This is a genomic window from Mesorhizobium sp. BH1-1-5 (assembly GCF_020165615.1).
In the GTDB taxonomy this organism is placed as follows: domain Bacteria; phylum Pseudomonadota; class Alphaproteobacteria; order Rhizobiales; family Rhizobiaceae; genus Mesorhizobium.
Map to the genome: position 1 here is coordinate 114,312 of NZ_JAIUIM010000008.1, position 55,690 is coordinate 170,001.

Genomic DNA, 55,690 nt, shown 5'->3' on the forward strand with positions numbered 1-55,690 from the left:
GACGATGTCGCGGCCCTGATGGGCAAGCGCGGTGGCCCTCGCCAACACCGCAAAGGCGTTTTCTTCGCCGAGACGGTCGAAGGCCGCGATCGTGTGGAGCATTTTTCCCGTCCCTGTGGTTCTTTCTGTGAGCGAGCGTTTTTGTGACCGTCCGCTGGGAAAAGTCAACGGATTGGAGTGGTCGGTGTCGGAAGATCTGAAGAATTGGCAGCCGCGTCCGCGGCCGGAACGCAAAGCGATCGAGGGACGCACCGTCAGGCTGGAGCCACTGAGCGCGGCAAAGCATGGCGACGGCCTCTACGAGGCCTCCTCGGTTTCGGATGTCGGCGGACGTTTCGCCTGGCTGCCCGACTATCCGCCGGAAACCCGCGCCGCCTTCCAGCCCTGGCTCGACAAGGTGGAAGCCAGCGAGGATCCGCTGTTCTTCACCGTCATCGACAAGGCAAGCGGCAAGATCGCCGGGCGCCAGACGCTGATGCGCATCGATGCCAACAACGGCGTCGGCGAAATCGGCAACATCTATTGGGGTCCGCTGATCTCGCGCAAGCCGGCGGCGACCGAAGCCCAGTTCCTGTTTGCGAAATACCTTTTCGACGATCTCGGCTACCGCCGCTACGAGTGGAAGTGCAACAACCGCAACGAGCCCTCGAAGCGCGCCGCCGAGCGTTTCGGCTTCAAGTTCGAAGGCATCTTCCGCCAGCACCTTGTGGTCAAGGGTGAAAACCGCGATACGGCGTGGTATTCGATCATCGACAAGGAATGGCCGGCCTTGCGCAAGGCCTATGAAGGCTGGCTCGATCCGGCGAATTTCGATGGCGAGGGCGGCCAGAAGCGGCGACTCGAGGATTTTCGCGCCGACTTTGGCGCGTAGACCACGATCTCCGGCAGTGGGAAACCGCTTGTCGGGCCAGGTCAGACAGGAGTTCAGCAATGGCGCATGACCACGCTTCGCACGATCATAGCCCGGCCGGTCACAGCCATGGCCATGTGCATGGTTCGACCGACAAGAAGCGCGTGCTGATCGCCGCCTGCCTGACTGGCGGCTTCATGGTCGCCGAGGCGCTCGGCGGTCTGCTCACCGGCTCGCTGGCGCTGCTCGCGGATGCCGGCCATATGCTCGCCGATTCGATCGCGCTCGGCCTTGCCTGGTATGCCTTCCACCTGACGGGGCGTCCGGCCACCGGCCGGCTCACCTATGGCTTCGCCCGCGTGAAGACGTTGGTTGCCTACACCAACGGCATAGCCATCTTCGTCATCGCGCTGTGGATAGTCTACGAGGCCTGGGGGCGGCTGATGAACCCGGCGCCGGTGCTCGGCGGCCCGATGCTGGTCGTGGCGGTGGCAGGTCTGCTGGTCAACCTCGCCTCCTTCTTCGTGCTCCATGGCGGCGACCGCGAGAGCCTGAACATGCGCGGCGCCATCCTGCACGTGCTGGGCGACCTGCTTGGCTCGGCCGCGGCAATCGCGGCAGCCCTCATCATCCTGGCAACCGGCTGGACGCCCATCGATCCGATCCTCTCCGTCCTGGTGTCGCTGCTGATCCTGTCGACGGCATGGTCGTTGATGCGCGAGGCCGCCCATGTCCTGCTCGAAGGCGTGCCGGCAAGCCTCGACCGCGACGTGGTCGCCAAGGACATCGAAGGCGCGGTCAAGGGCGTGCGCGAGGTGCATCACATGCATGTCTGGTCGCTCGACGGGACCTCCAACATGGCGACGCTGCATGCCTGCCTGAACGACGGCGTCGATCCGCATGTAGCGGTGAGCGCCATCAAGAAACGGCTTGCGGCCAAGCACGGCATCGAGCATGCAACGGTCGAGACCGAATTCGGCCAGTGCGCCGACAGCCATGACGAGCACGACCACCATCATGATCACAACCACGCGCATGGCGCGCCTGCCGATCGCCGGCACTATCACTGATCGCGCCGTGATGACGAAGCCGAACAGCCTCGAAACGAGGAAGGCCTGCTGATGGATCGCGACACCCGCAACGCGGCGATCGCCGCGGCCGTGATACTGCTTCTGTTCGGTCTCGCCGCCTATTTCCTGCCGACGATCATGCTGGCCGCGGGCAAGGTATCGACGGTCCTGGCCGCTGCCATTGCCGTGGTCTTCATGGTCGGGCTGTTCGTGGTCCTTTGGCTGCGCGGACGCAGCCAGCGCAAGAAAGGTCTCTGAAGATGAGGATTCTGATCACGGGTGCCGCCGGCATGGTTGGCCGCAAGCTTATCGCGCGGCTGGCCAGGGACGGTGCCTTGCGCGGGCGAAAAATAACGGCGCTCGACCTGCACGACATCGTGGCGCCGCAGGCGCCGGCGCTCGCCGGCGTCGATGTCTCGATCCATACTGGCGATCTTTCCGCGCCCGGCGCTACGGCTGCCCTCGTGGCTTCCCGTCCGGATGTGATCTTCCACCTGGCCGGCATCGTGTCGGGCGAGGCGGAGGCCAATTTCGATCTCGGCTATCGCGTCAATCTCGACGGCACGCGCGCGCTGTTCGATGCGGTGCGGCTGGCGGCGTTCGCGCCGCGCCTTGTCTTCACCTCGTCGATCGCCGTGTTCGGCGCGCCGTTCCCGGACGTCATCCCGGACGAATTCCATCCGACGCCGCTCACCTCATACGGCACGCAGAAGCAGATGAGCGAGGCGCTGCTCGCCGACTATACGCGGCGAGGCTTCTTCGACGGCATCGGCATCCGGCTGCCGACGATCTGCGTTCGCCCCGGCAAACCCAACAAGGCGGCGTCGGGCTTCTTCTCCGGCATCATCCGCGAGCCGCTCGCCGGGCAGGAGGCGATCCTGCCGGTGCCGCGCTCGGTGTTGCACACCCATGCCAGTCCGCGCTCGGCGGTGGGCTTCCTGATCCACGCTGCGGAAATCGATGGCGCTGCGGTGGGGCCGCGCCGCAACCTCACCATGCCCGGCGTCGCCGTCACTGTCGGCGAGCAGATCGAGGCGCTGCAGCGCATTGCCGGCGCCGAGGTCGCGAAACGGATACGCGAGCAGCCGGACGAAACGATATGGGCGATCGTCAAAGGCTGGCCGACTCGGTTCGAGGCGAGGCGGGCGCGGAAGCTCGGCTTTGCCGCCGAAAGCAATTTCGAGGAGATTATCCAGGCTCACATCGATGATGAGCTGGGCGGGAAGGTGCGTTGATATCCAGGTAAGGCCGGCCTGACCTGATCTCAACAACCCTGGCGAGCCAGCCTTAAAAGTCAGACGCCGCCCGACAGGCTGGCCGACAGAAGCAGCAGTCCGACCAGGAAGATGAAGGCGGCGCCGCCGATCTCGACGATGGAATGGATGCGGTTGCCGATGCGCCCGTCGCCGGCGAAATAGACCGCCCAGTTCTTGGCCGTCACGGCGATCGTCGCCAGCGCCGAGACGGTGATCGCGGTGCCGATCGACATCGCCAGCACCGACAGCAGCCCGCCTACCCACAACCCGTTGAGCAGCGCGAAGCTCAGCACGATCAGCGCCCCGGAGCAGGGGCGGATGCCGACGGCGGCCACCGCAGACCAGGCCGTGCGCCAGTCGAAGCGGTCGCCCGAAAGCATCGCCGGATCCGGCGCATGCGAATGGCCGCAGGTCTCGCAGACTTCACCCAGGCCGTGGTCGTGGTGGGCGTGACCGTGATCGTGCGCGGCGTGATGGTGGTGCTCATGCGCGCCATGACCATGGGCGTGGGCATGCGCGTGGTCATGATGATCGTGATCATGATCCTCGTGCACGTGCAGGGAATGCGCGGCGTGCGCATGTGCGTGGGAATGGCCCGCATGCGAATGGGCGTGCGCGTGTCCCGCATGGGAATGGCCGGCATGGGCGGCCGACAGGCTGTAGGCGGGTGCGCGGCCGAACAGGCGCAGGATCGACGGACCGAGCTTGCGCCACAAAAGCCAGGCGCCGAACAGCGTCACCAGCACAAAGCTGGAGATTTCGAGGAACCAGGCGGCGTCGGTCATCGAGATCGAGGTGCCGCGCAGCACGAAATAGGCAAGCATCATGACGACCACCGCCGTCAGGCCCTGCAGCAGCGCCGAGACGAAGGAAAGCAGGATGCCGCGCCTCAGCGCCACTTCGTTGGCGACCATGTAGGACGAGATCACCGCCTTGCCGTGGCCGGGGCCGGCGGCGTGGAAAATGCCATAGGCGAAGGAGAGGCCAATCAAAAGCCAGAGCTTGCTGCCGTCCTGGCGCATGGCCTTCATGGCGGCAGCCAACGAATGGTAGAATTCCTGCTGCCGAAGGTTGATCCACATCAGGATATGGGCGAACGGACCCGTGGTGGTCGGCGCCATGCCGTCATTGACGCCGATGCCGAGCGAGCTCTGGGCATGGGCCACGCCCGACAGATGGGTCGCCATCAAGGCGGCGGCCAAGAGGCCGAGGGCCAAACGCAGCGACGGTCTCATCACCCGATCATCCTTCTGGCGCGCAGTTCAATTCGAGCTTGGTGGCGAAGATCTTGCTCATGTCGGTGCCTGTCGGATCGTTGAAGAATGCGTCCGTCAGGGTCTTCTGGTTTTCCTTGATCGCTTCGTCCGGGTCGGGACGGATGACCTTCCTGGTGCAGGTCGAAGGCAGTCCCTCAACGTTGAGATTGGCGTCGTCGGTGAAGTCGATCGCCGTATAGAAGGTCGGATCGTAGACGCCGATATCGATCTTGCCGGCGAGCTTGATCGGCGCCTTCGGCTGCGACTCGAACAGGATGATCAACTGATCGTTCTCGAAGTTCGCCATCAGATGCGGCGGCGGCACCATGGGCACGTCCTTGCCGTCCTGCGTGACGAGCTGGAAATAGTTGAACTCCGCCAGCGAGGAATGAACGGTGTCGGCCACTTCCTTGAGCTCTTTGTCGTCAAGCTTGAGGTCGTTGTTCTTGTCGAACTCCATCAACACCGTACTCGAAAACAGGTCGTCGAAGCGCCAAAGGTGGCGCAACGCCGTCACACTTTGGTGATCCGCGCTGAGGATGACGTCGAGGCGGGCTTCGGCGAAGACGTGCGGGTGCACTTCAGCCTGCTCGACCGAGGCTAATGTGGCCGCAAGGGCCGAAGCCAGCATGGTTGCTTGCCGTTTCAGATGCATTCCGTGCCGTGATTCCATTGACTTCGGGGGCGAGCCCGAGAGTTGACAGAAAGCGGGCGAAATTGGGACGCGCATTGATTTCAATGCATGTCGTTCTCCCAAAACCGCTGCGCGCTTTTGGGCGACATGCCGCAGCTTCACTTCGATGCGCGCCGTTGCTGACGTTCCGGCGCAGGCATCAGGCGGTGTCGCGCGTCCTGAACCAGTGCACCAGGAAGTCGACGAAGACGCGCACCTTAGCCGGCAGATAGCGGCGGTGCGGGTAGACGGCGAAGATTCCGGTACCCGCCAGGATGCGGTCGTCGAGCGCGGTGACCAGCTTGCCGGATGCGACGTCGGGGGCGGCGACGAAATCCGGCAGCATGGCGAAGCCCAGGCCGGAGAGCGCGGCCGCTCTTGCCACGATCGGGCTGTTGACCTCGATCGGGCCGGAAACGGCCACGCTCACAGAGTCCTCGCCTTCGCCCTTGAAGCGCCAGTTGGCCAGCGAGCGGCCGTTGGTGTCGACGATGCAAGGCATGTTGGCGAGATCCTGCGGCCGCGTCGGCGCGCCGTGCTTGGCGATCAGCTCCGGGGATGCGCAAAGCCTGACCGAGAACGGCGCCAGCCGCCTGGCGATCAGCGAGGAGTTCTCCAGCCGCGAGATGCGCACGGCAAGGTCGAAGCCTTCCTCGACGAGGTCGACGAACCGGTCGTCGAGATGGATGTCGAGCACGATGTCAGGGTGCTGCCTGGCGAAGTCGACCAGCGACTGGCCGATCGGCGCATCGGCGAAGGTGCGGGCGGCCGACAGCTTGATCCTACCGCGGACGTCGCCGGAAGACTGGCGCACCGTCTCGGCAAGGCTGTCGACCTCGCGCACGATCTCGGAAGCGCGCTGATAATAGGTGTGGCCGGATTCGGTCAGCGAGAACTGGCGCGTGGTGCGGTTCAAAAGCAGCGCGCCGAGCTCGTCCTCCAGCTCGCGGACATATTTCGACAGCAGCGCCTTGGAGCGGCCGATCTTGCGCGCCGCGGCCGAAAAGCCTTCCGCTTCGACCACGTCGATGAAGGCGCGCATGCGGGTCAATGTATCCATGGTCAGACCTTTCGTGCCGCGTCGAGAATCTTGCGGCCGAGCCGTATCAGGGCAACGTCGCTGCCGGAAGGCCCGAGCAGCGACAGGCCGAAGGGTGCGCCGTCTATCGCGCCGATCGGCAAGGTGATCTGGGGAAAGCCCGAGAGCCCGGAGAGGCACAAGAGATGCAGCGCCCTTTCGCGATAGGCCTGGAACTGTTCCGGCGCGCCGGCGGCGAGCGGTGCCGCGCCGGGAACGGTGGGCAGCACCAGGAAGCCGTTGTTGCCGAGCAGTGCCTCGAATTCGGCCCGGAACGCCAACCGGCGCGCTGCTTCGGTGCCGGCAATCTTGGCATCGATGGTGCGGCCGAAGCCGAAACGCTCCTCGACGCCCGGGCTGAGGCGACCGCCGGCCGAAATCCATGGGCCGTGCTCGCGCCAGGCCTCGAAGGCCTGCAAGCGGCGAAAGCACCAGTAAAGCTCGTCGGGGAAAGAGGCGAAGGCGTATTCGGTCTCCACGGGCTGGCCGATGACGCCGGCGGCCAGCGCCTTCATGCGCGCATATTCGGCGGCTTCCGCCGGACCCATGACGAAGGCGTCCAGCCAGCGGATCGACAGCGGGCGGTTGAGCGGGTGCTGGTGCGGATCGCGTCCGAGCAGAAGCTTGCCGACCGTCTCATAGGTCTCGATGTCGTCGGCGAACCAGCCGAACGTGTCGAAGCTCGATGCCAGCTTCATCGCGCCGTCGAGCGAGATGCGGCCATGGGTGGTGCGCAGCCCGATCAGGCCGCAGAAGCTCGCCGGCGCGCGGATCGAGCCGCCGGTGTCGGAGCCGGTGGCGATGTTCGCCAGGCCGCCGGCAACCGCGGCCGCCGAGCCGGAAGAGGAGCCGCCGGTGACGCGATCTGGCGCTGCGGGATTGACCGGGTACGGGAAATGCGCGTTCTGGCCGAAAAGCGAGAAGGCCAGCTCGTCGGTCTGGGTCTTGCCGACGAATCGCGCGCCGGCATCGAGGATCGTCTGCACCGCTTGCGCCGTGCGCGAGGCGGCATGCGCCTCCTCGAACCGTTGCGGGTTGCCGCAGCCGGTGCGGTAGCCGGCGACGTCATAGATGTCCTTGACGGCCAGGCGCAGACCGGCGAGCGGGCCCAATTCCGCATTCGCCACAGGCATTTGGCGCAGATCGAGGAAGGCGTTCAGCGGTCCTTGAGTTCCTGGCATCGTTCGATTTCCGGATACAGTGCGACAAACATTGTTCGATGCCAGAAATTTTACAACCTGGGCTTACGATTTTTATTGATTGTGAAACCCTTCGCTCCTATATCGCGCTTGCCCAAAGTCGCACGTGCCTGTGGGTGTCCGCCGATCCTCGAATGGTGAGGGCAATCGGTAAGGTAACTGGAGCCAACCCCTCCAGTCGGTCAGTGGCCAACCACAAGACCGAGGACACCTTGAAGCAACGACGGTGCGGGCCTTTCTGGTTCTCTTCCGGTCGTCCAAAGACCGGGGTTACTAAAGAGGCACACCTTCATTGCCGGCAGTGCGGACGGGTCTCCCATCCAAGCCAAGGCAGACAAAGCGAACCGAGGCCGGGCAAGGCCAAGGTTCACCGCCGCGAGACGGCGTTTCATGGTTCCGGGGTCTCCACCGGCTGGTTCCATGAATTTCCGTCCCGCCTTTGTCCACCGCGTGTTCGCGAGGCCGACAGCCCGCGTCCCGCAGCCTTATTGCGCGCCGAAAGGCGTGATGGAGAGATCCCGATGGCCACCCAGCGCATCCTTGACTTCCTTGCCACCCGACGTCCGAACGGTCCCTGCCTCGTCGTCGACCTCGATGTCGTGCGCGACAATTTCCGCGCCTTCGAGAAGGCGTTGCCCGATTCCAAGATCTATTATGCGGTGAAAGCAAACCCGGCGCCGGAAATCCTGCGCCTGCTTGCTGCGATGGGCTCGTCCTTCGACACCGCATCGGTTGCCGAGGTCGAGATGGCGATGGATGCCGGCGCGCCGGCCGATCGCATCTCCTTCGGCAACACCATCAAGAAGGAGCGTGACATCGCACGCGCCTACCAGCTCGGCATTCGCCTGTTCGCCGTGGACTGCGTCGAAGAAGTGGAGAAGATCGCACGTGTCGCTCCCGGCTCGCGCGTGTTCTGCCGCGTGCTGACCGACGGCGAGGGCGCCGAGTGGCCGCTGTCGCGCAAGTTCGGCTGCGTGCCGGCGATGGCCGTCGACGTGCTGCGCCATGCCAAGGGCCTCGGCCTCGACGCCTATGGCGTGTCGTTCCATGTCGGCTCGCAGCAGACGGACCTTTCGGCCTGGGACCGCGCGCTGGGCGATGCCAAGAAGGTGTTCGCGACGCTCGCCGAGGAAGGCATCGTCTTGAAGATGGTCAACATGGGCGGCGGTTTCCCGACCCGTTACCTGAAGGACGTGCCGGTGGCGCAGGCCTATGGCCAGGCGATCTTCTCGGCGCTGCGCAAGCATTTCGGCAATGCGCTGCCCGAGACGATCATCGAGCCGGGCCGCGGCATGGTCGGCAATGCCGGCGTCATCAAGTCGGAAGTCGTGCTGATCTCGAAGAAGGCCGACAATGACAATGTGCGCTGGGTGTTCCTCGACATCGGTAAGTTCGGCGGTCTCGCCGAGACGATGGACGAGGCGATCCGCTATCCGCTGGTCACCCGCCATGACGGCTCGGAGACCGCGCCTTGCGTGCTCGCCGGCCCGACCTGCGATTCGGCCGACGTGATGTACGAGAAGACGCCTTATCCGCTGCCCTTGTCGCTGACCATCGGCGACGAGGTGCTGATCGAAGGCACCGGAGCCTATACGACCACCTACTCGGCGGTCGCCTTCAACGGCTTCGAGCCTCTCCGATCCTACGTGATCTGACCGGTTCGCAAGAACCGCTCAGATCATCCGGGCGGGCGATGTCCATCGCCCGCCCGGGCTCGCTTGTGGAACAGATCTCCGCTCGTGAAGGATCGCGGATATGGAATACCTGACCAAATCGGCCATCTTGGCCACCGAAATTGCCCCCTCGTCCGGACCGTTGGTTGAGCTTTTCTCCGCGGGGGAGAAGAGCCCGACTGCGGCGCTGGCGCCCTCCCTTGCCCTCCGGGCAAAGGCTGGCTCGCGCGGCGCGCCGGACGAGGGGGCCGCCCAGGCGCCTGCCTTCGTCATCCTTGGCGAAGGCGGAGGCGACGTCGTGGCGCGCGAAGCGCTGCTCGACCGCGCCATGGGGCCGAAGCGCAGAAAGAAGTCATCCGAGAAGCTGCGGCGCGGCCGCCGGCCCTCGGAAGGCCTGGCCTTCGTCGCGCGCGATACCTCGGGCGCCGTCGTCGGCACGGTGCGGCTTTGGGATGTCAGGCTGGGCGAGGGGGGTCCGGCGGCGCTGCTGCTCGGCCCGCTCGCGGTCGAGCCGGGCTTGAAGAGCGGCGGCATAGGTTCGGCGCTGATGCGGCATGCAATCACTGAGGCCGCGCGGCTCGGCCATGGCGCGATCCTGCTTGTCGGCGACGCGCCCTATTATGGGCGGTTCGGCTTCTCGGCCGACCGTACCGGAGCGCTTGCCATGCCCGGCCCCTATGAGCGGCACCGGCTGCTGGCGCTGGCGCTGAAGGACGGCGTGCTGGACGCCGCCACAGGCACGATCAAGGCCGCCGGCCGCAAGATCAAGGGACAGGCGCCGGGCTTCGTCGCCTGAAGCCTTTGTTTCACGCAATTCCGGACGGAAAGCTACGGCGAAGGCGCCGAGCCTAACCGCTACGCACTCTTCTTGGAATTGCTCCAGGTTCGACAAAACAGCAACGCCGCCCATCGGGGCGGCATTGCTGTTTTTTGCGAAGGATCAGCCGAGCAACTGGCCGAGCGCCATGGCGACGGTCATGTCGCCTTCGACCTTCAGCTTGCCGGCCATGAAGGCCATGGTCGGGTTGAGGTCGCCGGCAATCAGCGAATCCAGATCGTCGAGCGACAGCTTGACGGTGCAGTCGGTCGGCGCGTCGGTGGTCGACACGGTCGCGCCGTCGATGACGATGACGCCGTCGCTGCCGGTGTCGAACTTGACGGAATGCTCGAAGCCGGCGCTAGCCACGCGCGACTTGATCTTGTCGGCAATCTCCTGAACGCCCATGGCGGTCTCCTCGTTGGTTGCGTTGACGCGCACCGGCGCTTGGCCGCTGGGCGAGGTAAGCGCGCCGCGCCCGCGCGCGGTTGCCTGTCACCGGCGCATATAGCTTCGAGTTGACGTTAACGTCAACGCGGTCACCCTGCGTCATATCGCTTGGAGGGCTGTGCCATGTCTCCGCCGGACGGCGGGCCGGGCCGTCAATGCTCCGGCGCCGCCTGGAAGGGCTTGGTCATCGCCGCCGCGGTTTCGCCGGCATTCTTGCGGCGGCGAAGCGCGTTGTCGCGGATATCGTCCTTGGACAGGAAATTGACCTGGTCGATCAGCACCTCGTGCACCAACTCGACGCCGACGCGGCTGTTGATGGTGTCGCGGATCGACTTGCGGAAGGCGTCGAGGTCGATCGATTCCTTCTTGGTGAAATCGATCTGAGGGTTGGAATAGAGATAGGAATAGACCTGGTCGGTCATCAGCGCCTGCGCCGGGATCGACAGCTTCTTTATCTGTTCCGGCTCAACCGTGTAGACCAGCTTGGTGAGGAAATAGCCGTCGATCGTGCCGTCGCGCAGCAACGGCACCGAGATCATGTCGGTCTTGACGTAGTCGAGGCCGCCCAGCATCGGCTTCGGCGGTTCGGCCGCGCCGCGCTGGCCGGCCGCCTGGAAGGAATAGAAGACCGCGCCGAGCGTCACGGCGCAGATCCACAGCGCGGCGGCGATGAACTTTATCATGTTCTATTTGTTTCGAGCATGATCTCGTCCGAAAAGCGGCCTCCACTTTTCGCTGACGCGGTCCTGCGGTTCGGGATCATGCCCGGGCCATTCCGAATTCGCCGGCCGAATAGGTGCCGTCGGTATCGGCGCGCTGGATGGCGTTCCGCAGAAGCGTGGCGACCTCGTTGACAGCGTTGAGATGGGCAAGGATCGCCGCCTCGTTCTTGGCCAGCTTCTGGCGCAGCCGCAGCAGGCCTTCGCGGTGCTGTTCGAGGAATTCGATCTCGTTGGCACCCTTCAAGGCGCGGTTCAGCTCGTAGAGGTACCGGCTCTTGCGCGCGTTCGAGGCCTTGAGGTCATACGCTGTTCCGCTGCGGATGCCGGCGGTCTCCTCGTCCACGACTTCCTCGATGCGGCCGATGATGGCGGCGAGGTTGCCGGGTCGCGCGGCGACGGGCGCCTCCATTGCGTTGGTGCGTGCGGGAAGGTTGGAAAGGTCCGTTTGGTCGGCCATGTAGGTCCCTAGATCTTGATGTCCGTTTTTATGTTTATGTCGTCGCCGGTCATCGACCGTGCGGCTTTGCGCTCGAGCTCCTCGAGCATCGAGGTCGAAAGCCTGGTCTGCTGGTCGATCTCGGTTTTCTGCGGTCCGCCGGCAACGGGGCCGACCGGCACCTTGTGCTTGCCGTCGAGATAGTGGTCGGCAAGCATAGATCGGGCGATGCCGATGCCGCCATGCGCGGCCATGACATCGGCCACCTTTTCGGCGAGCTGCGACTTCCACATGTCGCCGGCCAGGCCCTTGCCATAAACGCCCTCGGTGTCCTTGGGCATCATGTTCTGGATGAAGGTCGTCAGCACCATCGCCTCGAAACGTTGGAACTTCTTCGCCGGATTGGCGGCCTCGGCCTTGTCGGCCGTGGCGCGCGAGAGCACGGAGCCGGCATCGACCGTCGCGCATGGATCGAGGGCGAACGGTGCCGAGGCGCCGTTCGCTCGTCTGGCGAGCGCCGCCCGCGCGGCCTCGACATCGGCCGGCTCCGCTGCGCGGGCAACGTCCATGACGATGTCGCTGGGTGGGGAAATGGCCAAGAAAGTCCGCCCTTTGCCGATTTTGTCATCTGCACAATGACTGAACAAGCTTGTGGCAGGCTTGCGATATCGGATGATGACGGCGACGTGATCCGCAGCCGGCGAAAGAGCAGCGACGATTCGTCGTCGCACCGTCAAATGGCGCCGAGGGCAGGCCAATTCACGAGCCAGACCTGCCCCCACCGATGGACAGCCCGCCCTCGTGTCCTGAATTGTCCGCATCTGTCCATATGTGCCGGTATCGGCTCTGGGCATGCGTCTCTAGCTTTCGACCCGGGCCACCGGTCGGTGCGCCCAAGGGGGTTCTGCGCGGTTGCGTCAGCAGGCTGGGGACATGGAATGGACATGACGAAGCGTGCGCAGGCGGGCCGGCGTGCCTCGCCGGTAATGGTCGCCGGTCTGGCGGCGCTGTTCATGTCGAGCTCGACGCTCGCGCTCGGCGCGTCGCTGAGCTGGAACGGGTCGATCTCCAACAACTGGTTCACGCCCGGCAACTGGACATCGCCCGCGCTGCCGACTTCGAGTGACGACATCGTCATCGACAGCGTGGCCAACACCGCCACGATCGGCGCTGCGGGGGCAGCGGCAAAAACCGTCAGCATCGGCAATGCATCCGGATCAAACGGCGGCCTTGTCGTCATCGGCGCCGGCACGTTGTCGGTGGCAAGCAACTATCTCATCGTCGGCAACGACGGCACCGGCACGCTGACGATCTCGGGCGGGGGCAAGATCACCAGCGCCGGCGGTGTCGTCGCCAACAATGCGTCCTCGAACGGCACCGCCACCATCACAGGCGCCGGTTCACAATGGACGAACAATTTCCTGTCGATCTCGGCGGACAATGGCGCAGTCGGCCGTGTTCGCGTCGAGGCGGGCGGCAAGCTGTTGTCCAGCGGCAATGTGATGATCGGCGAGACCTCCGCCAATGCCGACGGGCAACTGATCGTCACCGGCAGCGGCTCGGACTTCACGATGAACGGCTCCATAGCCGCTCAGTTCGTCATCGGCGCCACCGGCAAGGGCGATTTCCAGCTGCTCGACAATGCCACGGCAACGACCATACGCACCTATGTCGGTGGCAATGTCGGCACCAGCGGTGTCGGCACGGCCGTCGTCTCCGGTGGCGCGTCGTGGTCGACGGGAAACCTGTTTGTCGGCCAGACGGCGACCGGCACGCTCACCGTTTCCAACGGCGGCAAGCTCACGACCACCTACACAGTCGGGGCAAGCACTGCCGCCAGCATCACCAACGGCAAGGTCACCGTCACCGGCGCCGGTTCGCAATGGAAGATCACCGGTGCCTACAACAATGTGCCGCTGGCGATGGGCTCGACCAGCCAGACTTCGGAACTCAATGTGCTTGCCGGCGGCACGGTGCTGATCGATTCCACGGCGAGCAGCTTCCTCAGCGGTGACGCCCGCATCGCCAACACAGCAAACTCGAAAGCGGCGATCACCATCGACGGTGCGGGGTCGAGCTTCACCACGCCCTACAGGCTTTATCTCGGCAATGCGGCCAATTCGACCGCCACCGTGACCGTGTCCGGCGGCGGCAAGCTCGACACCGGCTACACCAACATCTCGAGCGCCACCGATGCGACTGCCGCCACCACCGACACGGTGACCGTGAGCGGCGCCGGCTCGGTCTGGACCATCAGCACTATTTTGGGATCCGCCCCCAGCGATCTGCAGGGCCTGACCATCGGCGGCGCCGGCAAGGGCGTCTTGACCATCGCCGACGGCGGTGTCGTCAAGGTCAACACCACGGATGCCTTTGTCTTCATCGGCGGGCTGGCCGGGTCGTCAGGCACGCTCAACATCGGTGCGGCCGCCGCCAGTCCGGCCGCCGCGCCCGGTACGCTCGACGCGGCGAAGGTCATCTTCACCAGCACCGGCGTACCGCAAACCATCAATTTCAACCATACGTCAGCCAATTACGAGTTCGCGCCGCAGATCACCGGCAACAACCCGGGTGCCGTCAACATCATTGCCGGCACCACCATCTTCACCAACGACAACACCTACACCGCGCCGACCTTGATCAGCGCGGGGGCCACGCTGCAATTCGGCAATGGCGGCACGACGGGCAGCATCAGCGGCAACGTCACAAATGACGGCACGCTGATCCTCAACCGTTCGAATGATATCGGCCTTGGTTATGCCGGCGTCATTTCCGGCAGCGGCCAGGTGATCAAGAACGGCAGCGGGATGATCACGCTGACGGGCGCCAACACCTATAGCGGCGGCACCACGATCAACAGCGGCCAGCTGAACGTCGGCAATTTCTTAGGCAATGGCGTGTTGACGGGCGACTATGTCAACCACGGCAAGCTGCTCTCCTATTCCAATCTGACGCCCGCGTATTCCGGCGTCATCTCGGGCGAAGGCAGTTTCGAGAAATCCGGCAACGGGACGCTGACGCTCAACGGCGTGCAGACCTATACCGGCGGCACGCTGGTGTCGTTCGGCAGGCTGATCCTGGGCGGCAATGACCGGCTGGCCGCCACGGGCGCGCTGACCGTCAACGGCGGCATCTTCGATCTCAACAATTTCAACCAGGCGGTGGGCGACCTGTCCGGCTATGGACGGATTTTCGCCGGCACCGGCAACTTTACCGCCGGCGGCGCCGCCGACACCACCTTCATCGGTCTCATCACCGGCAGCGGTACCTTCACCAAGGAAGGCACCGGCACGTTGACGATGGTTCCCCCCACCACCTTTTCCGGGACGTTCACCGGTACGACCAAGGTCAATGCGGGTACGCTGCTGGTCAACGGCTCGATGGCGGCGAGCACGTTCCAGGTCAATGCCGGCGGCACGCTCGGCGGCACGGGTTCGCTGGGCGCGACGACGATCTTCAATGGCGGCACGCTGCGTGGCGTTGCCGGCCAGACACTGACCATGGCCTCGCTGACATTGAACGACGGCTCGAACCTCAACGTCTCGCCGGGCGCCGCCAACACCATGCCGCTGTTCGACGTCACCGGCGCGCTGACACTGGACGGCAAGCTTTCGGTGAGCGACGCGGGCGGTTTCGGCAACGGCACCTACCGCATCGCCAACTATGGCGGCGCCTTTGTCAACAACGGGCTTGTGATCGGCACCGTGCCGCCGGCCTTCAACCCCGGCGACTGGTCGATCCAGAGCGGCAGCGGCGTCGTCAACCTCGTGGTGGCGTCCGGCGCCGGCGAGCAATATTGGGACGGCGCCAATATGAGCCCCGGCGGGGTGGCCGATGGGCGCGGCGGCAACGGCACCTGGGGGCCCTCCAGCACCAACTGGACGAATGCCGCCGGCGACATCAACGCCGCCTGGGCGAGCCAGAAGGCGGTGTTCGCCGGCACGCCCGGCACGGTGACGGTGGCGGGCTCTCAGACCTTCACCGGCCTGCGCTTCGTTTCGCATCCAACCGACTGGACCTATACGCTCGCCGCCGGCACGGGCGGCGCGCTGATCACCAATTCGGCCGCCACCGAAATCATCGTCGCCGCCGATCCCGGCGCCAGCGTCAACAACGCCGTCATCAATGTCGGCATTTCCGGAACCGGCGGCATCGTCAAGCTGGGCGACGGCACGCTGACGCTCGGTGTCGCCAACACCTATCAGGGCGGCACGACGACCAAGGAGGGCGAGTTGGTCGCGGCGGCCAATGGCGCGCTCGGCACCGGCGGGGTTTCGGTGACGGGCGCACCAGCGGCGGCGCTCCTGCCAGTGCTGCGCTTTGCCGGTCCGGTCAATGCCAACGGGCTTTCGATCTCGACCCAGAACGGCTCGGTGGTGTTCGACAACCAGTCGAGCGCCGGCACGGCTCAGATCACCAACCAAGGCAACGGCGAGACTGTTTTCCTCGCCGGCAGCAGCGCCGGCAACGCTGCCATCACCAACCAGAGCGGCGGCACCACGGCGGTCCGCAGCGACAATACGTCGGAACAGGCAAGGATCATCAATCAGAGCGGCGGCAAGCTCGATCTTTCGACCTTCGATGCCGCCGGACCGTGCAATTGCGTTTCGCTTGGCTCAGTCTCCGGCGCTGGCGACATATCGCTCGGCGCGCATACGCTTAAAACCGGCGCGCTCAATCTCGACGAGACGATATCGGGCGTCATTTCGGATGGCGGCGCGCTGGCCAAGGGCAGCTTCACCAAGACCGGCACCGGCAAGCTGGTCCTGTCCGGCGCCAACACCTATCTCGGCATGACCATCGTCAGCGCCGGGACCTTGCAGATCGACGGTTCGCTCGGCTCCGCCGATGTCACTGTCGCAAGCGGTGCCACGCTCGGCGGCAACGGCACGATCGGCACGCTGGCCGGCGGCACGGTCACCATCCAGTCCGGCGGCCATCATGCGCCGGGCGCGTCGATCGGCGCCCAGACCATCCACGGCGATTACAGGATGGCGGGCACGCTCGACATCGAAGTCGATACAGCCAGCGCCGACAAGGTCGTGGTGACGGGCAATGTCGATATCACCGGCGGCACGCTTGCCTTGCACGAGCTGACGGGCACCGGCCGGCAGCCGAGCCAGACCTACACCATCATCGACAATCAGGGCGCCAACGCCGTGACCGGGCAGTTCGCCGGCATCAACCATGTCTATGCCTTCCTGACGCCGGACGTGGTCTATGACGGCGGCGACGGCAACAATGTCGTGCTGACGCTGACCCGCAACGCGGTCGACTTTTCGTCTGTTGCCGAAACGCCGAACCAGAAGGCGGCAGCCGGCGGCATCGAGTCGCTCGGCGCCGGCAACCCCGTTTACAATGCCATTGCCCCGCTTTCGGCGGACGGCGCGCGTTTTGCCTTCGACCAGCTGTCCGGTGAGGTCCATGCCGCGGCCGCCGGCCTGCTGCTGGACGAAAGCCGGCTGCTGCGCGAAGCGGCGCTCGGCCGCGTCGCCGCCGCTATCGCGGAACCCGCCGCCAGGGGGTTCTGGATGCAGGCTGCCGGCCTGGCCCGCTCGCAGAGAAGCGACGGCAACGCGGCCGAAGCGGACGCCAACACGGGTGCCTTCTTCGCCGGCATCGACGCCGCCGTCGGCGACGGCTGGACGCTTGGCTTCCTCGGCGGGATCAGCGTCACCTCGCTCGATATCGGTGATCGTGCATCCTCCGCCGACATCACCAGCGTGCATTTCGGCGCTTATGGCGGCGGCGCCATCGAGAGCGTTCATTTGAAATTCGGCGCCGGCTACAGCCATCACGACATCGACGGCAAACGCAGCCCGGCCTTCCCAGGTTTCAGCGACGAGCTCGGCGCCAGCTATGGCGCCAGCACCTTGCAGCTGTTCGGCGAGGCGTCGCGCCCCTTCGATCTCGGCGCGCTCAAGCTCGAGCCATTCGCCAATCTCGCTTATGCACATCTGTCGACCGACGGCTTCGCCGAGGACGGCGGCGCGGCGGCCCTCTCTTCGGGCGGCTTCAGCAACGACACCACCTTCACCACGCTCGGCGCGCGGGTGTCGCGAAAGATGATTGTCGGCGGCAGAGCCTTCGAGGCGCGCGCCTTGCTCGGCTGGCGCCATGCCTTCGCCGACGCGCCGGCGGCGCGGCTCTCGTTCGACGGCGGCGACGGCTTCACGGTCTTCGGCGTGCCGATCGCACGCGACGCTATGGCGCTGCAGGCCGGCGTCGATTTCGATCTCGGCGCGGCCAGCCGTCTCGGCTTCAGCTATGACGGCCAGTTCGCATCCGGCGCGATGGAGAATGCGTTCAAGGCGAGTTTCTCGACACGGTTTTGAGAGGTGCCCGAAAGGCCGGATTACCGGTCGCCCTGGTCTCTTTTTTGCGTGATCAGATCGAGCCGCTCGCGGTCGGAGCGCTCGCGCTCGTCGCGACGGCGCACGTCCTTGTAGGCGCGTTCGACCATGTTGGTGCGCGCCGTCGCGGTGGCGATCAGGGCGGCTTCCTGCTTGGCATCTTCCTGGTTCTGTTTCTGCCGGCCGAGCGCGTCGGTGATGCGCCGGTGGTAAAGCGCGGGGAACAGGCCGGCCAGCGAGCTGTCGGTATCGAAGCGTTCGATCAGCTCCTTAGCCTCCGCTTCCGCCTTGACGGCGGCGGCGAGGAAGCCGGCATGACGGGTCTCGTGCAGCGCCTTCAACTGCTCCTGCACCTTGACCAGTTTCTTCAGGCGGTCTTTTCGCGTGGTCACGGCTATCTCGCCAGCGTGAGGTCGACGAAGCCGTCGACGAACAGCGACAGCAGCGTGCCGACGGCGAAATAGAAGATGATCATGCCGCCGGCGATGACGAAGGGCAGCGAGATGAAATAGACCGGGATCTGCGGCGTCAGCTTGTTGACGAAGCCGATCGTCAGATTGACCAGGATGGCATAGGCGACGAAAGGGCTGCCGAGCCGGATGACCAGGAAGAAGGCGTCCGACACCGTGTCGGTGACGTCGACCAGCGCCGCCTGCGGGTTGAAGAACACGTTGACCGGGGCGACCTGATAGGAGGCGACGAGCGCCTTGACGATCTCGTGGTCGAAGTCGAAGACAAAGAGCAGAAGCAGCGCCGAGAACGAGATGATGGCCGCAAGCGCCGCCTGCGGTTCCGGTTCCTCGATCGCCGGCCCGCCAGAGCCGCCATAGCCGATCATCATCGCGATGGCCGAGCCCATGAAGCGCAGCGCCTCCATGTAGAGCCTGGTCATGGCGCCGATCAGCCCGCCGACCAGCAGCTCGGAGACGATCATCGGTGCCAGGATCTGCGGGCGCGGATCGACGAACGGGTAGATGCGGTCCCACAGGAAGGCGAGCAGGCCGCCGGTCGCCGCCACCGACACGAAGAGCCGGATCTGGATCGGCACGCGGGCGCTCGACAGGCCCGGCATCAGCATGAAGCAGGCGCCGATGCGGCAGAAGGCGAGGAAGGCGGCGATGACGACGCCTTGAGAGAGCGCGTTCACGAGATGGTTCCGAGCACCTTGATCTCGACGCCCTTGGCGATCTCGACGTGGCTCAGCACCGGCAGCGTGGTGAACAGCCGCTCGATGATCATGCGCACATAGGGACGCGCGTCGGGCGCGGTGACGAGCACGAAACGCTCGCCGGCCTCGAGATGCTTGCGGATCGCCTTGGTGGCGTCCTGGCCGAATTCCTCGAGCTGGCGAGGATCGATGTCGAACTCGCGCACCTCGCCCTTGGCGTCGCGCTTGAGGCTCTGGTGGAAGGCGAGGTCCCAGCGGTTGCCGAGGCGCAGCACCTTGAGCGTGCCGCCTTCGGAGAGGTCGCCGCAGATCTGCTGCGCCATGCGGATGCGCACATGCTCGACGATCTGCTCGGTGCGGCGCACATGCGGCGCGATCTCGGCAATGGCCTCGATGATCAGATGCAGGTTGCGGATCGAGACGCGCTCGGCGAGCAGCAGCTTCAGCACCGCCTGCAGGCCGGGATAGGAGATGTGCGAGGTGCAGATCTCGTCGGCGAGCTTGCGGTATTCGGGGTCGAGCCGTTCCAAGAGCGCCTTCATGTCCTTGTAGGACAGGAGCTGCGGCAGGTTGTTGCGGATCACCTCGGAGAGATGGGTGAGCAGCACAGACATGTTGTCGGCGAAGGTGAAGTTCTCGCGCTTCAGATCCTCGGCGAAGGTTTCGAGCACGGAATAGGCGCGCATGCCGAAGGCCGGCTCGCGGATCTCCTCGCCGGGGATCTCCGGCACGCCGCGCGTGCCGAGCAGCACCATGATCTCGCCGACGCGCATCTGGTATTCGGCGACCACCGTGCCGTGCACCTTGATCTGATAGCTCTTGGGCGGGATGGCGAAGTCGTCGGCGACGCGCACCTCCGGCACCACGAAGCCGTATTGCTGGGCGAATTTCTTGCGCATCTTCGACATGCGGAACACCAGCTCCTGATGCGCCACCATCAGTCTGGTCGAAAGCTGCTTGCCGATCAGAAGCTCGATCTCGGCGGTGACCAGCGAGGCCTTGACCGAGTTCTTCTCCTCTTCGACCTTGTTCGCTTTCTCCTGCGTCTTCAGGGCTTCGGCGGCGGCGCGCTCGCGGTTCTGGCGCAGCGGGATGATATAGCCGAGGCCGGCCATGCCGCCGGCGAGCGCGAAGAAGGGGAACAGCGGCAGGCCGGGCATCAGGCCGAGGATGACGAGCAGCGAGGCCGCGACATAGAGCGCGCGCGGATGCGCGCCGAGCTGGCCAAACACCGCCTGGTTGGTCGAGCCGCGCGTGCCGCCCTTGGAGACCAGCATGCCGGCGGCGAGCGAAACGATGAGCGCCGGGATCTGCGTGACTAGGCCGTCGCCGACCGACAGCTTGATGAAGACGTCGGCCGCCTGGCCGAGTCCCATGCCATGGCGCAGATAGCCGATGGCGATGCCGCCGACGATGTTGATGGCGGTGATGATCAGGCCGGCGATGGCGTCGCCGCGGACGAATTTCGAGGCACCGTCCATCGAGCCGAAGAAGGAAGACTCCTCCTCCAGCTCGCGGCGGCGCAGCTGCGCCGTCTTCTCGTCGATCATGCCGGCGGAAAGGTCGGCGTCGATCGACATCTGCTTGCCGGGGATGGCGTCGAGGGTGAAACGCGCGCCGACTTCGGCGATACGGGTCGCGCCCTTGGTGATGACGATGAAGTTCACCACGATCAGGATCATGAAGACGATGAGGCCGATGACGAAGTCGCTCGACATCACCAGCTTGGAGAAACCGGAGATGACATAGCCCGCGGCATGCGTGCCCTCATTGCCATGCGACAGGATCATGCGTGTGGTGGCGATGTTGAGCGAGAGCCGCAGCATGGTGGCGATCAGCAGCACGGTCGGGAAGGACGAGAAGTCGAGCGGCCTATGGATCCACAGCGCCACCATCAGGATCAGCACCGAGAGCGCGATCGAGAAGGCGAGGCCGATATCGATCAGGAAGGCCGGGATCGGAAGGAACAGCACCGCCAGGATGAAGACGATGCCGAGCGCGAAGAAGACGTCGCGCCCGTTCTTGACCACAAGGCCGGACGGGAGTGTTTCGCTGATCGCCATATCGTCCCCAAATCAAGAAGCGCCGCACGCAGGGCAGGCCCTTGACCGTAACCCCCCAAGCTTGCGCGAAGGTGGGAGAGTGGCTACGGGATTTGACCACGATCTTGCGAAAGGAAGGCAGATGCTCCTGATCATCGGCACGATCCGGCTGCCGCCAGACAGGCTCGAACAGGCAAAGCCTGTGATGCAAAGCATGGTCCTGGCAAGCCGCGCCGAACCGGGCTGCCTCGGCTATTCCTACGCGCAGGACGTGCTGGAGGCCGGGCTAATCCATGTTTCGGAAGCCTGGAGCGACCGTGTCGCGCTCGAAACGCATTTCAAGTCGGCGCATATCGCGGAATGGCGCGCGAGCTGGGCGGAACTCGGCATCGGCGACCGCAAGCTCACGCTTTACGAGACGGATGGCGGCGCGCCGACCTGAAAACGACCTGCTCTCATGTTCGTGCCGCATCCGCGGTCGCGACGGCCACCAGCCAACGCCGCACCGCGCTCTCCTCGTCGGCGGATAGCCCGACGGTCAGCTCGCCCTCCAGCCGGTAAACCCGCTCGCGGCATTTCTTCAGCAAGGCGCGGCCGCTGTCCGAGAGGTCGAGATGCTGGATGCGGCCGTGAACGGCATGCGGCCGGCGGACAAGGGAGCCGGCCTTTTCCAGGTTGCCGACGATCACGCTGACCGTCTGCGGTGTCAGCACGGCAAGCCGGGCCAGGTCGGCATTGGACAGGCCGGGATAGGCCGAGATCATGGTGAGGGCCGCGAATTGCGCCTGCGTCACGCCGAATTCATCCAGCGCCCGCTCCACCTTCAGGCGGTAGGCGCCGGCCGCCTGGCGCAGCAGATAGCCCAGATAGCCTTGCTCGCCGCGCTTGCCTTCACCAGCGGACGGAATGGATGGATTGCCCTTGCGCATAATATCATAGCTCTATATGTTGTTCGTACTCTGATATTATCGTATCAAGGAGCGTAAGGCGATGGGCCATCGCATTTTTCTTGCGGGCGCCTCGGGCGCGATCGGTCGCCGGCTGGTGCCGCAGCTGGTGGCGGCCGGCCATCGGGTGACGGCGGCGACGCGCCAGGCGGCAAAAGCCGAGGATCTTCGCGCGCTCGGCGCCGATCCGGTGGTGGTCGATGTGTTCGATGCGAGCGCACTGCAGGCGGCGGTCGTGGCAGCGAAGCCGGAGATCGTCATCCACCAGCTTACCGATCTGCCGGCCGGGCTCGATCCGTCGCGGATGGCCGAGGCGATCGCACGCAACGCCCGCATCCGCGACGAAGGAACCCGCAACCTCGTCGGGGCAATGCCAAGCGTCTGATCGCGCAAAGCATCGCCTGGGCCTACGCGGCGGGAGCAGAGCCGCATGCCGAGACCGATCCGCTGGACAGCGGCGCCGAAGGCGGCCGGGCCGTCAGCGTCGGCGGCGTCATTGCGCTCGAGAAGCATGTGCTCGGGGCCTCGCCGATCACCGGCATCGTGCTGCGCTATGGCCATCTCTACGGCCCAGGCACGGGCGCGGAAGTCGCTGCAGAGCCCGCGGTGCATGTCGACGCGGCCGCTCACGCGGCGCTGCTTGCCATAGAGCGGAGCGCGCAGGGCGCCTTCAATGTCGCCGAGCCAAACAGCCATATCACGACCGACAAGGCCGTCCGCGAACTTGGCTGGCAGGCCGGGTTCAGGCTGTCGGGTGAGTGAGGGAGTTGCCGTCATGACCGAAGACGTTTCTTCCCGAAGCCTGGCGCTGCTCGGCGTCGCCGCGGTCGCTGCCGGGCTGCTTGGCGTGGCCGTAATCCAGAGCGACAGGGCAACCGCCATCACTGGCGGAATGGACGCGCATATCCACATGATGGGGGCCGACGCCAGGGAGGGGGCGATGGCGCGTCCGACCACCACGGTGAAGCCGCTCTCCTGCGAAAAGCTGCCGAACGTGCCGGGGCATTCGATCACCACGGCGCTGGTCGAATTCCCGCCCAATGCCTACACGCCGCGACACCGTCATCCCGGCCCCGTCACGGCCTTCGTCATCAAGGGAGCGCTGCGTTCGCAGATGGAAGGCGGGCCCGCCGTCACATACACGATGGGCCAGACCTGGTTCGAAGCGCCAGGCGCGATCCACGCCTTCGCGGAGAATGCCAGCGCCACCGAGCCGGCCGAACTGCTGGCGATCTTCGTCGCGGAGGACGACTGCGGACCTCTCACCATCCCCGTACCTGACTAAGTCTATCTCCTTGGTCGCGCGACAAGTCTTGCTTAAGGCTAATTCGCGCGACGCCAAAATGACGCCACAAGCGGTCGGCATTGCGATTGCCACGCAGAGCCGCCGCGCGTATCAGGCACGGCAGCTGTTTTCTTTCGCATACCGGCGAGCCGTTCCGTTGCCTGCCAGAAACGACCCACAAGTCTACGCCCGCCGGCTTCGCGCGGTGCTGATCAGTTCGATCCCCGTGCTTGAGGCGCGCGGCATCGCGATCGTGTTGATGGCCGGCATGGTCGGCGTCATCGCGGGCGCGCTGGTCACGGGCATGAGCGCGCTGGTGCAGGGCATGCACTGGCTGCTGTTCGACGTGCAGCCGGGCGGCCGGCTTTCGGCCATGTTTTCGCTCGCCGATCCGGTCCAGGCGATGTTCCCGGCGATCGGCGGCCTGCTGCTCGGCCTTTCCGTGATCTGGCTCAGAAAGCGCAAGTTCCGCACGCCGGTCGACCCGATCGAGGCCAACGCCCTCTATGGCGGGCGCATGTCGCTCACCGACACTTTCATCATCGTGGCGCAGACGATGATCTCCAGCGGCTTCGGCGCCTCGGTCGGACTGGAAGCCGGCTACACGCAGATCGGCTCCGGCGTAGCTTCCCGACTTGCCCGTGTGTTTCGGCTGCGTCGCAACGACGTCCGCATGCTGGTCGGCTGCGGTGCGGCCGGCGCGATTGCCGCCGCCTTCGACGCGCCGCTGACCGGCGCCTTCTACGGTTTCGAGCTGGTCATCGGCATCTACTCCGTCGGCAATGTGGCGCCCGTGATGACGGCGGCGATCGCCGCCTCGCTGACGGCGGAAATGTTCGGCGGCGTGCCGTTCCCGCTGGAACTGTCAGGTTTGCCGAATCTGACCGCCGGCGAGTATGTGCCGTTCCTCCTGCTGGGCCTGCTCGGTGGCGCGGCCTCGATCGCGATCATGCAGCTGGTGAGCATTGTCGAGCGCGTTTTCGTGCGGCTGTCGATCGACGCCTCGGTCAGGCCCTTCATCGGCGGCATCTTCGTCGGCCTGCTCGGACTGGTCACGCCGCAGGTGCTCTCCAGCGGCCACGGCGCGCTGCACCGCGAGTTCGCCATGAATTACGCGCTTCCGGTGGTGGCGAGCGTCTTCGTGATGAAGCTGGCGGCCTCCGCCATCTCGCTCGGCTCGGGCTTCCGCGGCGGCCTGTTCTTTGCCTCGCTGTTCCTGGGCGCGTTGCTCGGCAAGGTCTTTGCCGGCGTCATGGCGCTGACCGCGCCGGCGGCCGGCATCGACCCGGCGGTCGCCGCCGTCGTCGGCATGACCTCGCTTGCGGTGGGCGTCGTCGGCGGCCCGCTGACCATGACGTTCCTGGCGCTGGAATCCACCCGCGACCTGACGCTCACCGGCGTGGTGCTGGCGGCCTCGATCATGTCGGCGATCCTGGTGCGCGAGACCTTCGGCTATTCCTTCTCGACCTGGCGTTTCCACCTGCGCGGCGAGACGATCCGCAGTGCCCATGACGTCGGCTGGATGCGCAGCCTCACCGTCGGCTCGATGATGCGCAAGGACGTCCGCACCATTCCCGCCTCGACCACGCTCTCCGAATTCCGCAAGGAGATCCCGCTCGGTTCCGGGCAACGCGTCATCGCCGTCGAACAGGCCGACCAATATGTCGGCATGCTGCTGGTGCCGGAACTGCACAGCGATCCCTCCGACGGCGATACGCCAGTCAGCGCGCTCGCCCAGTTCAAGGATGCGGTGCTGGTGCCCTCGATGAACGTCCAGACCGCCGCCGAGACCTTCCAGCGCACCGGCGCCGAAGAACTGGCGGTGGTCGAGGATTTCGACGAACGCATCGTGCTTGGCCTGCTCACCGAAAGCCATCTGATGCGCCGTTATGCCGAAGAGCTCGACAAGGCGCGCCGCGACCTGTCGGGCGAGGGCTGACCGATCGACAGTCCAGCCAATAAGACGATCACTCCCGGAAGTCATCCCATGCAAGTCAAGCGCAATGGCGACATCTCGTTCTGGTATGCGGATCTGGGCGCCATCCCCGCGCCGCGTGGGGCTTTGCCGGGCGATATCGAGGCCGATGTCGCGATCGTCGGCGCCGGCTATACCGGGCTTTGGACGGCCTATTACCTGAAGAAGGCGAAGCCCTCGCTGCGCATCGTGCTGCTCGAACGCGAGTTCGCGGGCTTCGGTGCATCGGGGCGCAATGGCGGCTGGCTGTCGGGCGGCTTCGGCTGGTCGCGCGAGAAATATCTGAAGACGTCGACACGGCAAGGCGTCACCGCCATGCAGAAGGCGATGGCCGGCTGCGTCGACGAGGTGATCCGAGTGGCGACGGAAGAAGGCATCGACGCCGACATCCGCCGCGTCGACAATCTGACGGTCGCCACCAATGCCGCGCAGCTGGAACGCGTGCGCGAGGAATGCGAGACGATTCGCTCCTGGGATGCCGATCCCGAACGCATCGAATTGCTCGATGCCGAAGTGACACGCGCGCGCATCAACATCCGGAATGTCATGGGCGGCTTCGTCATCCACGGCCAAGCGCGCGTGCAGCCGGCCAAGCTGGTGCGCGGGCTGGCGGCGGCGGTCGAGCGTCTCGGCGTTTCGATTTATGAGAAGACGACGGTCACGGCCATTGCCAAGGGCGTCGTGACCACGGATCGCGGCACGGTGCGGGCCGAAACCATCATCCGCGCCACCGAAGGGTTCACGGCGGGCATCCCTGGAGAAGAGCGGACCTGGCTGGCGCTCAACAGCGCGCAGATCGTCACCGAGCCGCTGACGGACGAGCTCTGGCGCAAGATCGGCTGGGAGGGGCACGAATTACTCGGCAATGCCGCGCATGCCTATTGCTATGCCCAGCGCACGCGTGAGGGTCGCATCACTATGGGCGGCCGCGGCGTGCCTTATCGCTACGGCTCGCGCACCGACGTCAATGGCCAGACGCAGCAGGCGACGATCGACCAGCTGCACGCGATCCTGACGACGCTCCTGCCGCAGACGGCCGGCTGCCGCGTCGATCATGCCTGGTGCGGCGTGCTTGGCGTGCCCCGCGACTGGTGCACGACGGTCGGCCTCGATCCCGCGACGCGGATCGGCTGGGCCGGCGGCTATGTCGGGCTCGGCGTGTCGAGCTCCAACCTGTCGGGGCGCACGCTCGCCGATCTGGTGCTCGACCAGAAAACCGAGCTGACGCGGCTGCCCTGGGTCAACCGCAAGGTGCGGCCATGGGAGCCGGAGCCGTTCCGCTGGCTGGGCGTCCACTCGATGTACCAGCTCTACCGCGTCGCCGATAGCCGCGAGGCTGCCGGGCTCGGTCACACTTCGAAACTGGCCGCTCTCGCCGACAGCATCACCGGCCATTAGCGGTTCGCAGAGCCGCTCCGACCGTTTCGTTCTCGCGCAGTTCCAGACCGCCGGAATTGCCCTGATTCATGGAGACCAGCTTGATCGATCTTTCGACTTTCCACGACCTCGCCAAGGCCGACATCGGCGCCTTTTCACCGAAGCCGACCTCTGTCGAAGGGGATCAGCTGGAGGCCGCGCGATCGTTCTTCCAATCGCCGGACGGGACCGTCGACATAGGCATCTGGGAATGCACGCCCGGCCGTTTCTCCGCCGACCGCGCGAACTCGTCCGAGATCTGCCACATCATCTCCGGCCGCGTCGCGGTGAGCCGCGCCGATGGCGAGATGCGTGAGCTGGGGCCGGGTGACCTTCTCGCCCTGCCGCAAGGGGAAGGGCGAGTGGCTGATCCATGAAAGGACGCGCAAGCTCTACATGATCCAGAGCGCCGCCTGATTGCTTATCCTTTTTTCGATGTATTTTGCTTTCCCAAAGCTCTGGGCGTTTTTGGGCGACCTGCATCAGAGCTCATCGGCGCTTGGGCGAGACAAGGACCAGTCGTTCAATATCGCTGAAAGCAGATTGACGTGAAGTACTCAGCACTTCGGCAGCAACTTGCTCATGCTCACACGCTCTTCGACTTCGTATCCGCACTTGCGGTAGAACCCAAGAACCGCCGAGTTGGAAACAACGACTTGAAGGTTGATCTTGACACATCCAAGGCCGGCGAGCCGCGTTTCGGCCTCATGGATGAGGGCCTCGCCGATGCCTTTCCGCCGATGGGACTGCAGGACGGAAATCCGAGATATCCATCCTCGGTGGCCATCATACCCGGCCATGATTGATCCGACGACACGGTCGGCCTGAATCGCTACCAAAAGCAAGTTTGGCTGAAACCGCAACTTCTCGGCGATTGAAATGTGGGCCGCATTCCACGGGGCATCGTTGGGGAATGCCTCTCGCCACAGCGCATCGGTGCCGTCAAAGTGACGTTCGAGGTATTCCGTGATCGAGATCATTCAGCCTATCCAACTGGGGCCGCCTGAACAGTAGCAAAAAAAACCGATGACGCTGGAAGTTGTCGCTGACGATCCAGCTTCCCTGCAAAATACCAGATGCATCTAGTGATCGATCGGGCCTTTCGGCGAGACAAGCGCCGTGCCGGCGGTGGTCGGGCGTTCGATCATGCGGCGCACGCGCGGCGGGTTCTCGCCGCTGTGCAGCGCGCGGATGCGTTCGCCGACCACCGCGTCGGCATGGGTGGCGCGCCGGTTGTGGCGGATATACTCGACCCAGGTCGGCGTGTGGTAATGCTCGATCCAGATGCCGGGATTTTCGAGATCGCGGGCCAAGGTCCAGTTGCGGGCGCCGTCACGGCGGCGGATGCGGCCGCGCTCGGCCATGGTCGCCAGGAATTCCGGCACGTCGTCTTCACGGATGATATACTCGATCATGATGGCGATCGGACCGCTGCGCGGCTTGAGGTCAAGCGCCAGCATCGGCTCCTTGAAGCGGTTGAGCGGATCGAGGTTGAGCACCGTCTGCCGTGGCAGCGGCAGGACGAAGCCGATGGCGCCGCCGGCGAACATCGCTATCGCCGCAGCGATCAACGCGGTTTCCGCGCCATGCGCGTCGGCGACGACGCCCCAGATCCAGCTGCCCAGCGCGATGCCGCCGAAGGTCGCCGTCTGGTAGATCGACAACACGCGTCCGACCACCCAGCGCGGCGTCGACATCTGCACCGTGACGTTGAAATGCGAGAGCGCGATCACCCAGCAGGCGCCGCCGATGAGCAGGCCAGCCGACGTCTGCCAGGCGTTGTGACTGACGGCAGCGTTGAAGGCGCAGAGCGCGAAGCCGCAGAAGGCCATGCGCACCATCACCTCGCTGGAGAGCAGCTGCCTGAGCCGCACGCTGATCAGCGCGCCGCCGACCGCGCCGATGCCGAAGGCGCCGAGCATGATGCCGTAGGTCAGCGCGTCGCCCTTGACGACGTCGCGCGCCACCAGCGGCAGCAGCGCCAGCACCGCGCCGGCGCTGAAGCCGAAGGCGGAACCGCGGACCAGCACCTTGGCGATGTTGGGCGACATGGCGACATAGCGGAGGCCGGCGCCCATCGCCGCGCCGAGCGACTCGCGCGGCAATGTCTGTGCCGGCATCTCCGGCTTCCAGCGGGCGAGCACGACGATCAGGCCGATATAGCTGACGGCGTTGGCGGCGAAGGCGGCCGCAGCGCCCGCCGCGGCGACGATGACGCCGCCGATCGCGGGACCGACGCTGCGGGTGATGTTGAAGCCCAGCGAGTTCAGCGCGACCGCCGCCGGCACCTTGGCGCGCGGCACCATATCGCCGACCGAGGCCTGCCATGACGGGCTGTTCAGCGCGGTGCCGCTGTCGATCAGGAAGGTGAAGGCAAGCAGCGTCCACGGCGTCATCCAGCCTTGCCAGGTGAACAAGGTCAGCAGCGCCGAGACGACCAGCATGAAGGTCTGCGCCACCAGCATCACCTTGCGGCGGTTGAAGCTGTCGGCGATGGCGCCGGCAACGAGCGCGAACAGCATGATCGGCAAGGTGGTCGAGGCCTGGACGAGCGCCACTTGATAGGGCGAGGTGGCGATCGTGGTCATCATCCAGGCGGCGCCCACGCCCTGGATCAGGCCGCCGAAATTCGACACCAGGCTGGCCGACCAGACGGCGCGGAAGATGCCGTGCCGGAACGGCGCCAGCGCGGACACGCGTTCGCTTTCCGGCTCGTCGTCGATCATGGTTGCGCCTTCGTCCCGCTATAGAGGCTCGCCGCGCCCGGAAGGGCGGGCGACTCGCCAAAGAGTGCGACCCAACAATAGGATGGCAAAGGCGAAAATGCGTCGGCGAAGCTTTAAACCAAGCATCTCGCCGGTCTGGACCAACTTTTGGTTATTTCCCGCCTTTCGCCTCGGCATGCAGGGCCTCGGTCAGGTCGCCTGTCGTCTCGCCATTCATGTAAAGCCTGAGCAGCATTTCCATGCCGACGAGGCGCAGGCGCGACGTTTCCTGGCTTCTTGCCATGTCGATCAGGTCGTCCAATTCCGAAGATGACCATTTCATCGCGTCGCGCAGCAGACCGCCGCGCAGCAGGCCCTGCGTGCCGGCCGAAAAAGCGTCGGCCATCTCGAAGCCGTTTTTCGCGGCGCGAATGTTTTCGCACGGCAGATGGCGCTCGGCCACCTTTTTCAGCAGCCACTTGCCGGTTCCGTCGCGGTATTTCTGCCTGCGCGGCAGATGAAGGGCGAAGTCGATCAGCCGGTTCTCGAGGAACGGCACCCTGAGCTCGACGGACGCCGCCATGCTCAACCGGTCGTGCCTGTGCAGCAGGTCCTGCAGATGCGAGTAGAGGTCGTAGAAGCAGCTTGCCAGGAAAGCGCGGTCGCCAAGCGGCGTGACGCCTTCCAGCCTGTCGAACAGCTTTGTCTGCAGGAAGTTCAGATCAGGCGACAGGGCCCTGAGCGCCATGATGCGGTCCGTCGGCGAGCCACGGCCGATCGAGTTGCGGAACGGAGCGCGGCGTAATTCGGCGAATTTGCGGTCGCGCCTGGCCTTGGAACGGAACAGGCGCTGCAGCCAGGACTGGCGCCAGAGCCTGATCGTCGATGCCTGCCATTTGTAGCCGCCGAAGAGCTCGTCGGAACCCTCGCCGGTGAGCAGCACCTTGACGCCGTCGGCGCGGCACTGCTCGGCAAGCGCCAGCAGCGCCGCGTGGCTGGCATGCCAGCCATCGGTTTCGAGATGCCAGACCGCACGCGGCCAGAGCTCGAAGAACCGGTCCTTGTCGAAAGGGACCCGGCGGAGGTCGACGCCGACATGGCGACCGGTGCGCTCGGCGTCCGGCGCCTCGCTGCGGCCGAGCTTCTGGTCGATGACGTAGCCGTGCAGCTCGGGCCTGAAGCGTTTGGCGAACGCGGTGATCAGGCCGGAATCGATGCCGCCGCTGCAGGCGGTGGCAACGCTGGTATCGGCGATGCAATGCAGCTCGACGCTTTGCTCGAGCAGCGTTCGAAGCGTCGCCATATGTTCGGTGTCGGACGCCTTGTCGCCAGCGATGCGCGTGGCATCGACGACGTCTAGCACGTGCCAGAAGCGGCGCTTGTCGATGCCGTCCCCGGTGATCTTCCAAAGGCCGGCCGGCGGCAGCCGCTCGATGCCGTCGAAGACGCTGTAGCTCGAATCGCGGCTCTGCCAGGCGAGCCGCAGCGTCAGCTCGCGCGTGTCCATCCGGCGCGCAAAGTCGTGGCAGGCAAGGATCGCCTTGTCCTCGGAGGCGAACAGCACGCGGTCGCCGGTTTCCGCGACCGACATCGGCTTGATGCCCAGCCTGTCCCTGGCAAGCCACAGAGCGCCGTCGCGGGCATCGAAATAGGCGAAGGAGAACATGCCGTCGAACAGCGGCACGGCCTTTTGCGGACCCCAGTGGTGCAGGGCCTGCAGCACCACCTCGGTGTCGGACACCGTGCGGAACGCCAGGCCTTCCGCCTCCAGCATCTTGCGCAGCGCGCGAAAATTATAGACCTCGCCGTTGTAGCACAGCACGCCGTCGCCGGACGCGGTCAGCATTGGCTCGCGCGCGGCGGGCGACGGGTCGATGATGGTCAGCCGGCGGTGGCCGAGCGCCAGGCGGGCGTTGTTCCAGTTGCCGTGATCGTCGGGGCCGCGATGCACCAATGCCTGCATCATGCGCGCGATATCGGAAAGATCGCCGCTGCCGATCGGATCGCGCTTTCGCCAGACGCCGGCTATTCCGCACATGGCCTGCCGGCCGTTCTTGCCTGATGCATCGCTTCCTGAATCGCCTGAGACGTCGGCCGACGCCGTCGCGCCTACAATCTAGCTGCAAGAAACGCTGCCGCAAGCGATCTCGCGGCTTGCGAACAGGCCATCAGACACTTGCTGCGGCTTTGCGTCAGAAGCCGTGTTCGATGCGCTCGAAGATGACGTTGGTGAAGGCCGAGATCTGGCTGCCGATGAACGGGCCGGTCAGCGCCACCACGAGCATGATGGCGACGATCTTCGGCACGAAGGTCAGCGTGATTTCCTGGATCTGGGTCAAAGCCTGGATGAGCGCGATGCCGATGCCGACCGCCATCGCCACCAGCACCACGGGAGCGGAAGCGGTAAGAACCGTCCACACCGCGTACTGGACGATATCGAGGGCGTCGGCCTCGTTCATGGGCTGCCCCTACAGGGAATCGGCTAACGCAGGTCGCGTGAAAAAGGTTTCACGCGACCTGCGTTAGCTTTTTTGATTTCAAGCATGTCTTTGTCCCGAAACCGGACCCACTTTCGGGAGACCTGCTTAGGCGGCCGGCTTGATCGACACACCCGCGCCGACCGGAACCTGAGTGCCGTCCTGCAGCACGGCGATCAGGCCGCTGCTCGAGAGCGTCACCGAAGCCACCGTGCCGGTGGTCTTGCCGTCGGCCGAGGTGATCGAGCGGCCGATCAGAGCGTCGGCCTGCGACAGGGCCGAGGACTGCATGATCCGGTCGAGCTTGGTGTTGGTCTGCACCGACTGCTCGACCTGGGAGAAGGTGGCGAGCTGCGCGACATACTGCGTCGAATCCATCGGCTTGGTCGGATCCTGGTTCTTCATCTCGGCGATCAAGAGCTTCAAGAACGACTGGTAGTCCACCGCCGTCTTCGAGGTCTGCTGGCTGGCCTGGTTGGCGCCAACCGGAATCGTTGTCGTCATGTCGACGGCCATCTTATGCTCCTACAGCCAATGCGCGGGGCGTTTCGGGAATGTCGTCATTGTCCTCGAGCGCCCTGCGCTCGAGCGGGTAGAGCGCGCGGATCGCCTTCAGCGCCTCATAGATATCATCCTCGCCGACCATGCGGTCGATCTGCTTCAGGCCCGTGCAGATGTCCAGGTTGTCGAAGCTTGCGATCAGCATCGGCAGCGAACGACGGAACATGTCGCGCGCCTCGGCGACGCCCGCCGGGTTGATCAGCATGATCTGCACGATGAAATAAAGCTGCCTGAGCGGCGTCGAGGCCTGGTCGGCCTGGATGACATGGCTTTCGAGCAGGAATTGCACGTCGTTCATCAGCTCGATGGTGACCTTGCGGTCGACGCGAATGACCGCGCCGTTGATATAGATCTTCTCGTTGGGCTTCAGCGAGATCTTCAGCGTGTTGGTCATTGGATGCCGTCTCGGATGATCTGGGAGACCTCGATCAGTCCTTCGAAATTGTTGGTGCGGCCCTGGCGGATGTCTTCCGTCTCGCGCAGCAGCCACAGGCCGATGGAGATCAGGTTGGCGCGCAGCTCCTTAGGCAGGGCGTTGTCGCTGGAGCCGAGATCCTCGACGAAGGTGGTCCAGACGCGGTTGGTGAAGTGCAGCGCCTCGACCGCTTCCATCGAATCGGTGCCGACGGCTGCCGCCGCGGCCAGCATGTCGATCGAGCGGGTGAGCAACTGCCGCTCCCGGTCCTTGGCGTCGGCGACGGAGTCGGTCTGGATGTCGGCGTAGGAGAATTGATACATCGTCGGCGCCCTGGCGTTCCGGTTTACGTGTTCAAGTCAGGTAGTTGAGCAGGCTGAGCTGCTGCAGACGCGCGGTCAAGGCGAAGGACGTCTCGATATGCTGCGTCAGGTCGGCGACGCGGGTGGCGGCTTCCGCCGGATCGACGCCTTCGAGATCGACGATATGCTTCTCGAAGAGATCGACCTGGGTCTTCATGCGGTCGCTGGCGTCGGACACGCGCTGCTGGGCAAGGCCCGTCTCTGCCCGCACTTGGGTGATGCCGCCGATGGCTTCGCCGACCAGCGCCTGCGCGCGGTCGACGACGGCGTTCTGGGCAGCCTCGCTGATGCTGCCGGTAAGCAGGCTGCTGACCATGGCGGACGCCATGGCAAGCTTGCGGATGCCTTGGTCGTTGGCGCTGACCGAGGTCTGGGTGGTCTCGTTGAGCGAAATGCGGCTGGTGATCTGGTCGTCGGTGGCGCTCGACCAGTTGGCCTGCCAGGCGGCGCCCAGGAATTGCGGCTCGACCTTGGTGGTGATGAAGTCGTCCATCTGCGCGGCGGTGATGTTCGCCGCCCCCGGATCTGTCTGGGTAAAGCCGAAATAGCTCGAAAAGGCGGCATCGAACGCAGCCTTGGCCGGCGAGCCGGCGGCGTTGAAATCGTCGACCGGCTTGACGTCGGTGTTTGTGCCGGCAAACAGATATTCGCCGTTGACGCTGGTGTTGAGGATGCCCGTCATCTGCTGCAGCGCCGAGGAGCCGGCGGTCTGCAGGATGCTGGTCGAGGAGTCGCCCGACACGCCGCTGGTCAACGCCGACAGGAAGCTCTGCGCGGCACCGGCGATCTGGCCGAGCGAATCCTGGGTCGATGTCAGGCGCGCGGAGACGAGCGCGTTGGAATCGACAATGCCGTTCAGCCGGTCGAGATCGCGCTGGAAGGTGACGGCCTGGGTCGTGCGGCTGCCAAGCGCCAGGCCGACATCGGCGACCGTGCCGGTTTGCGATTCCTTCGTCGCCTTGATGAGGTCGGCCTGCATCTTTGCCTGCTGGTAACGCAGCGCGTTGGAAATGGCCGCTGAGGAAACGCCTGTCGCTTTCATGAATTATCCTACCGCGCTCATCAAGGCGTCCAGCATGTCGCTTACCGTCTTCATCATATGCGCCGAGGCCTGATAGGTGTGCTCGAGGTCAAGCAGCAGGGACATTTCCTGGTCGACATTGACCCCGGTGTCGTTGGAGAGCGCCTCGGCCGTGCGCGCCGCCAGCGCTTGCTTGCTGTCGGCATTGGTCGAGGCCTGCTGGCGCACGCCCTCGAACCAGCCGATGGCGTTGGCCGCATAGTCGGAGACGCCGGAGCTGACGGTGATGCCGGCCGAGCTGTCGAAGGCCATCGGCTGATCGAGCTTGCTGGAGTAGCCGATCAGAAGGTCCGCATAGGATGCGCCGCCGCTGGTGTTGGCGACATAAGCCGCGCCGTTGGCGCCGCCGTCGCGCAGCAGCGCGGGATTGCCGCCGGCGCTCGGATCGAAGGCGGCGTTGACGCTGATCGTGCCGGCGAGGCCGTCGACCAGGGTGCCGGCGGCCGGAATTGCAGGCGCGCCGGACCATGTGAACAGGCCGGTCGCATTGGGCTGCGACGACGAGGTTTCGGCAAATGCCGTGATGAGGCCACGCGCGATTTCGTCGAGCTGGCTCTGCATGGTCGAGGCGACGCCGTCGCGCAGCTTCAGAAGGCCCGCAAGCTTGCCGTCGGCGGTGGCGTTGTCGGCAGTGCCGGCCGAGACCGGCACATTGTCGATGTAGATCGTGGTGCCGGATGTGCCGGCCGAATAACCGGCAGACGGCGTGAAGGTCACCGAACGCGGCACGGTCTCGAACAGCGTCGTGCCGTCCTTGGTGGTGATGACCATGTCGTTGTCGCCGCGCGTGAAGGTCGAGACCGGGACATATTCCGATATCTTCTTCAGGAGGGCGTCGCGCTGGTCGAGCGCGTCGGAGACATCGGTGCCGGACCGGGTGCCCGAGATGACCGCCTTGTTTGCGTCCTGGAACTGGCTGAGCAGCGAGTTGAGATCGTTGACGGCGGTGGAGATCTGACTGTCCGCCTGGGTGCGGAAGTCCTGGATCGCCTTGGTGCCGCTGTTCAGCGAATTCACCACCTGCTTCGCGGCGTCGACGACGCTGGTGCCGAGGTTCTGGTTCGACGGCGTGGTGGCATAGAGCTGCAGGGCTTTCTGCAGGTCGGCGATCGCGGTGGAGGGGGACGACGCATTGTCGACCCCGTTGACCGATAGGTCGAGCTGATCCATGCCGTTGTAAAGCGCGCTCTGGCCGCTCCACGCCGACAGCGCAGAGAGGTTCTGCCGGAACAAGAGGTCATTGGCGGTGCGCTGGATTTCCACCGCCCGGGCGCCGGGTGCCGTGCTGGTTACCACGGCGATGCGGCGGGTGTAGTCCGGGTTCGACGCATCGGCCACATTGCGCGATACGACGCTGGTCTGCTTGGACGTGGCCAGAAGCGCCGACTGGGCAATGCTTAGTGCGGAGGAAAGCGACATGCTGATCTTTCACGGGCGGCGCCCGTCGTTTATCTCTTCAGGTTGACGAGGACGTCCATCAGGTCCGAACCGGTCTGGAAGACCTTGGAATTGGCGGTGTAGCTGCGCTGCGCCGCGATCATGTTGGTCAGCTCCTCGGCGATATCGACGTTGGAGTTTTCAAGCGCCCCGGAGACGATGGAGCCGAGCTTGCCCTCATTGGCAAAGCCGATGTGGACGGCGCCGGAGTCGGTGCTCTGCACATAGACGTTGCCGGGCATGGCGGTGAGGTTGTCGGGGCTCTGAACATCGGCCAGCGGGATCTTGTACAGCGCCTTGGTCGAGCCGTCCTCGAACTGCGCGTAGATGACGCCATCCTGGCCGATCTGCACCTTCTGGATGGAGCTCGGCGCGTTGCCGTTGACCTTGGCGTCGGCGACGGTGAAGCCGGTGCCGAGCTGGGTGACCTTGGAGAGATCGAGGTTCAGCGTCGAGCCGCCCGGCACGGTGAAGGATATATTGTCGGTGCCGGTGATCTTGCCCGTGGTGGTGTCGAAGGTAAGGTTCTGCGATGCCAATGCGCCGCCGGTGTAGGGGAAGGAGGTGCCGGGCGTCGCCTTCGACTGATCGAAGACCGAGACCTGCCAGGTGCCGGCGCCGGTGTTGGTGAAATAGACGTCGAGCAGCTTCCTGTTGCCGAGATTATCATAGGCAACCAGCGAGGTCTTCGATGTGTATTCGGCGGTCGCGCCGTTGGTGGACGGCAGCGGGCCGGAGGGTGGCGTCGCGCCCGCCGGCAGGTTGCCGGAGAAGAGACCCTCGGTGCTCGGCGTCGCCGTCATCTCCTGGTCGGAGATCTGCACCGGCACGAGGCCTTCGAAGCCGTTGGCCGTCGCGGCCGGTTCGCCATTGGCGTAGCTGTAGGCCATGAGCTGGTAACCCGCGGCATTGACCAATCGGCCTTGCGCATCCGGAACGAAGGAACCGGCGCGGGTCATATAGGGCGTGCCGCTGGCATCCTGGACGACGAAGAAGCCATCGCCGTTGACGGCAAGGTCGGACACCGAGGTGGTGTAGGTCATGACGCCTTGCGTGCTGACGGCCGAGCGGATCGTGGTGGTCACCCCGCCCGAATTATAGGCGCCCCCGGTGCCGGGCATGATCAGTGTCGAGAACTCGGCCGAAGAGCGCTTGTAGCCGGTGGTGTCCGAGTTGGCGATGTTGTCGGCCACCGCGGAAAGGCGGTTGGCCTGCGCGTTCATACCGGAAACGCCGGTCCGCATCATTCCGTAGAGGCTCATCGATGGATCTCCGCAGTGCCTGGGTAGGAGGCCATGAAACTATGCCTCGTGTCTTGCGCGAGGCTGGCGCGGGATGTGCCTTGGGCGGCCATCAAAATATCAGCCGGTAGCCGAGAAACCTCTTGGAATCGATTGGGTCGCGGCCGAGCTTCTCGCGCAGCTTCTTACGCAGCTTCGAGATGTGGCTCTCCACCACGTTCTCCTCGACCTCCTCGTCGAAGATGCCGTAGATGGCGTTGAAGACCTGCGTCTTGGTCACGCGCCGGCCGCGGTTGCTGGCCAGGTATTCCAGGATGCGCCGCTCGCGCCGCGGCAGCGGCAGCGGCTCGCCGTCGATCTCCGGGTCGCGGCCATCCATGAAGATGCGCATCGACCCGACTTCGGTATAGGCGGCTTCTTCGGAACCGCGACGGCGGATGGCGGTGATACGAGCGAGGATCTCGCGGATATGGACAGGCTTGCGGACGACGTCGTCGACGCCGCTTTCGAACAGTCGCAACGTATGTTCGAGCGAGTGGTGTTCGCTGAGCGCGATCACCGGTGCGCCGGTGCGGTCGCGGATCTGGCGCGGCGATATCGCGCCATCGCGGCAGTCGCCGATGAGAAATGCCCGGACGCATCTGAGATCGGTGTCGGCGGCGGAACTCACCCACTCGCCGAATTCGCCCGGCGCGAAGCCGGCCGTGGCCACTCCCTCGCGATCGAAAAGTGAAGAGTAGCCCGCTGTTACGAGCTCTCGCTCATCAACGATCACGATCATCGACCCGCCCCCGAATCAGTTCATCTGCCCCGTGCGGAAAGGGGTAGCCGGCGCGGTGAATCCTGAAAAACCATCATTTCTTGTAACTATTTTCTTGGGAGTTTTTTTGAGAGCCGTAATAAAAGCGGTCGCGCAGGTGTATTTGCCCCCACTTTTGGCCGATGAATATTGGTGCCGGCCGATAGGCTGGCGAAGGCTGATCGGGGTTAAAGAACAAGCAACTATTGGTTGCAGAAAGCGCTGGCATTCGGCGTCCATTTGCCGAAGCCGGTGGCGACCATGTTGGCGATGACGCGGCAGACATAGACCTTCTGCGCGGGATCGTTGTCGGGGCCGGCATGATAGCGGGCGACGGCCATCGACCAGGTCATGTGCCTGGCATGCAGGCTCGCCAGGAAGCGCGCCGCGTAGTCGACATTCTGATGCGGATCGAGCATGTCGTCGACGCTGCGGAAGTGATCGCCGTGATAGTGTTGGTTGATCTGCATGCAGCCGAGATCGATCAATGTCTTGCCCTCGCGGCGGGCATTCTCGAATGTCGCGAGCGCTTCGCCGCGGCTGCGCGGAAAGACAGCTTTTCCCTCTATATTCAAGGCATTAGGCTGAAGGCTGCCTTTCTTTCCGGTCTCGGTCAGGCCGACGGCGTAGAGGATGCCGGCCGGCACGCCGTAGCGATCGGCGGCGCGCAGGATCTCCGGCTCGCAGGGATTGGCGGCGGCGCTGGCTGTGCCGGCGGCGAAACTAGATATACATATCGTCGCCAGCACCCTCGCGATGAGGCGGAGCGGCACGACCGAATTCCTGTGCGCCATTGCCATCGTTCCTTCCCGGTTGCCGGTCGCCGCCCGAGCCGTTGCCGCCCGAGTTCCCGGGCTGGAACGAAGGCTGGTCGCGGCCTGTCGACATCGGCATGGCGCTGGTTGCGTCGCTGCGGCTGGCCGCATGCACTGCTATCGAAGGTTGCAGGATCGTAACCTTGTCGACGTCGAAGCCGAGACTGCGCATGGACTTGACGATGGCGTCGCTGTCGGCAGTGAGACGGCGGTATGCCTCGTGTGTCGCGGGCTTCATCTCAATCGAAAGTTGCTCCCCCGAGAGCCGTAGGCTGGCGGTAACCGATCCGAGCTCCGAAGGGTGGAGCTCGATCTTCAGCACATGTGTCGGAACGGCAACAGAATTGGTCGTCTGCGAGCCTGACGAGGCGCTTGCGAAGGCCTGCTGGGCGCCCTTGTCGGAGGCAAGCGCTTCAACCAGTGCCGACGCGGTCTGGCCGATCGGGTTTTGTGCCGGCGCCGGGAAGCTCTGCTGGCTGACGACGTCCATCCGTGCGGCTGAAGAAGACGGCTTGGCCGGTGTCTGCTGCGTGGTCGACTGCGATTGTTGCGAGGTCTTGGAGGCGGAAGCCGGCCGCCAGCCTTGCGGAGGCGCCAGGCTGTCGGCCTGCGGCTCATTCCCTTGCGTCGGCAAGATCTTGATATCGCTGCGGCCCGGCATGTCGAGAGCTGCGTCCGCCTTTACCGGCTTCTGCCCGAAGTCGGGCCCGTGATCTTCAGCCGCCGTCGAACGGGCGGATCGCGATCGCGGCTCGACGGAACTGTCGACCGCCGTGCGCTTGCCCGCGCGCAGCGGCAATTCCAGTGATCCGTGCTCGCCGGCGCCATCTTCGCCTTCGGCGGAACCTGTGCCGCTCGCGCCCGACGACTGCGCGAAATGCTTCATGTCGCTCAGCGCCATCAGCAACGGCAGGCGATCCTGCAGCGGTGCGGAATCGTCGGCTTGCGCGGTGGAATCCTTGTCCGCCTTCGGCTTCGCCTGATCGGTCTGGGCGCTGGTCTTGGCGGACTTTCCCGTCGCTGCTTTCTGCGTGCCGGTTTTCCCCTGCGAATCCTGGTCCGGCTCCCGGTTGCCGTTGTTGACCGGCGAGCGCCTTGCAGAATGCGCGTTCGGCACTACCGGTCCGGTCGCGTGCTTGTCCTGCGGCCGTTCGGGCTTCTCGGACCCATGCACCATTTCGCCGAAATTCTGATCTCCATCCTTGCTGCCGGCGGCATGTTGCCGGGGCTGGGATTGGGACGAAGCTAAGCCCGGCAGGGTCTGGCTGACGCTGGTCATTTCGGGGCTGCTCCGAGGAGTTGGTCGATCTGGTCGAGCTGACGCCGCGTGCTGGTCACCGCCGCGTCGATCGGGTCTTGCGTATTCGAGGCGGCCGGCGCGGATGCCTGCACCACCGGCGCGGCGTCAGTCGGCGCCGGAGCGGCCGCCGGCGTTTCAGCCGATGTCTGCGCCGGCTGTGGAGCAGGGGGCGGCGAAACCGCGGTCGGCGCGTCCTTCGCCGGATCGCTCGCGGCGACCGCCGGATCGCTTGTCGCGACCGCTGGATCGCGTGCCGCAACCGTCGGCTGGTCGGGCATTGCTCCTTCCACCGGAGGCAGGTCCGCATTGGCCGGATCGGCCGAGGCCTCGGCCACGGATTTCGCCTCGTCATCTTTTGCGACGGTTGTCGGTGCAGCGTCGGCTTTGGCGGCCGCTTTCACCGGCGCCACCACCTCGCCGGCGACAGCCCGCGCAGCGTCAAGCAGTTCACGGTCGCTTCGCGAAAGCTTGCCGCGATCAATCTTGCCGAGCTTGGCGCGCACCTCGTCGACACTGGCCGATGTCATGGTGGAAAGGCTCGAATACAGCTGGGTGCGCGGGTCGTCCTGGTTGCCGTTGCCGTTGCGGCCGAGCTCCGCCTTGGCCGAGGCGAAAGCCGAGAGCTCGGTCATGCCGTCGATCGCGGCATGGCGCGCGATGCGCAGGTAGATCACTTTCTCGCGCTCGGGATCCATTATCGAGGTGATGTCGGCGATCTTGTCCTGGCTGATCGCCATGTGCAGCGTGATGACGCCGGAAACGAAGGCATCGGCGAACTGGCTCGCGTAGGGCGAATAGAGGTAGGACGCGACATATTGGGTCGAAGCCAGCGCGAAACGGGCGGCGTCGCCCTGCGCGGCCGCGATGCCCACGGAGCGGCGAAGCGCAGCCTCCTCGACCAGCGTGCCGGGGCTGAGCAGGCGCGCCTCGTCGAGCAGCGTGAGCGCTGCCGCCGGGTCATCGGTCGCGAGCAGCGAGCCCTTGACCAACGCCAGGAAGGCGCCGAGGTCGGCGGGCACGCTCATCGGATCGATCGGCTTCAGCATGTCGATCGCCTCGGCCGGCCGCCCGCTCAGATAGGCGACGACGCCTTTGGCGATGGCCAGGCTTTGCGGGTCGGTTATCGCGCGCGAGGCCGCCGCCGCGACCGTCACCGGATTGCCGCCGCTCATGCCATAGACGAGCAGAGCGCGGAAGTTCTTCGGTTCCTTGAAATCCTCGGCATTCGCGTCGCGCATCCGGGCGTCGATCATTTCGAGCAGCTTTGCCTGCATCGGCAGCGCGGCATGATCGCCGCCGGCAATGCGATCCTGGATCAGCTGCAGCGAACGCACCAGCTGATAGGGCTGCAGGGCGTCTTGTGCGAAGGCCGACGATGTCGGCGCCGCGGCAAGCAATAGCAGCGCTATCGCGCCGCCGATGACGGTTCTGCCCTTCATCCGCCAGCAGCCATCAGGATTTCGATGCGCCGGTTCGCGGCAGCCATCGGATCGGCGGCGATCTTGGGCTGCCGGTCGGCGAAGCCCGCGACCTCGGTGATGCGGCTTTCGTCGACGCCGCCGCGCACCAGCATGTAGTAGGCCGAATGGGCGCGCGCGGTGGACAGCCGCCAGTTGTCGTAAGTGTCGCTTCGGAACGGCCGCGCATCGGTGTGGCCGCTGATGGTGATGGTGCCCTTCTTCTCGTTGATGATGTGGCCGATCTTTTCCATCGCCAGCACAAGCTCGCGGCGCGGCATGGCCGAGCCGATCTCGAACATGCCGAAATCGAGCTGGTCGGTGATCGAAATCACGACACCCTTGTCGGTGGCCTCGACCGAGACGCCGTCGGCGAGCTTCTCGCCCGGAAGGAATGCCTTGGCGAGTTCCTTCTTGATGTCCGCCGCTTCCTGAAGAGCGGCTTTGCTCGGCGCCTTGTCAGCCTTGTCTGCGGCTTGCTCTTGTTCGGTCTTTTCCGCCTTCGCCGCCTCAGCTTTAGCGTCGCCGGCTGCGGCCTCGCGCTTGTCGGTTTCGGCTTTCCCGCCCTGTGCCTTCTCGGTCTTGCTGGCTTCACTCGATGGCTTCTCGGACTCGCCCTGCGCGGCTTTTTGGCCGTTCTTGGCGTCGGTCTTTTCCTGAGTTGCCAGCGGCTCGAGCGGCGCGGCCGTGAGCGGAGGTGCAGCCGGAACGGCCTTCACCTTCGGCACGGCCACCGTGGCGACCTTGTCGCCGGGCTTGACCGGATCGCCGTCGATTTTGGCGCGCTCGGCGGTTGCCTCGGCATCGGGCGCCGCCACCTGCTGCGACCAGAAATCCGGCGCGAACGGATCGCGGTAGGATTCGCCGCCGGAGGCGCCTGTCGCAGGACCGGACGTCTGGGCGCCACCTTCGCCCTTGGCGCTGACGTTCTGCATCACTCCCGTATCGGCGGCGATCTCCGCCAGCACGGCATAAGGATCGGCAAACAGCTTTTCGTCGGAGAGCTGGGCATCCTGCGCCCCATCCTTGGTCTGCCGGCGTTCGGAGGAACCGGCGCCGCCCTTGCCGTTATCGCCGGCCTTGGTCGCGCCCTGCTGCGGGTTGTCCGCGGTCAGCCCGACCTTGCTCGGGCCGTCACCAAGGTCTTCCAGACCCTTGCGGCTGGAGTTGCGGTCGATCAGCTCGACCGGATTGAAATAGCTGGCGACGGCTGCCTTGGTCTGCTCGTTGGCGGCGTTGATCAGCCACATGACGAGGAAGAAGCACATCATCGCCGTCATGAAGTCGGCGAAGGCGATCTTCCACACACCACCATGGTGACCGTCGTCGTGACCGTCGTGATTGCGCTTGACGATGATGATCTCGTGCCGGGGGTCGGCATGGTCGACGGCGCTCATGACAAGACCTCCGACAAGGACGCCGACCACTCGGCGATACGCGTTTCGAACACCGTTTCGTCAATGGTGACGGTCAGGTCGAAGCCCGGCGCCTCGGTGAAGTCGAGATTGGCGACGCGGGATCCGAGTGCCGCCTGCAGCGGCTCGAACAGCGAGAGCGGCCCCCGGACACCGATACGCACGGCCTCGCTGTCGGCGACCGCGGCGCCGATGGTGCGCGAAAGGGCCTGCAGCGAACGTTGCTGCAGGTCGTCGCTGAGAAGGCCGCCGACGATGCGGGCGACGGTCGCGCCGGCAAGCGCGGCAACGCGCTGCTCCATGGCCTCGATCCGCGTGGCGACAGCAGCGCCGAGATCGCCGCCGAAGCTTTCAAGGAAAGCTTTCGCCGCATCGTCATTGGCCTGGCGCTCGGCGTCGAGCGCCGCCTGATGGGAAAGCGCAAGGCGCGCCTCGAGCGCGGCTTCCGCGTCGGCCACCGCCTCGGCGATCAGCGCGCCGATATCGGCCTGCGGCGCTGGCGCCACAGGTATATGCTCGGCGGCGCGTGCGGACGGCGGCTGGCTGGCACGCGGGGTTCGCGAACCGAAATCGGGCAGGAGATCGAAGAGCGCCGAGGCCATGGCCTAACCCACGGCTTCCGGGGCGGCCGCCCATTTGCGCAGGATCTGCGCGGTGCGCTCCTCGTTGAGGTCGACCATGCGGGCCAGCCGCTCCTGCGGCGCCGGCCGGATTTTCTGGCGCAGGTCGTCGAGCGGGGTTGCGCCGGCGCGCGCGCCGGGCAGGGTGTCGGCGGTGATCGCGGCGACGGGCGCATCGGGCGTCGGCAAGGAGCGCTGGACGTCGTCGAAGCTCGGGCCGGCAATGGCCGCGGGCTTCGCCGACGCCGTCAGCGCGGCGGCCATCGGCTTCAAGCCGAAGAAGGCAACCAGGAAGACGACGACGATGAAGGCGCCGGCATTGATCAGCGTGCCGGTATAGGTGCCGATCGATGCGAGGATGCCAGGCTGGTCGATCGGCTCGCCGTCGAGGCCGTTGATGAACTCGACGGCCGACACGTCGATGATATCGCCGCGCTTGTCGTCGAAGCCGGTCGCCGAGGCCACCATCTTCTGGATATCGGCGACGCGCTTGGCGATCTGCTCGGGCGTGGCGTCCTTGCCGAGGATGGTCTTCAGCCGATCCTGGTTGACGACGACCGCGATCGACATCTTGTTGACCGTGTAGCCGTTGGAGACGGTGGCGATCTTCTTGGAGTTGATCTCGTAGTTGGTGATCTCTTCCTTGCGGTCGTTCTGCGAGGTGGATTGCGGCCCCTCGGTGCTGGTGGTCTGCGTCTCGGGCAGGTTCTGCTCGACGCTTGTCGGGGTCGAGGCCTGCTTCTGGTTGCTGGCCTCGTTGGTCTTCACCGACTGCACCGAACGCTCGACGCGCGAGTTCGGATCGAAGATCGTCTCCTCGGTCTGGCGGGTGTCGGTGTTGACGTCGGCCTTGACGCTGGCGCGGAAATTGTCGGGACCGAGATAGGGCGTGAGGGCGCGGCGGATGTTGTCGCCGATCTGCGCCTCGACCGTCTGCTCGACGCCGAGCGTGCGAGCCGCACTCGTGTTGGACGGGTCGTCGCCGGCGGCCAAAAGGTTGCCGTTTGAGTCGAGCACGGTGACCTTGTCCGCCGAGAGGCCTGGAACGGCCGCGGCGACGAGGTGGCGGATCGACATGGCGCTCTTCTCCGCATCGTTGCCGGCATAGCGGATGACCACCGATGCGGAAGGCTGCTGCTCGTCGCGGCGGAAATTGGCGCGCTCGGACATGACGATGTGGACGCGCGCCGCCTTGACGCCGGAAATCGACTGGATGGTGCGCGCGATCTCGCCTTCCAGCGCGCGCACGCGCGTGATCTGCTGCATGAAGGAGGTGAGGCCGAGCGAGCCGACATTGTCGAACAGCTCGTAGCCGGCATTGGCGCTGGTCGGCAGGCCTTTCTCGGCAAGCAGCATGCGCGCCTGCGCGGTGGTGCCGGCCGGCACCAGCACGGAGGTTCCGTCGGAGCCGACATCGAAGCCGATGCCGGCATCGGCCAGCACCAGGCCGATCTGATTGACGTCGGAACGCTCGAGGCCGACATAGAGCGTCTCGTAAGCTGGACGGTTGAGATAGACGGAAGCGATGCCGATGACGGCCATGACCAGGGCCGCGATACCGCCCATCAGCGCCAGACGTCGCACGCCGAAGCTCTTCAAATTCGCGATGATGCTCTGGATCTGTTCAGGCACGATTCAACCGCTCCCAGCATGACTGTCCGCCGGAAGACTAGACTGCGAAGCTTGTGCGAGGATGATAGGGCGTGCCGCCGAAGGTCCGGCAAAGCGCCGGACAGGCGGCCGCCATCCGAGTAACGAAAAAGGCCGCGCCTCAGGCGCGGCCTTTTTCGTTCGTCGAGGCGATCGGGCGGCTTAGCCGTTCTTGAACAGCTGCAGGATCGACTGCGAGGAGCTGTTGGCGATCGACAGGGACTGGATGCCGAGCTGCTGCTGGACCTGGAGCGCCTGCAGGCGGGTCGATTCCTTGTTCATGTCGGCATCGACGAGCTGGCCGACGCCGCGGTCGATGGAGTCCATCAGGCTCTGCGTGAAGGTCTTCTGCAGGTCGATCGAGCTCTTGGCAGCGCCAAGCACGGTGGCGGAGTCCGTCAGCTGGCTCATGACGTTGTCGATCTTGGTGACCATCTGCGTGATGATGTCGTCGGTCACGCCCGGCGCCGTGATATCGAGGTTGAAGGCGGAGACGTTGTCGATCTTGACGGGCGTGCCCGTCACAGCGGCCTGGCCATCGGCGTTGGCGGCGATGTCGGTTTTGCCGATGGCGATCGAGGCGGCGTAGGCGGCATCATATGCCGACTGGTCGGCGGCGGTGGAATAGATCGAAGTCTTCCGATCGAGGATGCCCTGGTTCTTGACGGCGGTGGAGAGGCCGGAATCGAACAGCTTGGTGCTTTCGACATCGACGTCGATCGTTCCGAGCGAGATGGCACCTGAGGAAGAGCGGTTGAACGAGGCGACGATCTTGGCGTCGGACTGGACGCCGTCATTGGGATTGGTGACCTGCTTGGAGATCACCGAAAGAAAATTCGAGCCGGAGAAGGTGGCGGCATCGGCGAAGGACTTCATCTGCGCCTGCAGCGTGGTGATTTCCGTCTGCGTTTTCGCCTTGCTGGCATCCGTCTGGCCAACCATCGAAAGCAGCTTGGTCTTGAGCTGGCCGACGGTGGTCAGCACATTGTTTATGCCGGTGTAGGCAGTGTCGACCTTCGAGGCGCCAAGGCCGAGCGCGTCCTGCACCGTCGACAGGGCCGAATTGTCGGAGCGCATGGTGGTGGCGATCGACCAGTATGCTGCGTTGTCGGCGGCCTCGGAGACCCGGTAGCCGGTCGAGATCCGGGCCTGCGTCTGCTCGAGCGATTTGTTGGTGGCGTTGAGGCTTTGAAGTGCAGTCAACGCCGCAGCGTTCGTCATGATGCTCGCCAAGAAACTCGCTCCTTCTCAAAGCCGGCATGCCACACAGGCCAGGATCGGCCTGCCCATCGGTTGCGATCGTGCCGGTCGGGCCGATTCGACAACCTAAGTCATTGGTTAACCATACCTAGCTCGATATGGTTAATGGCCTGTTAAAAGTAGGCTTTCGAGAGGTTAAGGAACGAGGGTTGCGCGAGCCTTAAGCAAGAGCAATTCCAAGAAAAGTTTGAAAACGATTTTCGATGTGGAGTTCGCTTCAAAGCAAAGAGATGGGCCGTCCCCGCTTGCGTGAAAGAGGGAACTGTTCAACGCAAATCGGGGCGCGCTTTTGGCGCGCCCCGATTGTCTGATGTAGCTGTTTTTAGAGCGATCAGCCGCGGAAGAGCGACAGGATCGACTGCGACGAGCCGTTGGCGATCGACAGCGCCTGGACGCCGAGCTGCTGCTGAACCTGCAGCGCCTGGAGGCGGGTCGATTCCTTGTTCATGTCGGCATCGACGAGCTGGCCGACGCCGCGATCGATGGAGTCCATCAGGCTCGAGGTGAAGGTCTTCTGCAGGTCGATCGAGCTCTTGGCGGCGCCGAGCTTGGTCGCGGCGTTCGTCATGGACTTGAGCGCGGCATCGACGACGTTCATCATCGCCTGGATCTGAGTGTCGCTGGCGGCGGTGGTGCCAGAGAAGATCTTCAGGCTGGCGACCGAATAGGTGTCGGTGGCCGCCGCAGCGTTACCCAGGGTCGGGTTCGAGGCGGCCGCCGCGACGCTGCCGTCGGTGCCGAGGCGGTCGGCGTCGAGGATGCCCTTCGACACGCCCGTGGCCGTGCCGGCTTCGTAGAGCTTGATGCTTTCGACGTTGACGTCGATCGTCGAGATCGAAACCGCGCCGGTGGCGCTGCGGTTGAAGGCCGAAACGATCTTGACGTCGGCTGCGGTCGTGGCGGTGGTGCCGCTGTTGACCGAGAGCATGTTAGTGCCGGAGAAGGTGGCGCCGTCGGCGTAGGCCTTCAACTGCTTCTGAAGAGCGGCGATTTCGACCTGGGTCTTTTCCTTCGAAGCATCGGTCTGGCCGTAGGAAGCGGTCAGCTTCTGCTGGATCTGGTTGATGGTCGTGATCGCGCTGTCCATGCCGGTGTAGGCGGTGTCGACCTTCGAGGCGCCGAGGCCGAGAGCGTCCGAAACGGTGGACATAGCCTGGTTGTCGGAGCGCATCGTGGTGGCGATCGACCAGTAAGCGGCGTTGTCCGAAGCCTGGGAAACGCGATAACCCGTCGAGATGCGGGCCTGGGTGGTGTCGAGGTTCTTCTGGGTGGCGTTCAAGCTCTGCAGAGCGGTCAACGCCGAGGCGTTGGTCATGATACTGGCCATGGTACTCGTACCCTATTTTTACACGGATTTTTTTGACATACCGGCATGTCCGGTATGACGGTGCGGCATCATGCCAATGACCGCTCAGCTGGGTCACCCGCCATCTGCGAGCGACTATGGCGGGAAGTCCCTACCAAAGACCTAAATCGGACGGTTAATCGAAAATATATTGCGTAAAATTCGAATGGAACGGGAGTGCGTTTCCAGCACTCGCCCCGGCGTCGTCAGGTGAAGGACCGCACCAGGCTGCCGACCAAAAGGTTCCAGCCGTCGATCAGCACGAAGAACAGGATCTTGAACGGCAGCGACACCACCGTCGGCGGCAGCATCATCATGCCCATGGCCATGGTGACGGTGGCGACGATGAGGTCGATGACCAGGAAGGGCAGGACGATGAGGAAGCCGATCTCGAAGCCGCGCCGGATCTCGGAGATCATGAAGGCCGGCACCAGGATGCGCAGGTCGACGGTCTCGCGCGAAACGGTCTGGCCGCGTTCGCGGGCGAGGTCGGCGAAGAGGTCGAAATCCTTGTCGCGCACATTGTGCAGCATGAAGTCGCGGAACGGGCCGGAGATCTTCTCGAACGCCTCGCCCTGGGTAATCTGGTTGTCCATCAGCGGCTTCACGCCGGTGTTCCAGGCCTGGTCGAAGGTCGGCGCCATGACATAGAAGGTCATGAACAGCGACAGCGAGATCAGGATCAGGTTGGCCGGTGTCGATTGCAGGCCGATGCCGGCACGCAGGATCGAGAAGGCGATGACGAAGCGAGTGAAGCTCGTCACCATGATCAAAAGGCCGGGCGCCACCGAAAGCACTGTAAGCAGGCCGAACATCTGGATCAGATAGCCGACCGTCGTGCCGTCGGCCTTACCGATGCCGCCAAGATCGAGCTGCTGGGCCGCGGCGACGGAAGTGGTGACGACGATGAGCGCCGTGGCTATGAGGAACTTTCTCATTCGAGCAGCATCGTCCTGACGAGAACCTGTTTGGCGTGACCGCCGCTGCGCAGCGCCGCGCGCTCTTCGAGATCGGCCTTGAGATGCTGGTAGCCGCTGGCGCCTTCGATCTGGTGCAGCTTGAGCGTGCGCACGAAGGCGAGCAGATCCTGGTGGACCTGCTCGGTCATTTCCGCCGGCTGCGGGGCGTCATAGAGCAGCGACGCCTCCAGCCGGATCCAGACGTCCGACGGCGAGGCGAGATTGGTGGTGATCGGCGCCAGCTGAACCAGCGTCGGCCCGGCTGTCGCCTTGCCGCCTTCGGCGGGTTTTTCCGCTGTGCCGGCGTTTTCCGGCGCCGCGGGAACCGGCTTCGGCGTTTCGCCTTGCTTGAGATAGCCGCCGGAAAACCAGCCCATGCCGATAGCCGCGCCCGTCATCGCCAGCAGCATGGCGAGCTGGATCACCAGGGAAGGTCCCTTCTTGGGCTGGACCTGTTCGACATTCGCCACGGCAGCCGCTCCCAGTCCTAGAAGGGAAGAACCTGGTCGAGGACCTGCTGGCCATAGGCCGGCTGCTGGACCTCGCTCACACGGCCGCGGCCGCCATAGGAAATGCGCGCCTCGGCGATGCGCTCATAGGGTATGGTGTTCTCCGCGCCGATGTCGGACGGACGAACCATGCCGGCAATGGTCAGCACCCGAAGCTCGTAGTTGACGCGGACCTCCTGCGAGCCCCTGATCATCAGATTGCCGTTGGGCAGCACCTCGGTGACGACGGCGGCGACGTTGAGGGCGAGGTCTTCCGAGCGTTTGATTTCGCCGTCGGCGTTGGTTTCGGTGCTGGAGCTCAAGCCGGCATCGCCCTTGCCGCTTGTGCTCGCCTTCTCCCAGCCGAGATTGATGTCGTAGCCGAGCTTGCGCGCGGCGGTGCGGCTGCGGTCGTTCTGGTTCTTGAAATTGGCCCTGTCGTTGAGCTTGATGTTGACGGTCAGGATATCGCCGGCGCGCAGCGCGCGCGGATCGGTAAAGAGCCGGCTCTGGCGGTCGTCCCACAGCGAGAATTTCTTCGGCCGCGAGGCAGGCGGCTCGGGATAGCTATAGGGTCCGGAACCGCCTTCACCGATGCCGGAACCGACCGGCGACAGCGCGGGCTCCCGGCCGATCTCCTTGAAATTGGTGCCGCAGCCGGACAGCGCCGCAACCGCGACGAGAACAGAGAATTTCAACTTCATGACGGATCAACCCTTCGCGCCGCGCTGGCCATGATGCCGGTGAGCGTCGCCGCCGCCTTCTGGTCCATTTCGTTCAGGATGACGCCGGCCTTGCGCGAATCGAGCTTCATCAGGATGGCGGCCGCGAGTTCGGCATTGACCATCGCCAGACGTTCGGCGGCGGCATCGGGCTTCATGCCTGCATAGATCTTGACGACACCGTCCTCGGCGCGCGCCAGGAACACTTCGCGGCGCTTCAGCCATTCCTCGTATTCGGCCCGCTTCGCCTCCAGCGCTTTCACGCGCTCGTCGATACCGGCCTGCAGTTGCTTCAATTCCTCGGCCTGAAGAGCGTAGCGGCGGTCGCGCGCTGCGTCCGCGATGTTGGAGCAGAAGCGCTGGACTTCGCTTTCGTCAGGCGCTTTCCCGGCCGCGAGCGCGGCCGGCTGCGCCGGCTCCTTCTCGCGCGTGAGTTCGGCCGGCTGGGCCGGCGCCTGTCCGCCGGGCAGGACCTGGCGAATTTCCTCCGCGCCGACGGAAGCGCCGCCAAGCAGCGCGGCGGCTGCCGCGGCGGCGATCACTGTGAGAGGGCGGCGTGTCTTCGGGGAGAAAAGCGCGATCATCGGCATGCCTATTGGAGAACCAGGTCGGCCTGCAAGGCGCCGGCCGATTTGATGCCTTGCAAGATGGCGATGATGCCGTCGGGCTTCACGCCGAGGCGATTGAGGCCGGAGACAAGCGTTTCGAGATCGGGGCCGTCGAGCACGGCGACGCGGGCGTTGGGCCGGGTCGCGTCGATGGCGGTGGACGGTTCGACCGCGGTCTCGCCCTTGGAGAACGGTTCCGGCTGCACGACTCGCGGTGCCTCGGTGATGCGCACGGTGAGCGTGCCATGGCTGATGGCCACGCGCGAGATCCTGACATTGTTGCCGATGACGATGGTGCCGGTGCGCTCGTCGATGACGACGCGGGCAGGAGCGTCCGACTCGACGACGAGGTTCTCGATCTCGGCATAGAAACGCGCGGCCGAGACGTTCTTCGGCCGCCTGATCTGCACGGTGCGGGCATCGCGCTCGGCGGCGACGCGCATGCCGAAGCGCTGCGAGGTATAGTCGTTGATGGCGTCGGCGATGCGGATGGCGGTGGAGAAATCGGGATTGCGCAATTGCAGCGTCAATACGCCTTGATCGTCGAATTCGGCCGGCACCGAGCGCTCGACGATGGCGCCGTTGGGCACGCGGCCGGCAGTCGGCACGCCTTGGGTCAACTGCTCGGCCTGGCCCTGTGCGACGAAGCCGCCGACGATCACCGAGCCTTGACCGACGGCATAGATTTCGCCATCGGCCGCCTTCAGCGGCGTCATCACCAGCGTGCCGCCGGCAAGCGAGGTGGCGTCGCCCATCGAGGAGACGTCGATGTCGATGCGGGCGCCCGACTGGACAAAGGGCGGCATGTTGGCGGTGACGATGACGGCGGCGACGTTCTTGGCGCGCGCGCTGCCACCTTCGGTGGCGATGCCGAGGTTTTCCAGCATGGCGCGAATCGACTGTTCGGTGAAGGGCGAGTTGCGCAGGCTGTCGCCGGTTCCGGCAAGGCCGATGACCAGGCCGTAGCCGACGAGCTGGTTGTCGCGCGCGCTCTGCAGCTGGGCGATGTCCTTGATGCGCGCGGCGACCTGGCCGGGCGGCAGCGTGCTTGGACCGGTCGAGACCCGGAACATGCGCTGGGTGGTCGCCGGATCATATTCCGGATCGTCGTAGACGCCGCCGTTCTTCTGCGCGAGCTCGCGCTTGGCCTTGGGCGTCAGCCCATCCGCCATTGCCGGCTGAAGGCCGATGGCGGCGCTCAGCAGAAGGACAAAGGCGCGCATCACGAAGCGCCGACCTTGATGGTGCCGTCGGCCATCACCGTGCCCAAGATGATCTTGCCGCTGTCGGTGTTGCGGATCTTGATCTGGTCGCCCGCGGCCCCTGGCTGCAGCGTGACGCCGGCCGCCGAAATGGTGAGCGCGCCGGCGGTGAAATAGACCTGCACGGAAGCGCCCTGCTCGACCAGCCAGGCGTCGCGGATGGCGCTGACCGGGATGTAGCGGCCGGGCAGAAGCGTGCGTTTGGCGACCTTGCCCTGGAGTTCCTCGGAGCGCGTCACCATGCCGTCCGGCTTGTGCTTGCCGGGGATCAGCGTCACCTGCTTGAGCGAGGCGAACTCGATGGTCTCGCCAGGATAGATGACCCGGTTGGGGATCAGCACGGCCTCGCCGACGGCCTGGCCGGCGGCGATCTGGTTTGCCGACTGGCCGGTCGTGTCCTGCGCGAATGCCGGCAAGCCGGTGGCCACCAGGACGGTGGCCAGCGCGGCGCGGCGGAGTGCGGAGGAGATCGGCCCGGCCATCATCCGTTACCTGATGTTCTTCGAAACCACCGAGGCCATGTCGTCGGCGGCTTGGATGACCTTGGAATTCATTTCGTAGGCGCGCTGGGCGGAGATCAGTTCGGTGATTTCCTTGACCGGATCGACGTTGGAGGATTCGAGATAACCCTGCTGGATGGTGGCGAAGCCGGGATCCCCCGGAACGCCGACATTGGCAGGACCAGAGGCGGCCGTTTCCTGGAACAGATTGTCGCCGAGCGGCGCCAGCCCCGCCTCATTGGCGAAGTTGACGATCTGAAGCTGGCCGAGCAGTTGCAGGTCGGTCTGGCCATCGAGGCGGGCGAAGACCTGGCCGGTCTTGTTGACGATCACCTCGACAGCGTCGGTCGGCACGGTGATGGCCGGAATGACCTCGGCGCCGTCGACTGTGACCAATTGCCCGGTGGCGTTGGTGTTGAAGGCGCCAGCGCGCGAGTAGAGCGTGCCGCCGTCGGCGCCCTGGATCTGGAACCAACCTCGGCCGGTCAAAGCCAGGTCGAAGCTGTTGCCGGTGCTGGCCAGTTCGCCCTGCGTGTGGACGTTGCGCACCGCCGTCGTCTTGACGCCGAGGCCGATCGAGACGCCTTCCGGCACCAGCGAGGTGTTGGAACGGTTGGGCACACCCTGCGTGCGGTCGACCTGGTAGAGCAGGTCGGAGAACTCGGCCCGGGCGCGCTTGTAGCCGGTGGTGTTGATGTTGGCGATGTTGTTGGCGATGACTTCCAGGTTGGTCTGCTGGGCGTTCATGCCGGTAGCGGCGATGGCAAGGGCTTTCATGACGCGGTCCTAGATACTCATGCGGCTGATTTCGAGATAGGCCGAGACGACCTTGTCGCGGATGGCGATGGTGGTCTGCAGCGCCTGTTGGGCGCTCAGCACCGCGTCGACGACCTGGCGCGTGTCGGCATCGCCCTTGAGCGCCTGTATCGACATCTGCTCGGCGCCCTGCAGCGTGTTGACGGTCTTTGTCGCCGCCTGGCCGAGGACTTCGGCGAAGGTGCTGCCGACGCTTTCGCTGGCCTGCGTTCCGACGCCGCCTGGCAGCAGGCTTGGAGACGCAGATTCCGCTCCGTCTACCGCCGTCTTGAATTGTATTGCCCCGATACCGCCGATCATTACTGGTTCCTCATCAGGTCGATGGTCATGGAAATCAGATCGCGAGCCTGCTTGATCACCTGCAGGTTGGCTTCATAGGAGCGGTTCGCCTCGCTCATGTCGGCCATTTCGACCAACGTGTTGACGTTGGGCATCTTGACGTACCCCTTGTCGTCGGCGGCTTCGTTGCCGGGCTGGAATTCGATCGGGAAGTCCGATGGATCGCGGGAGATCGCGCTCACTTCCACCAGCGAGCCGCCGCTTGCGCGGTCGACCTCGGACTGGAAGGTGATCGTCTTGCGACGATAGGGATCGGCGCCGGGCGTGTTGCCGGTCGACTGGGCGTTGGCGAGGTTTTCCGAGACCACGCGCAGGCGCTCCGACTGGGCGCCAAGGCCGGAGGCCGCGACTTTGAGGGCTGCAGTCAGCGCATCCATGGTCAGCTCTTTACCACCATCGTCATCATCGAATGGAAGGCCTTGACGATCGCCGTGTTGAGCTCGAAGGAGCGGCGCACCTCGCCGGCCTTCATCAGCTCCTGTTCGAGGACCACCGTGTTCTTCGACGGCATGATCGCGCCGTCAGCGTCTTCCGGCTTGACGTTGAAGCCGGCATGGGCCGTTTCGGCGCCAAGGTGGCCAGCCTGCGTGGCGGCAAGCGTCACCGCGGTGCGGTCGAGCACCTTTTCGAACGGCTCGACGTCATTGGCCGTGTAGCCCGGCGTGTTGGCATTGGCGATGTTGGAGGCAATCGCCGACTGGCGCACGGCCAGCCATTGCGACTGCCGCGTGGCGAGATCGAAAAGATTTACCGGTTCCATAGGAATCTCCCGGGCAAGTACGCACAAGACTAGGCGGCCAGTCTTGCGCGGACCTTGCGCGGGGCGAGCTGTAAGGTCCGGATTCTTACTTGGAGAGCTGGATCACCTGGTCGGTGCTGGTGACGATCACCCACTTGCCGCCGCGCTGCTCGATCGAGGCGACGCGGCTGGAATCGGGCAGCACCGAGCCGCGCTGGACGATCCACAGACCGGTATCGTCCTCGATCATGGCGCGGCCGTTGGCGACATGCACCATCTTGAATTCCGAAGCGGCGGCGGGGAAGGGCTGGTCGCCAGGCGGCGGCGCGGGATCGTCCTGCACCGTTCCGGTGGCAAACAGATCGATATCGGCGTTGGGAACGTCCTTGGCCGTCAGCGGTCCGCTGCGTTCGGCCACGATGCCCCCGCCATCGCGTCCGGAGTTGCTGCCGCTGCCGCCGAACTTGATGGCTTGAACGCCGAATTGCTCCTGGTTGAAGAAGATGTACCAGGGGAACAACGCGCAGATCAGGCCGAGCGTGATGCCGAGCGCGGCGATGACGAAATCGCTGCGGCGGTCGGCGCTCCTGTCGGTGAGGCGTGGGAACTGGGCTTTCGGCGGCTCAGGCCATTCGGCGCGGGGAAAAAGACCGTCGAGCAACGAATCGGGGCTGATCTCAGCCACACCGGCTGCAGCGGTGGCGGATGTCCGCGGCGCATGCGGCCTGTCGGCCCTGGTCAGAAGCGCCGTCGCCTTGTCAGCCTTGGCGCGCGCGGTCTTGTCCCTGGCAGTTCTTGCCGCGTCGGCCTCAGCCCTTTCCGCAGCCTCGGCCTCGGCAAGCATGTCGCGCAGCATGCGCTCGGTGTATTGGAGCTCAGTCTCCTTGATCGCCATTCAGCTTCCCCTTGAGATGGCGGGCGAGGTCGGCGAACGGATCGGCCGATGCGCGGTCCCTCGGCGATTGCGTGAGCGCCTCGTAGATCAGCGGCACCTGGCGCACCGCGTTGTCGAGCTCGGCATCGGCGCCGCTCTGGTAAGCGCCCAGCAGACGGATGTCGCGCGTATCCTCGAAGCGCGCGATCATCGATTTCAGCCTTGTCACCAGCAAGCGCTGCTCGGCGCTCCAGGCCTTGTCGGCAAGGCGCGAGATCGACGACAGCGGATTGACCGGCGGATAACGGCCCTGCTCGGCGAGCGAGCGGTCGAGCACGACATGGCCGTCGAGAATGCCGCGCACCGAGTCGGCGACCGGATCATTGTGGTCGTCGCCATCGACCAGCACGGAAATGATGGCGGTGATCGAGCCCTTACCTTCGACTCCAGGCCCGGCGCGTTCGAGCAGCTTGGGCAGGTCGGTGAAGACCGATGCCGGATAGCCGCGCGCGACCGGCGGCTCGCCGGTTCCGGTCGCGACCTCGCGCAGCGCATGCGCGAAGCGGGTGATGGAATCCAGCACCAGGAGCACGCGATGGCCCTGGTCGCGGAAATGCTCGGCCACGCACATGGCGGTGTCGGGCGCGCGTCGGCGCATCATGGCGCTTTCGTCGCTGGTGGCGACGACGGCGATGGTCTTGGCCATGCTCTCGGCGCCGATCGTATCCTCGAGGAATTCGCGCACCTCGCGGCCGCGCTCGCCGATCAGCGCCACGA

58 protein-coding genes (2 of these 58 only partly in view) are annotated in these 55,690 nt (G+C 65.0%); 14 read left to right on the forward strand and 44 right to left on the reverse strand.

Translation table 11 applies throughout. The features are described 5' to 3' along the window. A protein-coding gene (locus tag LB572_RS13055; RefSeq protein WP_224667995.1) for a pyridoxal phosphate-dependent aminotransferase crosses the window boundary here: on the reverse strand, positions 1-102 show its 5' end (the start). Its footprint begins 1,083 nt before the window's first position; only the first 102 of its 1,185 coding nucleotides appear in the window; its start codon is at positions 100-102; its stop codon lies off the left edge, out of view. Positions 103-184: 82 nt separating this feature from the next. Between LB572_RS13055 and LB572_RS13060 the strand changes: the two genes are divergently transcribed. From LB572_RS13060 to denD, 4 genes are read left to right on the forward strand one after another with little or no spacing between them, the layout of a single operon-like run. Next, on the forward strand, positions 185-871 hold the full coding sequence (locus tag LB572_RS13060; protein ID WP_140803160.1) for a GNAT family N-acetyltransferase: 687 nt from the start codon (positions 185-187) through the stop codon (positions 869-871). Between the two features lie 59 nt (positions 872-930). After that, positions 931-1,920: a cation diffusion facilitator family transporter gene (locus LB572_RS13065; RefSeq protein ID WP_140803159.1), complete on the forward strand. Its 990-nt coding sequence runs from the start codon at positions 931-933 to the stop codon at positions 1,918-1,920. Between the two features lie 51 nt (positions 1,921-1,971). Beyond that, positions 1,972-2,178: a hypothetical protein gene (locus LB572_RS13070; protein WP_140803158.1), complete on the forward strand. Its 207-nt coding sequence runs from the start codon at positions 1,972-1,974 to the stop codon at positions 2,176-2,178. A gap of 2 nt (positions 2,179-2,180) precedes the next feature. After that, positions 2,181-3,155 carry a D-erythronate dehydrogenase gene (gene denD, locus LB572_RS13075; protein ID WP_224667996.1) on the forward strand — a complete coding sequence of 325 codons (975 nt, stop codon included), beginning with the start codon at positions 2,181-2,183 and terminating at the stop codon, positions 3,153-3,155. 59 nt (positions 3,156-3,214) lie between these two features. Here denD and LB572_RS13080 read toward each other — a convergent pair whose 3' ends face one another. The 4 genes from LB572_RS13080 to LB572_RS13095 all read right to left on the reverse strand — a co-directional run bounded on the left by LB572_RS13080 (position 3,215) and on the right by LB572_RS13095 (position 7,364). Then, positions 3,215-4,411: a nickel/cobalt transporter gene (locus LB572_RS13080; protein ID WP_224667997.1), complete on the reverse strand. Its 1,197-nt coding sequence runs from the start codon at positions 4,409-4,411 to the stop codon at positions 3,215-3,217. Between the two features lie 7 nt (positions 4,412-4,418). Then, entirely contained in the window at positions 4,419-5,087 is a 669-nt protein-coding gene (locus LB572_RS13085; protein ID WP_140803155.1) for a DUF1007 family protein, read from the reverse strand. 178 nt (positions 5,088-5,265) lie between these two features. Beyond that, positions 5,266-6,165: a LysR family transcriptional regulator gene (locus tag LB572_RS13090; RefSeq protein ID WP_140803154.1), complete on the reverse strand. Its 900-nt coding sequence runs from the start codon at positions 6,163-6,165 to the stop codon at positions 5,266-5,268. Between the two features lie 2 nt (positions 6,166-6,167). Continuing rightward, positions 6,168-7,364, reverse strand: coding sequence for an amidase (locus LB572_RS13095; RefSeq protein ID WP_224667998.1), 1,197 nt, complete (start codon positions 7,362-7,364; stop codon positions 6,168-6,170). 539 nt (positions 7,365-7,903) lie between these two features. Between LB572_RS13095 and odc2 the strand changes: the two genes are divergently transcribed. Continuing rightward, on the forward strand, positions 7,904-9,037 hold the full coding sequence (odc2, locus tag LB572_RS13100) for an ornithine/lysine decarboxylase (protein ID WP_140803152.1): 1,134 nt from the start codon (positions 7,904-7,906) through the stop codon (positions 9,035-9,037). 100 nt (positions 9,038-9,137) lie between these two features. Continuing rightward, positions 9,138-9,851, forward strand: a complete 714-nt coding sequence (locus LB572_RS13105; RefSeq protein WP_263497965.1) for a GNAT family N-acetyltransferase — start codon at positions 9,138-9,140, stop codon at positions 9,849-9,851. A gap of 144 nt (positions 9,852-9,995) precedes the next feature. Here LB572_RS13105 and LB572_RS13110 read toward each other — a convergent pair whose 3' ends face one another. From LB572_RS13110 to LB572_RS13125, 4 genes are all read right to left on the reverse strand, one after another. Continuing rightward, positions 9,996-10,280 carry an SCP2 sterol-binding domain-containing protein gene (locus tag LB572_RS13110; protein ID WP_140803150.1) on the reverse strand — a complete coding sequence of 95 codons (285 nt, stop codon included), beginning with the start codon at positions 10,278-10,280 and terminating at the stop codon, positions 9,996-9,998. Between the two features lie 194 nt (positions 10,281-10,474). After that, positions 10,475-11,005: a hypothetical protein gene (locus LB572_RS13115; RefSeq protein ID WP_140803149.1), complete on the reverse strand. Its 531-nt coding sequence runs from the start codon at positions 11,003-11,005 to the stop codon at positions 10,475-10,477. Positions 11,006-11,081: 76 nt separating this feature from the next. Further along, positions 11,082-11,501: a hypothetical protein gene (locus tag LB572_RS13120; protein WP_140803148.1), complete on the reverse strand. Its 420-nt coding sequence runs from the start codon at positions 11,499-11,501 to the stop codon at positions 11,082-11,084. An 8-nt stretch (positions 11,502-11,509) separates the two neighbouring features. Beyond that, positions 11,510-12,079 (reverse strand): rod-binding protein, encoded by a 570-nt coding sequence (locus tag LB572_RS13125; RefSeq protein ID WP_224667999.1) that lies wholly within the window; start codon positions 12,077-12,079, stop codon positions 11,510-11,512. A gap of 345 nt (positions 12,080-12,424) precedes the next feature. On the opposite strand from LB572_RS13125, the gene LB572_RS13130 reads away from it, so the two are divergent. Further along, on the forward strand, positions 12,425-17,815 hold the full coding sequence (locus LB572_RS13130; RefSeq protein ID WP_224668000.1) for an autotransporter domain-containing protein: 5,391 nt from the start codon (positions 12,425-12,427) through the stop codon (positions 17,813-17,815). Between the two features lie 20 nt (positions 17,816-17,835). On the opposite strand, the gene LB572_RS13135 is transcribed toward LB572_RS13130, so the two are convergent. From LB572_RS13135 to flhA, 3 genes are read right to left on the reverse strand one after another with little or no spacing between them, the layout of a single operon-like run. Continuing rightward, the gene (locus tag LB572_RS13135; RefSeq protein ID WP_224668001.1) at positions 17,836-18,225 is read right to left on the reverse strand and encodes a hypothetical protein; all 390 of its coding nucleotides are present in this window, start codon (positions 18,223-18,225) and stop codon (positions 17,836-17,838) included. A 2-nt stretch (positions 18,226-18,227) separates the two neighbouring features. Continuing rightward, positions 18,228-18,980, reverse strand: a complete 753-nt coding sequence (gene fliR / locus LB572_RS13140) for a flagellar biosynthetic protein FliR (RefSeq protein WP_140746540.1) — start codon at positions 18,978-18,980, stop codon at positions 18,228-18,230. Next, positions 18,977-21,064: a flagellar biosynthesis protein FlhA gene (gene flhA, locus LB572_RS13145; RefSeq protein WP_224668002.1), complete on the reverse strand. Its 2,088-nt coding sequence runs from the start codon at positions 21,062-21,064 to the stop codon at positions 18,977-18,979. Before flhA ends, fliR begins: the two co-directional genes overlap by 4 nt. A gap of 121 nt (positions 21,065-21,185) precedes the next feature. Between flhA and LB572_RS13150 the strand changes: the two genes are divergently transcribed. Further along, positions 21,186-21,485 carry a putative quinol monooxygenase gene (locus tag LB572_RS13150; protein WP_224668003.1) on the forward strand — a complete coding sequence of 100 codons (300 nt, stop codon included), beginning with the start codon at positions 21,186-21,188 and terminating at the stop codon, positions 21,483-21,485. Between the two features lie 13 nt (positions 21,486-21,498). Here the strand turns inward: LB572_RS13150 and LB572_RS13155 are convergent, their stop codons facing one another. Then, on the reverse strand, positions 21,499-21,972 hold the full coding sequence (locus LB572_RS13155; RefSeq protein ID WP_140803143.1) for a MarR family winged helix-turn-helix transcriptional regulator: 474 nt from the start codon (positions 21,970-21,972) through the stop codon (positions 21,499-21,501). Positions 21,973-22,033: 61 nt separating this feature from the next. Between LB572_RS13155 and LB572_RS13160 the strand changes: the two genes are divergently transcribed. The 6 genes from LB572_RS13160 to LB572_RS13185 all read left to right on the forward strand — a co-directional run bounded on the left by LB572_RS13160 (position 22,034) and on the right by LB572_RS13185 (position 27,043). After that, positions 22,034-22,375, forward strand: coding sequence for an NAD-dependent epimerase/dehydratase family protein (locus LB572_RS13160; protein ID WP_224668004.1), 342 nt, complete (start codon positions 22,034-22,036; stop codon positions 22,373-22,375). Between the two features lie 128 nt (positions 22,376-22,503). Then, positions 22,504-22,752: a hypothetical protein gene (locus LB572_RS13165; RefSeq protein WP_224668005.1), complete on the forward strand. Its 249-nt coding sequence runs from the start codon at positions 22,504-22,506 to the stop codon at positions 22,750-22,752. 13 nt (positions 22,753-22,765) lie between these two features. Continuing rightward, positions 22,766-23,275 (forward strand): cupin domain-containing protein, encoded by a 510-nt coding sequence (locus tag LB572_RS13170; protein WP_224668006.1) that lies wholly within the window; start codon positions 22,766-22,768, stop codon positions 23,273-23,275. Between the two features lie 157 nt (positions 23,276-23,432). After that, entirely contained in the window at positions 23,433-25,214 is a 1,782-nt protein-coding gene (locus LB572_RS13175) for a chloride channel protein (RefSeq protein ID WP_224668007.1), read from the forward strand. A 48-nt stretch (positions 25,215-25,262) separates the two neighbouring features. Next, positions 25,263-26,648: an NAD(P)/FAD-dependent oxidoreductase gene (locus LB572_RS13180; protein WP_224668008.1), complete on the forward strand. Its 1,386-nt coding sequence runs from the start codon at positions 25,263-25,265 to the stop codon at positions 26,646-26,648. Positions 26,649-26,728: 80 nt separating this feature from the next. Continuing rightward, positions 26,729-27,043 carry a cupin domain-containing protein gene (locus LB572_RS13185; protein WP_412033558.1) on the forward strand — a complete coding sequence of 105 codons (315 nt, stop codon included), beginning with the start codon at positions 26,729-26,731 and terminating at the stop codon, positions 27,041-27,043. Between the two features lie 180 nt (positions 27,044-27,223). On the opposite strand, the gene LB572_RS13190 is transcribed toward LB572_RS13185, so the two are convergent. From LB572_RS13190 to fliI, 31 genes are all read right to left on the reverse strand, one after another. Beyond that, complete coding sequence (locus LB572_RS13190; RefSeq protein ID WP_224668009.1) at positions 27,224-27,646, reverse strand: GNAT family acetyltransferase; 423 nt, start codon at positions 27,644-27,646, stop codon at positions 27,224-27,226. A 102-nt stretch (positions 27,647-27,748) separates the two neighbouring features. Beyond that, entirely contained in the window at positions 27,749-29,392 is a 1,644-nt protein-coding gene (locus LB572_RS13195) for an MFS transporter (RefSeq protein ID WP_140803137.1), read from the reverse strand. Positions 29,393-29,543: 151 nt separating this feature from the next. Next, a complete protein-coding gene (gene asnB, locus LB572_RS13200; protein ID WP_224668010.1) occupies positions 29,544-31,409 on the reverse strand; it encodes an asparagine synthase (glutamine-hydrolyzing) in 1,866 nt (621 codons plus the stop codon). A 154-nt stretch (positions 31,410-31,563) separates the two neighbouring features. Next, complete coding sequence (gene fliQ, locus LB572_RS13205; RefSeq protein ID WP_027165133.1) at positions 31,564-31,830, reverse strand: flagellar biosynthesis protein FliQ; 267 nt, start codon at positions 31,828-31,830, stop codon at positions 31,564-31,566. Between the two features lie 126 nt (positions 31,831-31,956). Further along, positions 31,957-32,364 (reverse strand): flagellar hook assembly protein FlgD, encoded by a 408-nt coding sequence (gene flgD, locus LB572_RS13210; protein WP_224668011.1) that lies wholly within the window; start codon positions 32,362-32,364, stop codon positions 31,957-31,959. Between the two features lies 1 nt (position 32,365). Further along, positions 32,366-32,803, reverse strand: coding sequence for a flagellar biosynthesis repressor FlbT (gene flbT / locus LB572_RS13215; protein ID WP_224668012.1), 438 nt, complete (start codon positions 32,801-32,803; stop codon positions 32,366-32,368). Beyond that, positions 32,800-33,147: a flagellar biosynthesis regulator FlaF gene (flaF, locus tag LB572_RS13220; RefSeq protein WP_027165130.1), complete on the reverse strand. Its 348-nt coding sequence runs from the start codon at positions 33,145-33,147 to the stop codon at positions 32,800-32,802. Before flaF ends, flbT begins: the two co-directional genes overlap by 4 nt. A 31-nt stretch (positions 33,148-33,178) precedes the next feature. Further along, the gene (locus LB572_RS13225; protein WP_140803134.1) at positions 33,179-34,228 is read right to left on the reverse strand and encodes a flagellar hook-associated family protein; all 1,050 of its coding nucleotides are present in this window, start codon (positions 34,226-34,228) and stop codon (positions 33,179-33,181) included. 3 nt (positions 34,229-34,231) lie between these two features. Then, entirely contained in the window at positions 34,232-35,686 is a 1,455-nt protein-coding gene (gene flgK, locus LB572_RS13230) for a flagellar hook-associated protein FlgK (RefSeq protein WP_224668013.1), read from the reverse strand. Positions 35,687-35,715: 29 nt separating this feature from the next. Next, positions 35,716-36,966: a flagellar hook protein FlgE gene (locus LB572_RS13235; protein ID WP_224668014.1), complete on the reverse strand. Its 1,251-nt coding sequence runs from the start codon at positions 36,964-36,966 to the stop codon at positions 35,716-35,718. Positions 36,967-37,057: 91 nt separating this feature from the next. Further along, positions 37,058-37,726, reverse strand: a complete 669-nt coding sequence (locus tag LB572_RS13240) for a response regulator transcription factor (protein ID WP_140803131.1) — start codon at positions 37,724-37,726, stop codon at positions 37,058-37,060. Positions 37,727-37,947: 221 nt separating this feature from the next. Continuing rightward, a complete protein-coding gene (locus LB572_RS13245; RefSeq protein WP_224668015.1) occupies positions 37,948-38,538 on the reverse strand; it encodes a transglycosylase SLT domain-containing protein in 591 nt (196 codons plus the stop codon). Beyond that, the gene (locus tag LB572_RS13250; protein WP_224668016.1) at positions 38,468-39,838 is read right to left on the reverse strand and encodes a flagellar hook-length control protein FliK; all 1,371 of its coding nucleotides are present in this window, start codon (positions 39,836-39,838) and stop codon (positions 38,468-38,470) included. The genes LB572_RS13245 and LB572_RS13250 overlap by 71 nt, the downstream gene beginning before the upstream one ends. After that, the gene (locus LB572_RS13255) at positions 39,835-41,298 is read right to left on the reverse strand and encodes a chemotaxis protein MotC (RefSeq protein ID WP_224668017.1); all 1,464 of its coding nucleotides are present in this window, start codon (positions 41,296-41,298) and stop codon (positions 39,835-39,837) included. The genes LB572_RS13250 and LB572_RS13255 overlap by 4 nt, the downstream gene beginning before the upstream one ends. Continuing rightward, positions 41,295-42,713 (reverse strand): MotB family protein, encoded by a 1,419-nt coding sequence (locus LB572_RS13260; protein ID WP_224668018.1) that lies wholly within the window; start codon positions 42,711-42,713, stop codon positions 41,295-41,297. The genes LB572_RS13255 and LB572_RS13260 overlap by 4 nt, the downstream gene beginning before the upstream one ends. After that, positions 42,710-43,333, reverse strand: a complete 624-nt coding sequence (locus LB572_RS13265; protein ID WP_224668019.1) for a hypothetical protein — start codon at positions 43,331-43,333, stop codon at positions 42,710-42,712. The genes LB572_RS13260 and LB572_RS13265 overlap by 4 nt, the downstream gene beginning before the upstream one ends. 3 nt (positions 43,334-43,336) lie before the next feature. Beyond that, the gene (fliF, locus tag LB572_RS13270) at positions 43,337-44,983 is read right to left on the reverse strand and encodes a flagellar basal-body MS-ring/collar protein FliF (protein WP_224668020.1); all 1,647 of its coding nucleotides are present in this window, start codon (positions 44,981-44,983) and stop codon (positions 43,337-43,339) included. Between the two features lie 180 nt (positions 44,984-45,163). After that, positions 45,164-46,234, reverse strand: coding sequence for a flagellin (locus tag LB572_RS13275; protein WP_224668021.1), 1,071 nt, complete (start codon positions 46,232-46,234; stop codon positions 45,164-45,166). A 358-nt stretch (positions 46,235-46,592) separates the two neighbouring features. Beyond that, positions 46,593-47,588: a flagellin gene (locus tag LB572_RS13280; RefSeq protein WP_140803124.1), complete on the reverse strand. Its 996-nt coding sequence runs from the start codon at positions 47,586-47,588 to the stop codon at positions 46,593-46,595. 224 nt (positions 47,589-47,812) lie between these two features. Continuing rightward, a complete protein-coding gene (gene fliP / locus LB572_RS13285; protein WP_095766375.1) occupies positions 47,813-48,544 on the reverse strand; it encodes a flagellar type III secretion system pore protein FliP in 732 nt (243 codons plus the stop codon). Continuing rightward, positions 48,541-49,035 (reverse strand): flagellar basal body-associated protein FliL, encoded by a 495-nt coding sequence (gene fliL, locus LB572_RS13290; RefSeq protein WP_224668022.1) that lies wholly within the window; start codon positions 49,033-49,035, stop codon positions 48,541-48,543. Before fliL ends, fliP begins: the two co-directional genes overlap by 4 nt. Before the next feature lie 17 nt (positions 49,036-49,052). Continuing rightward, positions 49,053-49,757: a flagellar basal body L-ring protein FlgH gene (gene flgH / locus LB572_RS13295; RefSeq protein WP_140803122.1), complete on the reverse strand. Its 705-nt coding sequence runs from the start codon at positions 49,755-49,757 to the stop codon at positions 49,053-49,055. Then, positions 49,754-50,365 carry a MotE family protein gene (locus LB572_RS13300; RefSeq protein ID WP_412033559.1) on the reverse strand — a complete coding sequence of 204 codons (612 nt, stop codon included), beginning with the start codon at positions 50,363-50,365 and terminating at the stop codon, positions 49,754-49,756. Before LB572_RS13300 ends, flgH begins: the two co-directional genes overlap by 4 nt. Positions 50,366-50,367: 2 nt before the next feature. Further along, positions 50,368-51,456, reverse strand: coding sequence for a flagellar basal body P-ring protein FlgI (locus LB572_RS13305; protein ID WP_224668075.1), 1,089 nt, complete (start codon positions 51,454-51,456; stop codon positions 50,368-50,370). Between the two features lie 149 nt (positions 51,457-51,605). Next, complete coding sequence (gene flgA / locus LB572_RS13310) at positions 51,606-52,127, reverse strand: flagellar basal body P-ring formation chaperone FlgA (RefSeq protein ID WP_224668023.1); 522 nt, start codon at positions 52,125-52,127, stop codon at positions 51,606-51,608. A gap of 6 nt (positions 52,128-52,133) precedes the next feature. After that, positions 52,134-52,922, reverse strand: coding sequence for a flagellar basal-body rod protein FlgG (flgG, locus tag LB572_RS13315; RefSeq protein WP_040989957.1), 789 nt, complete (start codon positions 52,920-52,922; stop codon positions 52,134-52,136). A gap of 9 nt (positions 52,923-52,931) precedes the next feature. Beyond that, a complete protein-coding gene (locus tag LB572_RS13320) occupies positions 52,932-53,261 on the reverse strand; it encodes a flagellar hook-basal body complex protein FliE (protein ID WP_224668024.1) in 330 nt (109 codons plus the stop codon). Next, a complete protein-coding gene (gene flgC / locus LB572_RS13325; protein ID WP_140803116.1) occupies positions 53,261-53,677 on the reverse strand; it encodes a flagellar basal body rod protein FlgC in 417 nt (138 codons plus the stop codon). The genes LB572_RS13320 and flgC overlap by 1 nt, the downstream gene beginning before the upstream one ends. Positions 53,678-53,679: 2 nt before the next feature. Beyond that, the gene (gene flgB, locus LB572_RS13330) at positions 53,680-54,060 is read right to left on the reverse strand and encodes a flagellar basal body rod protein FlgB (RefSeq protein ID WP_140827508.1); all 381 of its coding nucleotides are present in this window, start codon (positions 54,058-54,060) and stop codon (positions 53,680-53,682) included. Between the two features lie 85 nt (positions 54,061-54,145). Then, entirely contained in the window at positions 54,146-54,934 is a 789-nt protein-coding gene (locus LB572_RS13335) for a hypothetical protein (protein ID WP_224668025.1), read from the reverse strand. Next, positions 54,915-55,690 carry the 3' portion of a flagellar protein export ATPase FliI gene (gene fliI, locus LB572_RS13340; RefSeq protein ID WP_224668026.1) on the reverse strand. 631 nt of this gene lie beyond the right edge of the window, so 776 of the gene's 1,407 nt are visible here — the last part of the coding sequence; its start codon lies beyond the right edge, outside the window; the stop codon is at positions 54,915-54,917. Before fliI ends, LB572_RS13335 begins: the two co-directional genes overlap by 20 nt.

Bases quoted from the DNA above. Each gene is read 5' to 3' on its own strand.
- flgK (WP_224668013.1), bottom strand. From the start codon at position 35,686: ATGTCGCTTTCCTCCGCACTAAGCATTGCCCAGTCGGCGCTTCTGGCC.
- LB572_RS13120 (WP_140803148.1), bottom strand. From the start codon at position 11,501: ATGGCCGACCAAACGGACCTTTCCAACCTTCCCGCACGCACCAACGCA.
- fliQ (WP_027165133.1), bottom strand. From the start codon at position 31,830: ATGAACGAGGCCGACGCCCTCGATATCGTCCAGTACGCGGTGTGGACG.
- LB572_RS13260 (WP_224668018.1), bottom strand. From the start codon at position 42,713: ATGAGCGCCGTCGACCATGCCGACCCCCGGCACGAGATCATCATCGTC.
- LB572_RS13095 (WP_224667998.1), bottom strand. From the start codon at position 7,364: ATGCCAGGAACTCAAGGACCGCTGAACGCCTTCCTCGATCTGCGCCAA.
- LB572_RS13090 (WP_140803154.1), bottom strand. From the start codon at position 6,165: ATGGATACATTGACCCGCATGCGCGCCTTCATCGACGTGGTCGAAGCG.
- denD (WP_224667996.1), top strand. From the start codon at position 2,181: ATGAGGATTCTGATCACGGGTGCCGCCGGCATGGTTGGCCGCAAGCTT.
- LB572_RS13225 (WP_140803134.1), bottom strand. From the start codon at position 34,228: ATGAAAGCGACAGGCGTTTCCTCAGCGGCCATTTCCAACGCGCTGCGT.
- flgD (WP_224668011.1), bottom strand. From the start codon at position 32,364: ATGGCCGTCGACATGACGACAACGATTCCGGTTGGCGCCAACCAGGCC.
- LB572_RS13085 (WP_140803155.1), bottom strand. From the start codon at position 5,087: ATGCATCTGAAACGGCAAGCAACCATGCTGGCTTCGGCCCTTGCGGCC.
- LB572_RS13155 (WP_140803143.1), bottom strand. From the start codon at position 21,972: ATGCGCAAGGGCAATCCATCCATTCCGTCCGCTGGTGAAGGCAAGCGC.
- LB572_RS13335 (WP_224668025.1), bottom strand. From the start codon at position 54,934: ATGGCGATCAAGGAGACTGAGCTCCAATACACCGAGCGCATGCTGCGC.
- odc2 (WP_140803152.1), top strand. From the start codon at position 7,904: ATGGCCACCCAGCGCATCCTTGACTTCCTTGCCACCCGACGTCCGAAC.
- LB572_RS13070 (WP_140803158.1), top strand. From the start codon at position 1,972: ATGGATCGCGACACCCGCAACGCGGCGATCGCCGCGGCCGTGATACTG.
- flgA (WP_224668023.1), bottom strand. From the start codon at position 52,127: ATGGCCGGGCCGATCTCCTCCGCACTCCGCCGCGCCGCGCTGGCCACC.
- LB572_RS13115 (WP_140803149.1), bottom strand. From the start codon at position 11,005: ATGATAAAGTTCATCGCCGCCGCGCTGTGGATCTGCGCCGTGACGCTC.
- LB572_RS13250 (WP_224668016.1), bottom strand. From the start codon at position 39,838: ATGACCAGCGTCAGCCAGACCCTGCCGGGCTTAGCTTCGTCCCAATCC.
- LB572_RS13080 (WP_224667997.1), bottom strand. From the start codon at position 4,411: ATGAGACCGTCGCTGCGTTTGGCCCTCGGCCTCTTGGCCGCCGCCTTG.
- flaF (WP_027165130.1), bottom strand. From the start codon at position 33,147: ATGTATCAATTCTCCTACGCCGACATCCAGACCGACTCCGTCGCCGAC.
- LB572_RS13320 (WP_224668024.1), bottom strand. From the start codon at position 53,261: ATGATCGGCGGTATCGGGGCAATACAATTCAAGACGGCGGTAGACGGA.
- LB572_RS13105 (WP_263497965.1), top strand. From the start codon at position 9,138: ATGGAATACCTGACCAAATCGGCCATCTTGGCCACCGAAATTGCCCCC.
- asnB (WP_224668010.1), bottom strand. From the start codon at position 31,409: ATGTGCGGAATAGCCGGCGTCTGGCGAAAGCGCGATCCGATCGGCAGC.
- LB572_RS13240 (WP_140803131.1), bottom strand. From the start codon at position 37,726: ATGATCGTGATCGTTGATGAGCGAGAGCTCGTAACAGCGGGCTACTCT.
- LB572_RS13170 (WP_224668006.1), top strand. From the start codon at position 22,766: ATGACCGAAGACGTTTCTTCCCGAAGCCTGGCGCTGCTCGGCGTCGCC.
- LB572_RS13255 (WP_224668017.1), bottom strand. From the start codon at position 41,298: ATGAAGGGCAGAACCGTCATCGGCGGCGCGATAGCGCTGCTATTGCTT.
- flhA (WP_224668002.1), bottom strand. From the start codon at position 21,064: ATGGCGATCAGCGAAACACTCCCGTCCGGCCTTGTGGTCAAGAACGGG.
- LB572_RS13110 (WP_140803150.1), bottom strand. From the start codon at position 10,280: ATGGGCGTTCAGGAGATTGCCGACAAGATCAAGTCGCGCGTGGCTAGC.
- LB572_RS13130 (WP_224668000.1), top strand. From the start codon at position 12,425: ATGACGAAGCGTGCGCAGGCGGGCCGGCGTGCCTCGCCGGTAATGGTC.
- flgH (WP_140803122.1), bottom strand. From the start codon at position 49,757: ATGAAGTTGAAATTCTCTGTTCTCGTCGCGGTTGCGGCGCTGTCCGGC.
- LB572_RS13305 (WP_224668075.1), bottom strand. From the start codon at position 51,456: ATGTTCCGGGTCTCGACCGGTCCAAGCACGCTGCCGCCCGGCCAGGTC.
- LB572_RS13280 (WP_140803124.1), bottom strand. From the start codon at position 47,588: ATGGCCAGTATCATGACCAACGCCTCGGCGTTGACCGCTCTGCAGAGC.
- fliP (WP_095766375.1), bottom strand. From the start codon at position 48,544: ATGAGAAAGTTCCTCATAGCCACGGCGCTCATCGTCGTCACCACTTCC.
- LB572_RS13245 (WP_224668015.1), bottom strand. From the start codon at position 38,538: ATGGCGCACAGGAATTCGGTCGTGCCGCTCCGCCTCATCGCGAGGGTG.
- flgC (WP_140803116.1), bottom strand. From the start codon at position 53,677: ATGGATGCGCTGACTGCAGCCCTCAAAGTCGCGGCCTCCGGCCTTGGC.
- flgB (WP_140827508.1), bottom strand. From the start codon at position 54,060: ATGGAACCGGTAAATCTTTTCGATCTCGCCACGCGGCAGTCGCAATGG.
- flgG (WP_040989957.1), bottom strand. From the start codon at position 52,922: ATGAAAGCCCTTGCCATCGCCGCTACCGGCATGAACGCCCAGCAGACC.
- LB572_RS13190 (WP_224668009.1), bottom strand. From the start codon at position 27,646: ATGATCTCGATCACGGAATACCTCGAACGTCACTTTGACGGCACCGAT.
- flbT (WP_224668012.1), bottom strand. From the start codon at position 32,803: ATGACCAACACGCTGAAGATCTCGCTGAAGCCCAACGAGAAGATCTAT.
- LB572_RS13065 (WP_140803159.1), top strand. From the start codon at position 931: ATGGCGCATGACCACGCTTCGCACGATCATAGCCCGGCCGGTCACAGC.
- LB572_RS13300 (WP_412033559.1), bottom strand. From the start codon at position 50,365: ATGCCGATGATCGCGCTTTTCTCCCCGAAGACACGCCGCCCTCTCACA.
- LB572_RS13265 (WP_224668019.1), bottom strand. From the start codon at position 43,333: ATGGCCTCGGCGCTCTTCGATCTCCTGCCCGATTTCGGTTCGCGAACC.
- LB572_RS13160 (WP_224668004.1), top strand. From the start codon at position 22,034: ATGGGCCATCGCATTTTTCTTGCGGGCGCCTCGGGCGCGATCGGTCGC.
- LB572_RS13195 (WP_140803137.1), bottom strand. From the start codon at position 29,392: ATGATCGACGACGAGCCGGAAAGCGAACGCGTGTCCGCGCTGGCGCCG.
- LB572_RS13180 (WP_224668008.1), top strand. From the start codon at position 25,263: ATGCAAGTCAAGCGCAATGGCGACATCTCGTTCTGGTATGCGGATCTG.
- LB572_RS13235 (WP_224668014.1), bottom strand. From the start codon at position 36,966: ATGAGCCTCTACGGAATGATGCGGACCGGCGTTTCCGGTATGAACGCG.
- LB572_RS13150 (WP_224668003.1), top strand. From the start codon at position 21,186: ATGCTCCTGATCATCGGCACGATCCGGCTGCCGCCAGACAGGCTCGAA.